We start from the raw sequence: 57,671 nt of genomic DNA, 5'->3' as shown, positions 1-57,671 counted from the left end.
AGTCAGCGACTGGATCGGTTAACGCAAACTATACTTTGCTAAGGGAATCTGACGTGCTTCACACCACTCTTTGACAGCACCAGAAAAAATCAGCTGGATCTTGGTGAGGTCTTTGGTACTTGTCTGTCCTGCCATAGTGTAGAGCAGCTGTAGCTGTTCCTTCCATGATTGCAAGGTGGCGATCGTTTCTTCTTTGCCTTTTGACAAAAGCAGCACGAGGATCGTGGCGGATAGTCCTACACTATCCGCACCAAGGCAAAGTGCTTTGAAGATATCGTAAGCATCCCGAACGCCGCCTGAAGCGATGCGGGTAAAGGGCTGTTGGATCTCATTTGCTTCCAGCAAGGAAATCACGGTGGATTGACCAAAGGTGTCTAAATACGCCAATTCACGTTTTTTTCGACGAGCATTTTCGATTTGAGTAAAACTTGTGCCGCCGCTGCCAGCAACATCAATCGTTTGTACGCCGATCGCCAGTAACTGCTGAATCGTTTCACGAGACATCCCAAAGCCGACTTCTTTGACGACAACCGGAACGGCAACGGAAGCAACCGTTTTTTCCAATAAGGACAGCCATTGGCTAAATTGACGATCGCCTTCGGGCATCACTAATTCTTGTGGTGCATTAAGATGGATCTGCAAGGCGTCGGCGCCAAACAGTTCTACTGCCCGTTGTGCATTTTCAACGGGACTGCCCGCACCAATATTGGCTAATAAGAAGCCGTCAGGATTGGCTTTACGGACGATACGGAAAGAATCGGCGACACTTGGGTCTTTTAAGGCAGCCGAAACGGAGCCGGTTGCCATCATCAAGTCACAGGCTTGCGCGATCTCTGCTAACTCTTGATTGATTTTTAAGGTTTTTTCACTGCCGCCTGTCATGGCATTGATGAAAAAAGGGCTGGAAAATGAGCGGTCAAAGACAGTCGTCGTAATTGACACATCAGCCACGTCAATTTGCGGAAAGGACTGGTGGACCAAGCGAACTGCATCAAAATCGTTGCTGTGTTCTTTATGGAACGCTTTTGCTAAGGAAACATGTTCATCTTTTCGATTCATGATAGGTCCTCCCGGTAATGGTAAACATGCAGCGGCAATGGGGTGATCTCGGCTTTTTCCCACGCACTCATCAATGGTAAAATACCGGTTTTCTGGTCAACGATCACGATGCCACAATCGCCACCGCCGGCACCAGAAGATTTGGCTGCGCCACAATAATTTTCTGCTAGATCACAAAGCTTTTTAAGTGCGGGGGTTTCAATCGGTACACCAGTTAGTGCAGACAACTCCCGCAGGAGCTTTCGATTTTCCGTGATCATTTTTTTGATCGTGCGACTGTCTTCATTTAAAAAGCCGTCGATCAATCGATTGACGCAGTCTTTGCTGGCTGCTAAAAAGGCGGCATAGGCGTTTTCTTTTTCTTCTTTGGATTGATAGACTTGATCCACTAAATCAGAAGTAGAGGCAGGAGAGCCTGTCCAACCAATCAATAGTCGAAGCGATTTCGGAACCGTCAAGGGACGGATCGATAATCCTGGCCAATCGAAAGCAATCAATTCTGTTAAGGTATGGTCCTTTTGTTTGGCTAAGACCCAGTCGTGATCGAAGGTTGAAAAAGCGATCCAGCCGCCATAACAAGAGGCCGCAATATCACCGCACGACCCATTGCCTTGAACAGCGAGATGGGCAAGAGCCGCAATTTTGAATTGGGTCAACCGATCCATTTCCATTTGATAGTACAGATTCAATGCTTTGACCGTGGCAACAGTCACGGCACCGCTGGAACCGAGGCCATATTTGCGACCATTCGAGTTATCCAGTTCACTGGTCACTTTTAAATCGTAAAAGGAAAGGGGGATGCCTTTTTCTTGGGCATATTTTTCCGTCAGACGAATGGCTGCCAAAATATAGTGGAAAGGATTATCCCGATGGTCTAAGACTAATTCGCCTTTGCGACGCGTCCAGCGAATCGGCAGGTCGCTGTATTGGGCAGACTGGATGCTGCCGTTTTTACGGGCCTCTTCCACATTGACTGTAATAAATTGGTCAACGGCAACGATGATTGCAGGATGACCAGGTTCGACAACGGCGTATTCACCAGCAATAAATAGTTTTCCGGGAACGGATAGTTCAATCATTTCGACACTCCTAATCGATGGCTTCTTAATGGCTTCTTAGTTGATGGCAGAAGATTCTTCCACCGGTAAAAAGGCTAATCCTTTACCCGCGTGAGCAGTTACTAATTGTTCTGAGGCAAAGTGAGCACTTAATTCACGTAAAATCGTTTGTTCTTCTTGTTTTTGGCATAAAACTTTGACATTGGGACCAGCATCCATCGTGAAATAGCAAGCCAATCCTTTTTTTCGCAGCATTCGGACACATTCCATGGCTCGTAAAGATTCAGAAGACCAATAAGTAAAAGGTGGTTCGGCGGCTAAGGTCGTTCCATGCATTTTCAAGGCGTTGGCCTCGGTCGTTTCACCTAAAGCAGTAAAGTCTTTCTCGGCAATCGCTTGTTTCATTTTCACGAGATCAGTTGCGGTGGCAGTAAGCCAACCCGGATAAAAACTCGAGGTTTCAACGGTTCGACGCATCCCCTCACGACTGGAAACTTCTTTGGCTTGTGCGTTGATCAAAATAAAGATCATACTCAATTCTTCTTCCCAGCCATTCGACGGCACTTGCGTGGCAAAAGAAGTCTCATCGGTGCCTTGATGCCATTCAGCAAAGCCGCCGTAGATACTCCGACACGCCGAACCAGAACCGCGACGGGCCAAACGGGATAACTCTTGCTCCGACAAGTTTAATTCCAGTGCTTCACTACAGGCACCCGCCAATGCCGCTAATCCACTGGCAGAAGAGGCAAGTCCGGCAGCGGTTGGAACAAAATTTTGACTTTCCACCGTGGCATACCACGGGCAGTCCGCTTTTTTTCGTACCAGATCCAAAAAGTCCGCAACTTTTTTTGTGGCAGCGTCTGTTTGAACCACGCCATCCAATGTAAAGCGATCTTGCGTAAAATCGGGTGAAAAAGCCACCGTTGTTTCTGTGTAAAAAGCATCGAGGGTCAGGGACAAACTATTGTTCATCGGTAAAATGAAAGTTTCATCTTGTTTTCCCCAATACTTGATCAATGCGATATTCGTGTAGGCGCGAGCCTTTCCCTTATACATGTTCATAAACTCCTAATCCTTGTATCCATGCCGCACGAGCGCCATCGGACAATAAAATACGGCTGATATTCTCAGCCTGTTCCTTCGTTTTGGTTAGTGCGATCATACAGCCGCCCCGGCCCCCGCCGGTCAGCTTTGCCCCGTAAGCACCGTGTGCCAACGCTAAGGAAACCAACTGATCCAGTTGCTGATTGCTGACCCCTAGCTGCTGCAGGGCCTGATGGGCGTTGTTCATGCTTTCACCTAATACTTCTAATTGATTGGCTATGATGGCCTCTTTAGCTTTTTTGGTTTCGATCCCTAAACGCTGGATTGCTTGACTAGCCAGCTGCTTGCTGGTTTCAAAAAGATGGGCGACACTTTTGACTGCTTCTCTCGTTTGCCCTTTGATTCCAGTATCAGCGACGAGCAAATAACCGTCGATCGTGAGGGGAAACGAAGTGATGGGATGCCCTTTGATAAAGTAAATGGCATCTGTCCCACTGGCTGCCGCAGCATCGATCCCGCTAGGATTGCCATGAGCGATTTTTTCAGAAAAGTTGACATAGGTCATCAATTCTTCTTTTGTAAAGTCTTTTTTGATCCAATCAAAAAAAGCGCGAGTCAGTGCAACAGCGACCGCCGCGCTAGAACCCATTCCCCGTTCAGAAGGGATAGTGCTGACGATGGAGGTTGCAAAAGGACCCGTGTGGAAGTCTTGTTGCAGACGATGCAGCAAGTCTTTGACATTTTTTAAGTGGCTGGGGACTTCTTCAAGCAGACCGTGATAGTAACTTGAAATCAAGGTGCTTGTTTCATTTGCTGTGATCTCGACTTGTACTTTTGCTCCCGCAAAAGGGAAAGCAATTGCTGGTTCACCGTAAACAACCGAATGTTCACCCATTAAGATGATTTTTCCTGTAGCTATGCCAGTACCAATTGACATTATTTTCCTCATTTCTCTAGGGAGCTTACCCCACATGATTCATTTATCGTTTGTCAGTCAATTGTAACTATCTCCTGACAAAAACACAATTTAATTAAAGATCCTTTCCTATTTTACTAGAAGAAGGCTCTTTCGTTAAGCATTCCGTATGAGATTTCAAAAAAAAGCAAAAATCTTTAAACTTTTATTGAAAAAATTCTTGATCTGTGCTTCAAAAGTTTCAGTTGACGGCACAAGATATAGTGTTGTATAGTTGATATCGCAAAGGCAACATACAATATTTAGTGATGAGTGAGTTGGGGGATATGAGCGTGATCGTATTAGCAGGAACGATTGGTGCCGGTAAATCAAGTTTGACCGCATTGATCGCCAATCATTTTGGCAGTCAAGCCTTTTATGAATCGATCGATGACAATGAAGTGTTACCATTATTTTATGCAGATCCAAATAAATATGCGTTTTTACTGCAAATCTATTTCTTAAATAAACGATTTGAAAGTATCAAGCAAGCCATGAAAGACGACAATAACGTCCTGGACCGTTCCATTTATGAGGATTCACTGTTGTTCCATTTAAATGCGGACCTTGGGCGAGCGACCGATACCGAGGTCAAAGTCTATGATGAATTGTTAGCCAATATGTTAGAAGAGCTGCCGTATGCAGCCCACAAAAAGCATCCAGATCTTTTGGTGCATATTCGCGTTTCTTTTGAAACGATGCTCGAGCGTATTGAAAAACGTGGGCGGGAATATGAGCAGTTGACCTTTGATCCTTCGTTATACGACTATTACAAAGAGTTGAACAAACGCTACGATCAATGGTACGAAGAGTACAATGAGAGTCCAAAGATCCAGATCGATGGCGATCAATTCAATTTTGTCGAAGACCCGCAAGCGGCACAGGCCGTTTTAACGATGGTGGAAGAGGCCTTGAAAGACGCCCGTAAATAAGTAATAGCCAATACAGCCAGGAAAGTCCTTTGATTGGGCTTCTGGCTGTTTTCTTTTATAATAGAAGAAAGCAAGAGTGGAGGATGGATTGTGGAAAACAAACATGTCTTTTATGACGGAAACTATGAATGGATTCAAGTCGACCAACAAGACGCAAAAAGCGTGATGGCACTGCAAAAACAATATCATTTGTCTGACGAGATGCTTACGTACTCTTTAGATAAAAACGAACGCGCGCGGGTCGAATATGATGCCGAAGAGGAAGCATTGCTGCTGGTTTTCAATGTACCTCAGCAAGAAAAGCGTGAAAATCATTTTGAGACCAGCCCGATGACGTTTATTTTAAAAAGGAAGCAACTCTTTACTTTTGCATCCCACAATACCCGTTATGTGATTCCAATGATGGAGCGCTTGATCCTGCAAAACCCGCTGCAAACGCCCATTCATTTTTTGTTTCAAAGCTTGTTCTTGATTTCTGGCACGTTTTTTCCGTTAGTCGAAGAAGTCAATAGTGAGCGGATTCGCTTGAATCAGCGACTACGGGAAAAAACAACCAATAAAAACTTACTGCAAATGTCTGATTTGGAAGTTGGACTGGTTTTTTTAGTGTCTGCCACGAAACAAAATGCGGTCCTCTTGGAGCAAATCAAAGCATTATCCATTTATCGTTTGATGGATGATGATGAGCGGGAACAACTGGATGATGCCTTGATCGAAGCCAAACAGGCAGTGGAAATGACCCAACTGGCATTCCAAATTTTGGAACAATTGTCTGGTACCTACAATAATCTATTAAACAATAACTTGAATGATACCATGAAGTTTTTGACCGTTTGGTCCCTCTTATTGACTGTGCCTTCCATCGTCACCAGTTTCTTTGGCATGAATGTTCCGCTGCCTTTTACCAATAGTATTTTCGGTTGGGGTATTGCCTTGTTGATCAGTTTAGTGTTATCCGTCTGGATGTTGATTGCCTTGTGGCGCAGAATTCGTTAGTCGATCACCAAACCTAGACCGGCGGCGATGACCAAGGCTTGTTCTTGATCGACTGTTAGTCCTCGCAAGTGTTCAAAGGACAACGCGATCTTTTGAAATTGATTGGTCCGAAAATCTAAAGTTGCTAATTTTGTGTGAAACCAGTTGCTATTGTTCAACTGGTTTTCTTGTAGCGTCAAGTGTTTCCAATCCATCTCATAAAACTCACTGTCGTTTAGTTGGCACTGACGAAACAGCATCGTCCGTAAATTGGTATTGCTAAAAGAAGCAAAGTTTGCCACGCAATCTTCAAAGGTACAGTCACGGAAATAGCTTTCCGCAAAATTCGTACCAGTCAATTTACACTGTTTAAAGTGAACACGATGAAAGCTGGCACCAAAACATTCCAGATTAGAAAAATCGCAGTTCTCAAAGAGGACATTTTGACATTCCCATTGACTCAAGCGTGTTTTTTGCATCGTCACTTTCTTGAAATGACATTGCTTCAAGATAAGGTTTTTGCAAGTATCATAGCTATAATCACCGCCTTCGAACACCCCCCCTTCGAAAAGCAGTTCTTCTTCTAAATAAAAATCCTGTGGCTCTAATGCCGACAATAAGGGCGGTAGTGGCAATACGATTTTTTTCTTCATCAAGATCCCATCCTGTATGTTTTTCTCTCAGTATAACACGGCGAATCGATGCCGCGATAGTTACGAAAAAGCGGCAGGGTATTGTGAAATTTATTCAATCGGTTTGCAGAATGCTTTTATAACAAGGGAAATCTTCGATTTTTAATACATATTTTTTCACAATCTTTTTACTTGCAAGACGAAAATAATTTTGATATAGAAACTTAACCCGCTGAAAGTGACGTATATCAACGAAAAACTGTCACAAATTTTTAAAATCGCGAAAAAGTTGATAGTTTTCAAATTCACAAGCGAGCTATAATGACAATGTAAACAAAAGGAGGAAATTTTCCATGACAAAAACAGTTATTATCGGTGCAAACCACGCGGGGATTGCTGCTGCCAATACACTATTAGATAACTACAAAGACCAAGAGGTCGTAATGATCGACCGTAATACAAACTTAAGCTACCTAGGTTGTGGGACTGCTTTATGGGTTGGACGTCAAATCGATTCATACGAAGGCTTGTTCTATACAAAACGTGAAGATTTTGAAGCAAAAGGTGCAAAAATCCATATGGAAACAGTGGTTGACCATATCGATTTTGAGAAAAAAGAAGTACACGCTGTGACCAGTGAAGGTGAAACGATCGTTGAATCTTATGACAAAGTTGTCATCGCAACTGGATCTGTTCCGATCTCACCCAAAGTACCTGGACGTGACTTGAAAAACATCCATTTCTTGAAAAAATTCCAAGATGGACAAACGGTTGATAAAGAGTTAGCCTCAGAAGACGTGAAAAACGTTGCCGTTATCGGTGCTGGTTACATCGGTGTTGAAATTGCTGAAGCAGCAAAACGCCGTGGTAAAAATGTGTTGCTTTTTGATGCAGCGACACGGGCATTGCCAAACTACTACGACAAATGGTTCACAGAAGATATGGACAAAAACTTAGCTGACAATGGTATTGAATTGCATTTCGGTGAATTAGCACGTGAATACAAAGGAACAGAGAAAGTAGAAGCAGTTGTAACAGACAACGGCGAATACCCAGTTGATCTAGTGATCAATGCGATCGGTTTCTTACCAAACAATGAGCTAGGCAAAGATCATTTGGAATTGTTTGCTAACGGCGCGTACTTAGTGGACCGCCATCAACGGACAAGCGATGCAGATGTTTACGCAGTCGGTGACTGTGCAACTGTGTACTCAAATGCTTTGCAACAAACCACTTATATCGCATTAGCAACGAATGCCGTACGTTCAGGGATCGTCGCTGCCCATAATATCGGCGGAACTTCTTTAGAATCAACAGGTGTTCAAGGATCAAACGGGATTTCGATCTTCGGCTACAACATGGTTTCAACTGGCTTGTCAGTAGAAGCTGCCGAACGTAATGGCATGAAAGTGAAATACTCTGATTACGAAGATACCCAAAAACCAGGCTTCATGAAAGAAAATGCGACGGTTAAAATCCGCATCGTCTATGAAGAAGAATCACGCCGCATCGTTGGTGCACAAATGGCATCACGAACATCTGAAATCGCAATGGGCATCCACATGTTCTCACTAGCGATCGAAGAAGGCGTAACGATCGACAAGATGAAGCTATTAGATATCTTCTTCTTGCCTCACTTCAATCAACCATACAACTACATCACGATGGCTGCGTTGAAAGCAGAATAAGAAACACGAAAGTCGGAGCGTATGCTCCGGCTTTTTTTTGAAACAATCATGAAAACTGTTGACAATAAGAGGAAAAAGCAGTATACTATAAAAGTTGAGAAATAAAAGCAGAAGCACCCGCTTCTCGCCTGAGTGAAGATATCGCTGGGCAGAATAGGATTCCTACCATTTATTTGTGTGGAGTACGTGCGGGTTCGTGAAGAACTCGTTTTTTTATTGTCTGATTTCGAATCGACAAGCTTTTCTTTCTCTCAAAAAACTCGGAGGTGAATGACCATAGCAAAGGATATGATGGTAAACGACGGCATTCGTGCACGTGAATTGCGTTTGATTGATCAAAACGGCGAACAACTTGGTGTAAAGAGTAAAGCTGAAGCATTGCAAATTGCAGAACGAGCAAACCTTGATGTGGTATTGGTGGCACCAAATGCTAAGCCGCCAGTAGCAAGAATTATGGATTACGGGAAATTCCGCTTTGAGCAACAGAAAAAAGACCGTGAAGCTCGTAAGAAACAAAAAGTAATCAACATTAAAGAGGTTCGTTTAAGTCCAACGATCGACGTCAATGATTTCAATACAAAATTGCGTAATGCACGTAAATTCCTTGAAAAAGGGGACAAAGTGAAAGCTTCGATCCGTTTCAAAGGCCGTGCCATTACCCATAAAGAAATTGGTCAGAAAGTGTTAGATCGTTTGGCGGAAGAAACTGCTGATTTGGCAACTGTTGAGCAAAAGCCAAAAATGGATGGCCGCAGTATGTTCTTAGTCTTAGCACCAAAAAACGATAAATAATGACTCACTGAGTTTCAGTTTAAAGTCAGATAACGAAAGATTTTGAGGAGGAAATTAGTTATGCCAAAACAAAAAACACACCGCGGATTAGCAAAACGCGTAAAACGCACTGGCGGCGGCGGATTGAAACGCTTCCGTGCCTTTACCAGTCACCGTTTCCACGGCAAAACAAAAAAACAACGTCGTCAATTGCGTAAAGCTTCAATGGTTTCAGCTGGCGATTACAAACGTATCCGTCAACAACTAGCACGCATGAAATAATTGCGTAACCCAAGCTTCACGTATACAAACAATTATCGATTTTCATATTAGGAGGAATTATACATGGCACGTGTTAAAGGTGGAACAGTAACTCGTAAACGTCGTAAAAAAGTGCTTAAATTAGCAAAAGGTTACTACGGTTCTAAACACACTCTATTTAAAACAGCAAAAGAACAAGTAATGAATTCATACAACTACGCATACCGCGATCGTCGTCAAAAGAAACGCGACTTCCGCAAATTGTGGATCGCTCGTATCAACGCAGCGGCTCGTATGAATGGCTTAAGCTACTCAAAATTGATGCACGGCTTGAAATTAGCTGAAATCGACATCAACCGCAAAATGTTAGCTGACTTGGCTGTAAACGATGCAACAGCATTTACTGCATTAGCTGACCAAGCAAAAGACGCTTTAAACAAATAATCAATCGTTGGCAACAACGTTAGCCCCGCTCTTTGAGCGGGGTTTTTTTGTTTTTCTCGATGACCGAGGAATGGTTTCTCACTATCTTTCATACGGTTCTTTCCATTAAGCGAAAAATAGATTATACTTTTGAAAGCGGTTGTTTTATTTATCTCACGACTTTTTCACGAACACTGCAGCAAAAGGAGCTTACGATGGCGATTGATTTATGGCGGCATTTTAAAAAAGGATTGACGGTATATATTGGGATTGGAATTGCGGTCTCATTTTTGAGTGCTGCGAATGTCTTTTATTTTCAAAAATTACTCGATTCATTTGGCAAGACATTTGATTGGCCAGTTGTTTTTATCTATGGGTTAACGCTTGTACTGGTACCGCTCTTGTCCTATCTCGAGCAGAAACCAAAAACAAAATTGCACAACAGCATGTATTTCTATCTCAAAGAACAAGCTTTAGTAAAAATCAGCAAGATTGCCTATTCCGAATACTTACAAATCGGCTCTGGAGCACTCTTACAGAAAACCGAAGCAGGAGCAGCGGCTGGCAGAAATATCCATTTGAATTTTTATGGACGCTTGTTTAAAGAATTGCTTCCCGAAACACTGTTTAACTTAGCTTTTATTGCTATGATCGATAAAAGGTTGATTCCAGCGATCCTTGTGGGCTATCTAGTGGTGTTTATCGTGACCAATTTGCTTTTGAAAGTTTTACGCTCTCTCAAAGAACGTGCGCTAGTTTCAGAAGAAGCCATGAACAGCACCTTTATCCGCGGATTAACGGAAATGGTCACGTTTCGGATCAATAAACGGTTTGAAAAAGAGATCGCACAATATAAAAATATGTCTGCTGACACAACAGAACGTTTGACGAAAATGACGATGATCCATGAGTTTTTCTTTGGTTTTTTTGCAGTTTTAGTCGCATTGATCAAAGTCGCAATTGTGGTATTGGCATTCACAAATCAGATTACAGTCAGCTTGGGCGGTTTAGCAGCACTGATTATTTATGTGGATCGAATCTATACGCCTGTTGCAATATTTAACGTGATTTTTGTTCAATACAGCTTAGATAAAGTTGCCTTTGCACGGTTAAATGAATTTTTTTATCTGCCAGAGGACAAAGCATTAACACAAGGAGATCCATTGTCTGAGACCATCAACTATATCACAGTTAAGGATCTATCCGTCATACTTCAAGAAAAGAAAATCTTAACCGATAGCACACTGGAGCTGAAGCGGGGAGCGATTTATGGGTTAGTAGGAGAAAGCGGCGCAGGAAAATCAACGCTGATCAAAACGATTTTAGGCTTGTATCAGCCGACGACCGGTGCAGTTCTGATCAATCACAAAAATTTGGCTGCTTACAACTTAAATGATTACTATCAGCATGTCTTTTATCTATCGCAAGATGCGCCAATATTCCAAGGAACGCTGAAAGAAAATATCATTTTTGATAAGGAAATCGCAGACGAGGAAATCATAGCGGTATTAGAAAAATGTCAATTAGGCGCATTCTATCAGGCACTCAAGGGAGGACTGTCTGCTGAAATTGGAGAAAAAGGAGCCAACCTTTCTGGTGGGGAAAAACAGCGGATCGCTTTTGCCCGATTGTTTTTCACAAACGCAGAAGTCATTGTCCTTGATGAAGCCACCTCTGCTTTAGACGAAACAACAGAAGAAAAGCTTTTTGCAGCGATCAAAGACCAATTGAAAAATAAACTAGTCATTATGATCACCCATCGCCCGAAAAATTTGATTTATGCGGATGAGATCATTGAATTGAAAAAAACACAGGTTGAAGCGGCTTCATCATAAAAGCAGCTTCAACCTGTGTTTTGATCAGCGCATCAGTAAATGCGGCAATGTACTAAGCCATGCAAGCATGCCGACAATCAAGGCAAAGACCAAGACGATGACTGTTTTTGAGAGGAAATCTTTTTTGATGTCCCGCTTTTTCCTAATGGCATCGAGGTCTTGATTTTCCATGAAGGCAACGATCTCTTTATACGTTTTGATATTTTGGGTTTTCTTGATTTTTTCGATCTTCAATGCGGCATACATGGAGACGAGCCAAAAACATAGAGGCGGGGCAATCCACCAGTGTCCTGGTAAAAAGAGAGCAGGCCCAACAGATAATGCGGCCAACAATGTAAAGACCAACATTATTTTTGTGTAGTGATCCATTGCTGTTTTCTCAATCGTTTCTTTCATTTGTTCAACATCCCCTTTGACTAATTCATCTAAAGAAACATCAAATAGAACACTGAGCAATAATAAGTTGTGAACATCAGGATAACTTTTTTCATTCTCCCAATTTGAGATCGTTTGTCGGGAGACATAGAGTTTTTCTGCCAGCCCTTCCTGAGAGAGACTTAATCGTTCCCGATGTTTTTTTATTTGTTTGCTTAAGTTCATTTTATCCGCTCCTTGTACCATTAGTGTAGGACAATGTCTGCGTTCTAACGATCAAATGTCTTTGACAATGCCTTGAAATCAAGTGTCAAAATGTTTTTACAGTTGGGTTTATGCTGTTTACACAGCAGTACAGCGTTGATTTTCTTCAACGAATAAGCGACAGTCAGCTTTCTTATTGTTTTTTTTAGAAGCACCTGCTGGTTTCTTAATAAAGAAAATGATGAAGAGTCTGTGCTGATTTTTAATGTTTGTCTTTATCTATTATTCATTAATTTCGCAAAGATGGGAATAGGAAAAAGCAACTAAGCGTGTGAAAGCATCATTTTTCCATTAGTGGATCTTTAAAGGTCCCTGTGTGTTGAAATGGAGCCATTCAGAAGTCACGTCTGTTTGTTGGTTCTGTTCTAGAAGAAAATCGACTGTTGATAAGCATATCTCCCCATAAAAACGTCTGCTTTGTGCTATACTGAGGCTTTGTAAAAATAAGTTTGTACAAGCAAGCAGCAACGGTTTTTTCATTGATTGCTTGCAAGAAGGAGCGTATACGCAGTGAAAAAACTAAAGGTTCAAGATTTAATTGCAGTAGGGATCTATACAGCGATCTATTTTCTTTTAATGAGCGTCTGTCTATTGATTTTGCGTTTTGTGATCCCAGGTTTTCATAATTTATTTATTCCAGCAGTCACCGCTTTGTTTTCTGGCATTATCTATCTGATTTTATTGAATAAAGTACCGAAATTTGGCGCAATCACCATTATGGGTACCGTGGTAGGGCTCTTTTTTTTGATTTCAGGACATTTTCCATTGGCCTTTTTACCCAATATGCTTTGTGCCTTAGTAGCTGATTTGATTCAATACAAAACAAAGCTCAAAGAGAACGTTCGCGTAATGGCGAGTTATATCGTCTTTAGTTTTGGCTTGATGGGCCCGATCTTGCCCCTGTGGTTTATGAAAAATGCCTATATCGATTCATTAGTGGCTCGCGGAAAAGATGAAACCTACATTGCCGGCGTGTTTGCTCATACCTCCAATGTGATGTTAGGGCTTTGTGCATTGGCCGTTTTGATTGGTGCGGTGGTTGGTTTAGGCATTGGCAGCCGCTTGATGGAAAAACATTTTCAACCAACGATCCAATCGCATAAAGGGTGAGGAATGTGTCGAAAACAAGGTTTGATCCCCGCAGCAAATTGGCGGTGATTCTCTTTGCTAGTTTTACTATGATGGTGTCCATTAGCTGGATCGATGAGTTTGTCTTTGTCACGTTCTTGCTGCTGCTATTTTTAGTCAGCGGCTTTTGGAAAAAAGGTCTGATGTTCTATGGCGTGTTTGTCTTGCTGACACTGGCAGATAGTTTTTTGTTTCGCCAAGGAAACCACCTATTGATCGTGTTGCTGGATTTCTTTTCCGTCGGTTATCGCCGCTTATTGCCAACGATCATGGCGGCGGCTTTTGCCATTAGTGGGACGAAGAACAGTGAGTGGATGGCGGCGTTGCAAAAAATGCACGTGCCCAATGTATTATTAGTCCCGCTGGCAGTCTTATTTCGTTTTTTTCCCACATTGGTACAAGATTTCAAAAGTATTCGCCAAGCGATGCGCTTTCGCGGCATCTCGCTGTCGGCAGGATCGATCTTGCTTCATCCACTGCAAAGTGCGGAGTATTTTTTGATCCCATTACTGATGTCGGCTGAAAAGACCGCAACCGAACTGTCGGCTACGGCGCTGGTTCGCGGGTTAGCATCAGAAACTCCCCATACCACCGTCCACGAACTGAAGCTGCGCTGGTGGGATGGCTTGGTCTTTTTAGCATTATGCGGCTTTATCGTGAAAAGGATGTGGCTTGGATGATCAGATTAGAACAAGTGTCAGTGAAGCGAGAAAATCGAACCGTATTATCTGAGCTTTCTTTGACGGTCGCAGCTGGGGAAGTCATCGTTTTGTGCGGCGCTAGCGGCAGCGGCAAATCGACCCTGCTCAATGTTGTGAATGGCTTGATCCCTGAGCTGTATCCCGCCGAAGTGCAAGGAAAGATCCGTGTCGGAGAAACAGACTTGCCAGTTGCCGATTTCTCCCATTATGCCCAGACGATTGGCGTCGTCTTTCAAAACCCCAAGACGCAATTTTTCACCACGGATGTCTATTCGGAGTTGGCTTTTTCGATGGAAAATGCGGGCGTCGCACCAGAAAACATTCGGCAGCGAATCACCGAAGTAGCACAGCAGTTTTCCCTGACCCCGTTGCTTGATGCTAGTGTCTTTGACCTATCTGGTGGAGAGAAGCAGCTGATTGCTCTCGCTGCAGCCACGATGTTGCCCCATGATGTGTTCTTATTGGATGAGCCTTCCAGTAATTTGGATCAAGAAGCGATCCAAAAGTTGACTCAAGGATTGGCTTCTTTAAAACAACAAGGGAAAACCATTGTGATCGCCGAACACCGCTTGGCGTATTTGGCGCCACTGGCAGATCGCTTCTGTCTATTAGAAGCAGGACGATTGCGGGCGTCTTATCCAGCAGCTCAGCTTTTGTCACTGCCCGAGGAGGCAATTCACGAGTTGGGATTGCGAAAAGTAGGCGAGGTGACATTGGCAGCCCAGCACTGCCGAGAATCTTTGCCAGAAAAGTCTGGATTAAGGGCAACGCATCTGCAGATCAAGCAATCGAAACGCTCAGCAAACAGCAGAAATTGGGCGCTTAACTTGCCTGAACTACAATTGCCGACGAAGCAAGCTGTGGGGATCGTTGGACCAAATGGTGCTGGCAAAAGTACGTTGGTGCAAGTCCTGTCAGGATTGAAAAAATGCCCAGAAGCAGTATTTGCCATCAATGGACAAAAGCGGACCCAAAAGCAGCTGCTGCAGGAAAGCTTTCTTGTGATGCAGGATGTCAACTTGCAGCTGTTTTTTGAAACGGTGGAAAAAGAGCTGCTGATCAAAGCCCAAAACCCAGCTCGTTTTGAAGAAATTGTCTCATTGTTGCACTTAACACCACTCCTTGCCCGACATCCGCAAAGCTTGTCAGGAGGGGAAAAACAACGAGTTGCCATCGGCAGTGCCCTGCTTTCTGGTAAACGCTTGTTGTTTTTCGATGAACCAACGAGTGGGTTAGATTTGCAGCAAATGGAAGAAGTCGCAAAACTGTTGCGAACAGTCGCTAAGGAAGTTGATTTATTAGCGGTGATCAGTCATGATCGTGAGTTTTTAGCTGAAACATGTCCTTACGTGCTTCAACTCCAACAAGGGGAACTCGTTGGCACGTATCAGCTAGCAAAAAATATGGAATAAATGAAAGACGGAGTGGACCTTGGTTCATGCCGTCTTTTTTTGTTGAACATGAAAAAATCTTCATGATTTTTTTCTTTCAATCAGTTAGGAAGTTTTGAAAAAATCCGTTATGATAGAAGCAAAACAGGAGGAGGAGTGCATATGGCCTTGAAGATCTTGCTAGTAGAAGACGAAGAAAGTTTAGCCAGTTTTATTCAGACCGAATTGACTTTTGAGGGATATGACACGGTCTGGGCCAAAGATGGGCAAGAGGCATTGACCTTGTTCAATCAGCAAGCAAATGCCTTTGATCTGATTTTATTGGATTGGATGCTGCCAATCTATGACGGCATCACAGTGGCGCGGCGGATACGCAAAGAAAGCGACATCCCGATTTTGATGATGACCGCCAGAAATCAAACCGCCGATGTGGTGACGGGGCTTGATGTCGGATTAGATGATTATTTAACGAAACCTTTTGAAATCGAAGAACTGTTTGCCAGAATTCGGGTGATCGAGCGGCGGTTGCAACGAGAAGCCAAACAACAAAAGAACCAGCAAAACCAATTAGTGGCGGGGGAGTTGATGATGGACATTGCCAAGCACTTGGTTCAGGTTGCCGGTGAAACCATTGAGTTGACGCCCAAAGAGTTTGGGATTTTATATGAATTAATGAAAGAGCCGGAAGTCGTCAAAACCAGAGATGACCTATTGAATGAGATTTGGGGTTATGAATACGACGGTCAAACGAATGTTGTAGATGTCTATATCCGTACACTGCGGAACAAGCTGGATGTTTGCGGCAAAGGCAAAATGATCGCAACCGTTCGAGGATTAGGCTATGTCTTGAGGACCGACCATGAAGAATAAGTCAGTCAACCAACGTAGAAAAACAGCCCAGTTTCAATTGACGAGCCGCTTTTCCTTGATACTCTTTGGTCTGCTGATTCTCTTCAATCTGCTGTTTATTTTATTATCCGTAGGTTATTTGTTTGAACATATCGAAAATCGTGCCAACAACATTCTTGAAGCCATCGAAAAAGGCGAGGCATCAGGGGATACCTGGGACACTCTCGTCAATGCCTATGTTTCGGCAGATGAAGAAGACGCCCTGCAAGTGATCTTAGCCGATGGCAGTGTCGTTTCATCAGAAGATGCGGAAGAGATTTTTGCCGATATCAATCAAGGACGAGTGATGCCATTTCTCGAAGACATCGTTTTTACAGAGGATGGCATCTATTACACGAAAACCCAAGAAGTCGATGGGGATCAGGTGACGATCGCTATCAATGGGGAGGATAGTGTGGAATTAGCCTATGGTCTCTTTATGATCAGCAGTTTCTTGAATCTGATCGCTGTTGTGGTGGGCAGCCTGCTGATTTATTGGAGTGTCGGGAAATGGAGTCAGAAACTTACCGGCATGGCGCAAGAAATTGCTGCCATTGAACAAAGCCGACAAGGAGAATTGTCAGTGTCTGAAGAACCCATCGAGATTCGTTCGGTGGCCTTGGCTTTCAATAAATTGTTGAAAGAACAGCGTGAGACGATCGAACGGGAAAAACGATTCGTTGCCGATGCTTCCCATGAGCTGCGCACACCTTTGGCTGCGATTCGCGGACATGTCCAATTGATCCAGCGGCGTGGAACCAAACATCCCGAAGTCATTCCTTCCTCGATGGCATTTATTGACAAAGAGTCGAAGCGTTTGGAAACATTGAGCAATCAATTGCAAGACCTAGAAAAAAATCAATCCCAAGAAGAAATGACCCTTGTTAATGTTTCCCAGATCGTCCGAGAAGAGTGTGAAAAACAAGCGACGATCGTTCCGCAATCGATTGAATATTTTGTGGAGAACCAATGTATGAAGCGAGGACATAAACGTGACTTCCAGCAAATCATCCAAAACCTGTTAGAAAATGCCGCGAAGTATTCGCCTGTTGATCAGCCGATTCATGTGACCTTGACACAAGAGCAAAGGCAGTTGTCTTTAACCGTCGCCGATTTTGGCATTGGGATTCCCGATGACAAGAAAGCCTTGATTTTTGAACGGTTCTATCGGGTAGAAGATTCTCGTTCTAGCCAGATTGCCGGTTCAGGCATTGGGCTTTCACTGGTAAAACAGCTGGCAGACAAATATCATGCCAAAATCACCGTGATAGACAATCAACCGCAAGGCAGTATCTTTAAACTTGCCTTTCCAAATGAAAGAGAAAGATGAAGATTTTTTTAGATTTTCTTCAAGCAATTTTGATTCTTTTTCTTTGGGAACTTGTTATTCTAAATATATAGAAAAAAGGAATACACAAACAATTGGAGGAATGAAACATGAAAAAAACAACTATTTTATTCGGAATTGCCGCATTAGGGTTATTGGCAGGATGTACACAAAACAACACGGGAAATTCAGAACCTGCGCAAAACAGCAGCTCAAGCACAGCAGTTGCCTCATCAAGTGAAACAACCTCATCACAAGCAGCGGACAGCTCTTCAAGCAGTGCAGCGATCGCCAATGGGGGCTTGCCTACCGTGACCGTAGAAGAAGCGATCCAAGTATTCCAAGACAAATACCCAGATGCAGCGATCACTTCGATTGATTTGGATACTTCTTTTGGCAATTACTTCTACCAAGTAGAAGGCGTGGATGACACGAATGAGTTTGAATTAAAGATCGATGCAGAAACCAAAGAAACTTCTGAAGAAAGAACGGAAAAATTGGATGCCGATGAACAAAACGGTGTCAAAAAAGATGCCGATCAATTGGACCTAACCAACTTGCTTTCATTGGAAGAAATTTCTGATATCGCCGTGAAAGAAGCTGGCGGTGGTCAAGCAACAGATTGGTCCTTAGACAAAGAAATGAATGTAACCTATTGGGAAGTCAAAGTAGAAGATGGCAACAAACAAACAGATGTGAAAATCAATGCCCAAACAGGTGAAGTACTTGAAACAGAATTGGATGACTAATCCTTTTACGCAGTAAAAAAGATAAGCCGCTATCGTCTATGCGCAAAAGACGATAACGGCTTATTTCTTTACGTATGCTGTTTGACTTCAGTTAACGGTTTGACGCGACCACCAATTTTATCTGCAAATGCTTCGGACTGCTTCCGATCTTCAAAGACCCATAACTTGTCTGGAATTTTTTCACGAGTGCGACGACCATCTTTGCCAATGTAACCATGCAAAACTTTAATCACGTACATCGCCATCATCCTTCCCTGAAATTACTTTTGATTATACGAAAGCCGTTTCAAAAAGCAAGGATTTTGACTTAAATGAGTGATCAGAATTGATTATTCTCCTGACAGGGCAGCATAATCAGCAAATCGTTGATGGATTTCAGGAAAACTACGCTTCAGCTGCACGATGCGATTGGTCTCTTTTGCTAAAAAACAATGCTTTGAAGTCCCTGTCGTAGCCAACTGACCATCGCTAGTTTTGTAGATCTCATAGCGAAAATCCAAACGCGTGCCCGTATATTTGTCGACCAAAACATCGATTCGCACCTCATCTTCGTAACGAATCATCGTTTTGTATTGCGCACTGACTTCCAGCACAGGAACGATCAAGCCAGCTTCTTCGATGGTATGATATGGTAAATCCAAAAACGCCAGTAATTCCACGCGGGCCTCTTCAAACCAGCGGATATAATTGGCGTGATGGATGATCGCCATTTGATCGGTCTCATAGTAGTGTGGTTGACGGATATAGCCTGAATATAAAGACATAAAAACAGCTCCTTTCATAGAAACAAAACCTTCGTTATTCAGCATAACGCAAAAAGAAAGAAAAGCAAACAGAAGGGTAACTTCTTTGCGTTGACTACTAGAGAAAACGCTACTTGAAAGCAGCGGAGTGAAAAAGACAGTGAAACACCTTGACTTTTTCATAGCTTTCTTGTAGTTTATAGATAATATCAAAAATCAGTGAAGGATCGAGTACTTTATTCTATTCCTTAAAAGAGAAAACTGCCCCGGCTGAAAGCAGTTTAGGACGTGTAAAGGAAAGACAATCTGGAGATGAACAGAAGAAAAGCTGTTCCGTGACCGAGCGTTAATCGAGCGAAGGAGAAGAACATTTCTCGAATTTAGGTGGTACCGCGTGTAATCAAAACTCGCCCTTGTATAAAAAACAAGGGCGAGTTTTTTGCTGTGAATCACTATGATTGGCTTGCGGAGCAAGACAGAATAGATGATGAACAGTACTAGGCGACCACAGGGAGCGTAGTAACCATACTAGGAATCACTGGGGTTGGCTTGCGGAGCAAGACAGAATAGATGATGAACAGTACTAGGCGACCACAGGGAGCGTAGTAACCATACTAGGAATCACTGGGGTTGGCTTGCGGAGCAAGACAGAATAGATGATGAACAGTACTAGGCGACCCTAGGGAGCGTAATAACCGTACTAGGAATCACTGGGATTGTCTTTTGGAGCAAGACAGAATAGATGATGACCAGCAGCAACCAACCACTAAAAGCGCAATAACCCAAAAGCCAAACACGAGAACAACCCACCCACATCAATGAGCAACAAGCAATAGGTGAATAAGCAAACAAGCAATGAAAGCAAAGAACATGGGCAACCATGAAACAAATAGGAGGATGCATACGATGAGTTACCAACGTCCAAAAGGAACCAACGATATTTTGCCAGGAGAATCCGAAAAATGGCAATTTGTGGAAGAAACAGCACGTTTAGTGTTTCGCGATTACCAATTCAACGAAATTCGGACACCGATTTTTGAGCACTTTGAAGTGATCGCCCGCAGTGTCGGGGACACAACGGATATCGTTTCAAAAGAAATGTATGATTTCTACGATAAAGGAGAGCGTCATGTGACGTTGCGTCCAGAAGGCACCGCACCGATCGCTCGTTCTTATGTCGAAAACAAACTATTCGGACCAGAACATACGAAGCCTTATAAAGTGTTTTACATGGGACCAATGTTCCGTTATGAACGTCCGCAAAAAGGCCGTTTGCGTCAATTCCACCAAATCGGTGTCGAAGTTTTCGGTTCAGCAAATCCAGCGACCGATGTTGAGACAATGGCGATGGCAATGGATTTTTATCGTCAATTAGGACTGAGTCAATTGCGCTTGGTCATCAATTCATTAGGTGACAAAGAGACACGCCAAAACTATCGTCAAGCGTTGATCGATTATCTAGCGCCCCATGAAGCGGAGCTTAGTGAGGATTCAAAACGCCGCTTGCATGAGAATCCTTTGCGGGTCCTTGACAGCAAAGACAAGCGAGACCAAAAATTTGTGGCAGATGCGCCATCGATCTTAGACTACTTAACGCCAGATGCCAAGGCACATTTTGAAACCGTAACGAGTATGCTGGATGCGTTGGAGATCCCTTATGAGGTCGATTCGAATATGGTGCGTGGTCTGGATTATTATACCCACACGATTTTTGAGATCATGAGTGATGCACCAAAAATGGGGGCGCAAGCCACCATCTGTGCCGGCGGTCGTTACAATCATTTAGTGGAAGAGCTAGGTGGACCAGAAACACCTGGTTTTGGTTTTGCTTTGGGGATCGAACGTTTATTGATCACTATGGAAGCCGAAGAAGTTGTGATTCCTGCTTTGAATGAGTTAGATGCGTATGTGGTTGGTCTGGGACAAGAAACCAATTTAGAAGCGCTGAAAGTCGTGCAAGCGATCCGTAATTTCGGCTTTTCTGCCGATCGTGATTTCATGGATCGTAAAGCCAAAGCCCAGTTCAAATCTGCTGATAAACAAGGGGCACGGTTGGTTCTGACTCTAGGCGAAACAGAATTAGCAGAACAAGTGATCAATATCAAATCCATGGCAAGCCGTGAAGAAAAACAATTTCCGTTAGCGGATCTTTATGCCCGCTTCGATGAGATCTACGATGAAATGACAACCAAAATGTTTGAGTGAGGAGAAAAAGAATGACAAAACGTACAGTATATTGCGGGTTAGTAAATGAGACCCATTTAAACCAGACAGTGACACTAAAAGGCTGGGTGCAAAAGCGCCGTGACTTAGGTGGCGTGATTTTTATTGACTTGCGCGACCGGGAAGGGATCGTGCAAATCGTCTTCAATCCTGAGGTTTCGAAAGAAGCCTGGGAAATCGCGGACAAATGCCGCAGCGAATATGTATTAGAAGTAACAGGTCAAGTAATCAATCGTGCACCAGAAGCCATCAATCCGAAAATGGTGACAGGTGCCTATGAAGTGATGATCAGCGAAATCACGATTTTAAACACTGCAAAAACACCAGCCTTTTTGATTGAAGATGATCAAACCGTTGGCGACGAGATTCGCATGAAATACCGTTATTTAGACTTGCGTCGTCCAAAAATGACGAACAACATCGTGATGCGGGCGAAAACGACGCAAGCGATCCGCAATTTCTTAGACACGAACGAGTTCTTGGATATCGAAACACCTTATCTAGGAAAATCAACACCAGAGGGCGCGCGGGATTATTTGGTTCCTTCACGGATCTATCCAGGTCATTTCTATGCGTTGCCGCAATCACCACAAATTTTTAAACAGTTATTGATGGGCGCCGGCTTCGATCGCTACTATCAAATCGTACGTTGCTTCCGTGACGAAGATTTGCGGGGCGACCGTCAACCAGAATTTACCCAAGTCGATATCGAAACCTCTTTCTTGACGGCAGAAGAAATCCAAACCTATACGGAAGAGCTATTGGCAAAAGTGATGCGAGAAGTCAAAGGCATCGAAGTTACCTTGCCATTCCCACGGATGACCTATGATGAGGCAATGGGACGCTACGGCAGTGACAAACCAGATACACGGTTTGACATGGAGCTTATCGACTTATCTGAAGTTGTGAAAGACGTTGATTTTAAAGTCTTCCAAATGGCTCTTGAAAAAGGCGGCGTTGTGAAAGTCTTGAACGCCAAAGGGGCTGCAGACAAATACTCCAGAAAAGATATGGACAATCTAGGCCATTACGCTGGTCAATTTGGTGCCAAAGGATTGGCATGGGTCAAAGTTGAAGAAGATGGATTGAAAGGACCGATCGCTAAATTCTTGACAGAAGCGACCGACGCGATCATTGCAGCAGCCAATGCGGAAGTTGGCGATATTCTGATGTTTGGTGCCGATTCCTTTGAGATCGTTTCAGCAACATTGGGGGCGATCCGTAATAAATTAGGAAAAGAATTAGGCTTGATCGACGAGAGCAAATTCAACTTCCTATGGGTCACTGATTGGCCGCAATTTGAATACGATGAAGAAGCAGGCCGCTACGTTTCTGCTCACCATCCATTCACATTGCCAAAAGAAAGCGATCTGCCATTGTTAACGACAGACCCTTCAAAGGTCTATGCGCAAGCCTACGATATCGTGCTAAACGGTTACGAGTTAGGTGGCGGATCATTGCGTATCCATACACGGGAAGTGCAAGAGCAAATGTTTGAAGCGCTGGGCTTCTCACGTCGCGAGATGCAAAATCAATTTGGCTTCTTATTGGATGCTTTGGATTATGGTTTCCCACCACATGGTGGCATCGCCCTTGGGTTAGACCGGTTAGTGATGCTCTTGGCTGGTGAAGAAAACATTCGCGAAGTCATTGCCTTCCCTAAAAATGGGAAAGCGGCTGATCCAATGTCACAAGCGCCAAGTACCGTTTCGCCAATGCAACTGTTTGACTTGAGCATTGATGTAACAACGGTTGAAGAAAACGAATAAGCGTTAAACCCATGATGAAATGAGTGATGAAATAGAAATTGGTGAATGAATGAAAAAAGTTCATGAGAATTCACCCATTTCTTTCATTGCTCGTTTCTTTTTTTATGAGCTGAAGTATAATAAAGGCAAATCAAAAAAGTGAGGCTATGAAATGCAATGACTCCTCTGTTTAAATGGCTCCCTCATCCGGAATATGCCAACAAACTTTCATTCTCGATCGTGTACGCACTGCTGGCATCGATTGCGGTCAATTTTTTCTATCAGCCGGGCAATATTTATTCCAGCGGCATTACCGGTGTCGCTCAGATCATTACTACGATCTCAAGAGAATGGATCGGGTTTTATATCCCCTTATCTCTTGCGCTATTATTGTTGAATGTGCCATTATTTTTTCTTGGCTGGTTTAAGATCGGCCACAAATTTACGATCTTTACTGGAATCACTGTTTTATTGACATCCTTATTCGTGCAAATTTTGCCAGAAGAAACCGTCACGACGGACCCGATGATCTGTGCGATTTTCGGTGGTGCCATCAATGGAGTGGGGATCGGCTATGCCTTGAAGAATGGTCTTTCTTCCGGAGGGCTGGATTTTGTCAGCATTGCCATCCGCAAACGGACAGGGAAGACGATCGGCTCGATATCGATTTTCTTTAACATTGTTATTTTGTTCGCCGCCGGAATCTTGTTTGGCTGGCAATATGCGTTGTATAGTGCAATCGCGATTTTTGTCAGTGGAAAAGTGACGGATGCGGTCTTTACGAAGCAAAAGAAAATGCAGGTGACGATCATCACTCGCAACCCAGAAGAAGTCATTCAAACGATCCAAAAACATATGCGGCGAGGCATTACCATCATCAATGAAGCCGAAGGAGCCTACAAGCATGACAAACAAACGGTTTTGCTGACGGTAGTCACACGCTTTGAACTGCCGATGCTGCGCAGTGCTATGAAAGAAGCCGATCCAAAAGCCTTTGTTAGTATTGCGGAAAATGTCCAGATTTTGGGTCGATTTTATGAAGAAGAACTGTAAAAAAGGAGTTGGAAAAGTATTTCTTTATAGAAGTACTTTTTTTTCGCCAAAAATTAATTTTTTTGAAATATAGCAGATGTTGCTAGCTTTATATGGGGGATTTCTGGTAAATTATGAGAGTATGGAATCAATAGCGTTCATGCTGAAATTGTTTTTTTATGAAACAATTGGATCAATTAGAGAAAAGTGGTTGAAAAATGAATAAACGTTTAAGCACAAGCCGCTATATTACCGGGTTTGACGGCATTCGAACCTTGGCAGTCATCGGCGTTATTTTATATCATTTACTACCTACTCATATGCGAGGCGGGTATTTAGGAGTTCCAGTATTCTTTGTCGTATCAGGTTATTTAATCACTGACTTGCTGAGGCAAGAGTGGGATCAAAACGGCAAAATCAAAGTCAAAGATTTTTATATTCGGCGGATGAAACGGCTCTATCCAGGAATGGTGGTGATGCTGCTTATCTCAGCAGCGTATATCACTTTGTTCCAGCGAAACCTGCTGAATAATTTGCGCGGGGTTTTTGTTAGCTCGCTGCTGTATTACAACAACTGGTGGCAGATCAATCATGGGTTATCCTATTTTGATCGGTTCGGCAATGAATCCCCCTTTACCCATCTGTGGTCACTGGCTGTGGAGGGACAGAACTATCTGATTTGGCCTTTAGTGTTTATTTTGTTGATGAAAATCGGCAAGCAGAGGCATCGCGCCTTTAAATTTACTGCCGCAGTCACGATTTTATCGGCAATTCTGTTAGCGGTCCTTTACACACCAGGCGCTGATCCGACACGGGTCTATTATGGAACAGATACGCGGCTCTTTTCGATCTGGATGGGGAGTGCCTTAGCATTCATTTGGCCAAGTACCCACTTGAAGAAAGAGATACCGCAAAAAGCCAAACGGGTCTTAAATATCTCTGGTTTTGCTTCCTTGGCTGGTCTGATCGCAGCGTTCTTTTTCTTAGATGATCATTTGACCTTTGTCTATTATGGCGGCATGTTCTTGATCAGTATCCTATGTACGATTCTTGTGGCAGTCACCGCTCATCCCGGAGCCAGTTTGAATCGTGTATTGAGTAATCCGATTTTCAGTTATATCGGCAAGCGCAGTTATGGGATCTATTTGTATCAATTTCCAGTGATGATTTTTTACGAAGCAAAAGTGGGAAATATCGGTGAGAACGTGCTGATGCACACGTTAGTGGAACTATTCTTGATCTTGTTTATCAGTGAATTGTCCTATCGGTTTATCGAAAACCCAATGCGTAAATTCCAGTACAAAGATACATTCAGAACGGTCCGCGGTTGGTTCAGTAAACCAATTTTTAGTTGGAAAAAACCGTGGTTAGTGCCCAGCTTACTCATTACCCTCGTTGCTTTGTTTGGCGTCGTGACTGCACCGACGAATTATGTCGATGCCCAGCAGCAGCAGTTGAAAGACAACATTGCTGCCAATAAAAAAGCGGCAGAGCAATCGCAAAAGAATGCGAATGCTGAAGGAAATGAAGCGGATGATGAGGCGAACACGAGTGAAGATGAAAAAAATATCATGGAAAAGTATGATTTAACAGCAGCCCAAGTGAAAAAAGCGGAATCTCTTGAAATCACGGCTTTTGGTGATTCTGTGATGCTGGATGCAACGGCTGACTTGAAAGAAGTCTTTACCCAAGCGGTAGTTGATGGGGATGTTGGGCGCCAGCTGTATGCGAGCCCTGAATTGATCAAAGACTTGAAAGAAAAAAATCTTTTGCGGGATACCGTCCTTGTGGGGCTAGGGACGAATGGTTCCTTTACAGAAGCCCAATTTGACAGCTTTATGAACGAGATCGGTGATCGCAAAGTCTACTGGATCAATGTACGGGTACCGACACAGCGTTGGCAAAATGAAGTCAATCGGATGTTGGAGCGCATGGCGGAAAAATACGACAATATGACCTTGATCGATTGGTATGATTTGAGTAATGATCAAGAGTCCTGGTTCTATGAAGATCGGGTCCATCCAAATCCAGATGGCATGGATCAATACGTGAAGCTAGTTGCCCAAACGATTTTACAAGATGAATAAACAAGAAAAAGACAAACCTTATGCAATCATAAGGTTTGTCTTTTGTCTTAAACGGTATTTTGTAAGAGCATCGTTTTTTTAATCCTTTTCTATCACCGTTAACAAAGACTCAAATAAAATCGCACTAGAAGCCGATCCGGGATCGATATGACCGATGGCACGTTCACCAACATAAGAGGCACGGCCTTTTTTAGCCACTAGTTCTTTGGTATGCTCTTTCGCTGCTTCGATCGTGTCTTTGGTCAATTCACCTTTTTTCAAGGCTTCTGCGACAGGTTGCCACACATCGACCATCGTTTTGTCTTCAAACTCAGCTTTTCCCCGCATTTTGATGCCGGTCAAGCCTTCTTCAACGATCGTACCTAATTGTTCAAAGGAGTCGATTGTTTCTAGTTCCTTCGTTGCTTTGGTCATATTCATAAACGCCGAACCATAAAGGGGACCCGAAGCTCCGCCGACTTTTGAGATCATTGCCATCGAGAAGACTTTAAAGGTATCACTGATCGTCGTTGGCTGTTGTTTGGCATAAGCTTCTTGATAAGCGGCTACGCCGCGTGCCATATTGTTGCCATGGTCACCGTCGCCGATCGGTGTATCTAAATCGCTTAAATAGGCCTTGTTTGCTTCGATTTCTTTCGTGAAGGTATCTAACCATGCTTGCACCGTTTCTGTTGTCAATTGCATCTCTATTCGCTCCTTTACCAGGCTATTGTTGTGACGGCTTCATTTAACGCATCGGTGTGATCCGTTTCGCTGAAGTCGATCAAGGTCAGTGAAAGTCCCTGCATATCGATGGAAGTCATGAAATTGCCGACTTTATGGAAGGAGACAGGGATGTCTTTTTCTGCGAGTAATTTCGCGACATCATTGGCAAAAACGAATAACTCCATTTGCGGCGTACCACCCATACCGTTGATCAAGACACCGACTTTTTCTGGGGTCTTTTCATAATCCGCCAAGATTTTTTCCACCAACTCTTTTGCTAGTTCACGTGAGGGTTTCAGTTTTTCTCGACGGTAACCAGGTTCGCCGTGGATACCCACGCCATACTCGATCTCATCATCGGCTAAGTCAAAACCTGGTTTCCCAACTTCAGGAACTGTTGCCGCTTTTAATGCGACCCCAATGGTTTTGATCGATGCAACCAAGGCATCGCCCAGTGTTTTTAATTCACTTAAGCTGGCACCATTACGAGCAGCTGCGCCTAAAATCTTGTGGACTAAGACCGTACCGGCAACTCCTCGTTTCCCAGCAGTATAGGTGCTATTTTCAACAGCGATATCATCATCAACGACCACGATCTCCGTTGTGATCTCTTCCATTTCTGCCATATCTTTGGCCATCTCAAAGTTCAAGATATCGCCAGTATAGTTTTTGACGATCAACAAGACGCCTTGTCCTTGATCAGAATCTTGGATAGCCGTCAAAATCTGGTCGGGGGTAGGGGAGGTGAAGACATCGCCTAAAACGGCGGCGCTAAGCATCCCATCACCGACAAAGCCAGCATGGGCCGGCTCATGTCCGCTCCCACCGCCAGAAACAAGACCGACTTGTTCTTTTTGATTATTCTTAGCGATCACCCGTGAGTCGGCGACTTGATGGACCAGTTCAGGATAACTGCCTACGATACCAGCCAACATTTCTTCTACGATCATTGAGGGATCATTAATGATTTTTTTCATGCTTCATGCCATCCTTTCTCGGCTGCTTTTTTTGCTTCTGCAACGATTTGCGCCAAATCATCACTAAAACCAGCGGTGATTGCTGCAGCAAAGGCACCTTCCACCAGCGGCGCGTCGATCAGGTGATAGCGTTCTTGTTGCTGAGGTTCCAGCATGTCGTAAGCAAGTTCGGCATTCAAAACGGCACTGCCTAGATCGGCAAAGACTAAGATCAGTTCAGCATCTGCGGATTCGTTGACGGCATCCACGATTTTCGTGGCGTCAGAACCCAGCTCTCCTTCTGCTGTCCCGCCTAAAGAATAGATCGTGACTGACTCGCCATCAGCCATTTCTTCGATCATCTGTTTTAATCCTTCGGTGAGTTGCTGACTGTGAGAAACGAGTAAAATACTTTTTTTCATCCAATTTCACCAACACTTTCTGATTAAATTTGGCTGTTCAACAAGATGGCTTTTGGTAAAATGATAGCTTTCCTGTTGAAACCGCCTACAGGTTCAGTATACCAAATTTCTTTCTTCTTGTATGGTTGCACCTATGGAGAGGACAAAAAAACAGCATCGTCTTTCTGGACAAAGCAAGAAAGAGCGATGCTGCAAAATCAATTAGGATTGTTTAACGAGCACTTTGGCTGAAAAGCGCTTCGTTAGGAAAGAAAGCCCCACGTACAGGCAGATGTTCAATGCCATCATGCCAAGGAAGTAAGGCAATGTTACGGCGGTCAAGAAACCGACTTCCAGCAATCCGTGGAAAAGCATTGCTGCGACATAGATCCCCACGGTAGTGGTAATCGCTAAGAACAATCGCAATGGATTTAATGGCAAGCAAGCGCGAATCACAGCGATACAGCTGATCCCGATCAACAAATAGTACAACAAGGTCGTCGTATCAAATTGCGACCAACCGTAGTCGGTTTGTAAAAAGCGGATCGCAAAGTAATTGACTAACACCAACAAGGCATTTGGCAACGCATTGAGCAAGACTGTCGGCAAGTAACGACCTTTGATCGGTGCTTTGTTTTCTTCAAAGGAAAGGAAGAAAGATGGATAACCTTCAATTGCTAAGTCGATCAATGTGATTTGGATCGGCAAGAACGGAAAGGCGCTGGATGTCAGGATACAAACCAAAGAGAGCAAGAAGCTGTAAATCGTCTTGATAAAGAAGATTCCCGACGCTTTGGTCACGTTATTGACGACGCGGCGTCCTTCAAATAAAACATCTGGCAACGTAGTAAAGTCAGAATCCAATAAGACAAAGTTAGCGATTTGACGAGCCGCACTGTCGCCAGCAGCCATTGCAATGCTGACGTCGGCTTCCCGTAGTGCCAACACATCGTTGACGCCATCACCCGTCATGGCAACGGTCCGTTGATTGGCTTTTAATTCTTGAACGAGTAGTTTCTTTTGTTCAGGAGTCACACGACCAAAGACCGTATAGCGTGTCGCAGCTTCTCGGACTTCTGCTTCGGTCGTTAAGGTAGAAAGATCGATGGCTTGATCGGCATTCGCTAGGCCTGCACGATGGGCGATCGCTGCGACTGCTATTGGATTATCGCCAGAGATCACTTTTAGATCGATGCCTTGATCCGCTAAGTAAGCCAAGGTTTCTTCTGCGTTTTGGCGGATGATATCGGATAAAATCAAGACAGCCACCGCTTGTGCGTTGGTTGGGTCAAAGGATGTCGGCGTTTTTGGATCAGTTTCTACGGCTAAAATCAACACCCGTAGACCAGCTTCTTGCGCTTCTATGACTTGCGGCAAGGCAGCAGAGCCGGCGACTTTTTCAGGTGCACCAAGATAGACATTTCCTAGATGTTCAAAAGCCACAGCACCCCATTTGCGCTGTGAAGAAAAGGCAGCGACGTCGATCGGCTGATGATCCGTTAGCTCAGGACAGCCTTGACGCAATGCTTGCATCGTCAAATTGTTATCCGTACTGGCTGCCAAATAATTCCCTAAGAGCATGTTAGGGTCGCTGTCGGCTTGGAGAGGAACGATCGATTCGAGAACCATATGGCCTTCCGTCAACGTCCCCGTCTTATCCAGACAAAGGGTATCGACATGCGCTAAGGTTTCAACGGCATACATGTCTTGGACCAAAATCCGTTTTTTTGCCAATTTAATGACACCTGTCGTCAAGGCGATACTGATCAGCAGGACAAGTCCTTTTGGTAACATTCCTAATAAGGCAGCGGCAGAAACGACGACGGATTCCTTGATCCCAGCATCTCGCATCATAAAGGCTTGGAAGAACAAAATCACCCCTAAAGGAACGATTACATAGCTGGTGAATTTGGATACACTACGGATCGAAGCAAGCAGCTCAGAGCGGATCGGTTTGTGGACCTTCGCCTCATTGCTTAGTTTTGCTGCATAGTTTTCTGCACCGACATGAAGGACTGTTCCTGTCACTTCACCGCTGACGATGAAACTTCCTGAGAGTAAGGAAGCACCTGCTTCTTTGACAACCAGATCGGCTTCACCAGTCAGCATCGCTTCATTGACTTCGACTAGTCCAGAAAGCACCGTCATATCAGCGGGGATTTGGTCCCCAGCACCAAGAATAACTACGTCCTCTAAGACCAATTCTTTGGCTGAAATCTCATGGATTTGGGCATCTCGAATCACTCGTACCGTTTGCGGTGAAACAAGTGAGAGTTTTTTTACTAAATTACGCGCGTGCAATTCTTGGCTGATCCCAATGGTGATATTCACAAAAATAATCGCTAAGTAGAACATGTTGGAATAGGCGCCTACGGCAAATAAAAAAACGCCAATCAATAGATTGAGAAAATTGAATAATGTCAGTAAATTGTCTTTGATGATCGCAGCAGTTGATTTACTGGTTTTTGTTTCATAATCATTGTGCAACCCCTCTTGGGTTTTCTTGGCGACTTCTGCTGCAGTCAAGCCGGTGGGTAATTGAGTCATAAGCATCTCCATTTCATTTGTTCATTTCTTTCTAATTCCTTTATCTAGTCTAGCATTCGAAAAAGGCAATGCAATCGTTGCGAGGAAAATAACGATAAAATTAATTAAAATCTTAAACAATCAACACGTGTTCTTTTAAAGAAAGAAAAAAACGGGGGGAACAAACCGCACCATCGACTTTTTTCAGGTGCTTACGTATAATAGGGGAAGAGAAAAAGCCGAGAAGCAGATGCTTAGCGGACAAAAGAGGGTAGCGTGCATGTCTTTAAAAGAAAAAATTATTGCAGAAAGCAAGCGGCTTGGCATCGACAAGATCGGGTTTGCTTCAGCGGAGCCGTTTTTGGCATTGGAGCCTTCCTTGCGGGAACAAAAAGCCAAAGGTCATACGTCTGGTTTTGAGCATCCCGTGATCGAAGAGCGTATCTATCCTGAACGGACATTTGAAAATCCGCAAACGATCATTGCGATCGCTTTAGCTTATCCGACAAAAATCAAAGAGAAAGTCCCGCGGGATGAAAAACGCGGCATGTTTGCCCGTGCCTCGTGGGGCATCGATTACCATGATATTTTGCGAGAACGATTGGATCGCTTGATCGCCTTTATCAAAGAACAAGCGCAAACGATGGAAGAACAAGTCGAATGGCGTTTCGCACCGCAAGTCGATACAGGGGAATTGGTGGATGTGGCGGCAGCGCAGCGGGCGGGTCTTGGCTTTATCGGTCGTAATGGCTTGCTGATTACGGAAGAATTTGGTTCGTTTGTTTATCTAGGGGAGATCGTCACTAATATCTCTCTTGAACCAGATGAAGAAGTCCCGTTTGGTTGTGGGGATTGCATGCGTTGTGTGACGGCTTGCCCCACCAAAGCGTTATTGGGCGATGGTCGAATGAATGCCCAGCGCTGTTTGTCCTATCAAACCCAGACGAAGGGTATGATGCCAGAAGAGTACCGCAAAAAGATGCATAACGTGATTTACGGCTGCGATATTTGTCAGCTGGTCTGCCCTTATAATCGGGGGAAAGACTTCCATTTTCATCAAGAGATGGAGCCTGAAGTCGATACCGTTTATCCAAAACTGCAACCGATGCTGTCTTTATCAAACAAAGCCTTCAAGGCACAATTTGGCCATCTATCTGGCTCTTGGCGGGGGAAAAAACCGTTGCAGCGTAATGCCATCATCGCCTTAGCCAATGTAGGGGATCGCAGTGCCTTGCCAGCGATTTGGCGCTGTGCGACAGAAGACGTGCGCCCAGTGATTCGAGGAACGGCTTATTGGGCCATTGGCCAGTTGGGCGTCAAAGAACCAGAAATGTGGTTAGAGCGACTGCAACGGTGTGCAGAGTTAGAACCCGAAGAAGAGGCGCTACAAGAATTGCAGCCTGCCATCGAACGATTGCAAGCAGTCATTACCAAAAAGCAGGAAAAAGAGCTATAAAAAAAGCAAAACGAGCCCGGGGCCGTTTTGCTTTTTTATTTAATCTAGTACGTCATCACTTTCAACGATTTCTTCTGAATCCAGTTCAAAATCAGGTGCTGGATGCACACGTTCAGGCAGTTCCATTTCTAACTCGCCGTCTTCTGTATACTGATTGTCGGTATCGGCAACGTCAATTAAAATTTCTTCAGGAAGCTCTTGTTCTAGACGATAGCCTTCTGCATGACGCGCATCGAGTAATTCCAAAAGATGTTGCCACTCGTCTTTCGAGATCACTACAACGTCAATGCCGTCTTTGTTTTGTACCTCCACAACAGAGGAAAGATCGGTGCCGACCGTTTTAATGATCGATTCCAACGACCATTTACTCGTTTCTAAGTCAATTTTTTGTGCCATAAGAATTACTCCTTTTTGTGAAAAATTTTGTCCTACCTTAATTGTAACGGGAAAGTTGCAGAAAACAAAATAGCTTGATTGGGAATCGTCGCTGATATGCGCAAGAACATTTGCACAGCGGCTTTAACCAAGGTAAGATAAGAGCAAGAAGGGAAGGAATAAAAATGACAGAAAAACAGACATTTCATGTGAATGGGTATTTAGCACTGGTTGTGCTAATCGGGTTATTAGTTGGCGGCGGTTATTTGTTTTATCATGGGTTCGTAAATGAGAGCGTTCTCGAAATCGTTCTCAGTATTCTTTTATGGATCGTTTCGTTTCTTTTCCTTAGTTCGTTAACGATCGTACAACCCAACCAAGCCAAAGCGATCCTCTTTTTTGGACAATATTTAGGAACCATTAAAGACAACGGCTTGTTTGTGACAACCCCATTAACCCAAAAAATCAATGTTTCATTGAAAGTCCGCAACTTTAACAGTTCGCTGTTGAAGGTCAATGATTCAGACGGAAACCCGATCGAGATCTCGGCAGTGGTGGTATTTAAAGTTGTAGATACCGCTAAAGCATTGTTTGATGTCGATTATTACCAAGACTTCATTGAGATCCAAAGTGAAACAGCGATTCGTCATATTGCGACGCAATACCCTTATGACACGTTCAATGACGATGATCTGACGTTGCGAGGCAATACAAGTGAAGTCTCGGAGGAGCTGGCAAAAGAATTGCAGGAACGATTAGCTGTTGCTGGGGTCGAAGTCATAGAGACCCGCTTAAATCACCTCGCGTATGCGACTGAGATCGCTAGTGCGATGCTGCAGCGCCAACAAGCTAAAGCAATTTTATCAGCACGGCAAATCATTGTTGAAGGGGCCGTCTCCATGACACAAATGGCGTTAGAACAAATCGAAGACGGACAGGACATCAATTTCACAGATGACCGCAAAGTCCAACTGATCAATAATTTATTGGTGTCGATCATTACCGATAAAGGCACTCAGCCGGTGATCAATACGGGCGATGTCAAAGAGAAAGGAGTGTAGCATTTGAAGAAACTTTACATCAAACAGAAGGTTTTCAGCATTGGCGAAAAATTTACCGTGACCGATGACTTACAAAACCCTCGCTATTATGTCGAAGGCAGTTTTTTTAAGATCCCGAAAAGTTTTACGATCTTCAATGAGCAGCAGCGACCGATCGCGGAGATCACCAAAAAAGTGTTCAGTTTATTACCAAAATTTTTTGTGGAAGTCCACGGCCAAGAAGCGATCGTTTTAGAAAAACATTTCACATTTTTTAAAGCCCGCTATTCCATCAGTGCAGAAGGCATCGATGTGGATGGCAATTGGTGGGATATGGATTTTGTGGTCAACCGCAACGGCAAGCGGATCGCAGAGATCCACAAAAAATGGATCTCTTGGGGCGATACCTATGAAGTTGTGATCTATGAAGAAGATCTAGATGACCTGATCATTGCATTAGTGGTAGCCATCGATCGCGTCAAAGCAGATGATGCCGCAGCATCAAGTTCAGCAAGTAGTTAGAAAAAAAGGAGCGATGTGCATGTTATACGGTTCGATTGAAGCAGGCGGCACAAAATTTGTGTGTGCCATTGGCGATGAAGAAATGACGATCAAGGAAAGAGTGAGCTTTCCGACAACGACACCTGAGGAAACAATGCCTTTAGTCATTGATTTCTTCAAACAATACCAAGCAGATTTAGCAGGGATTGGGATTGGCTCATTTGGGCCCATCGATATCCATCGCGATTCTGCCACTTATGGGTACATTACCTCAACCCCGAAATTGGCATGGCAAAATTTTGATTTCATCGGTACCATGAAAAAAGAATTTCCGATCCCTATTTCTTGGACAACAGATGTCAATGCGGCTGCCTATGGTGAGTATGTCTTCGGCAGTGGCAAAGGATTGAGTAGTGTCGTTTACTACACGATCGGTACAGGTGTTGGCGGCGGTGCCTTACAAGAAGGGCGCTTTATCGAAGGATTTAGTCATCCAGAAATGGGGCATATGCTCGTCGTCCCTCATCCAAAAGATGACTTTGCTGGCAGCTGTCCATTTCATGGCAACTGTTTAGAAGGGATGGCCGCTGGACCCGCCATCGAAAAACGCTTAGGGAAAAAAGGACAAGAGGTTGCAGAAGATGATCCTTATTGGGAAATCGAAGCCTCCTATATTGCTCAATGTGCCTACAATACAACTTTGATGTTTTCTCCAGATGTGATCATTTTTGGCGGTGGTGTGATGAAACAACGCCATATGCTGCAAAACGTCCATGACGCATTTGCAAAATTGGTCAATGGGTATGTCGAAACACCTGAGTTAAGCAAATATATCGTGACCCCAGCATTGGAAGACAACGCTGGAACGCTCGGTTGTTTGGCATTGGCTCGAGAAGCGGTCTTACATTCATAAACGAAAAAACGGATCATACTCTTCGGGTATGATCTTTTTTTACAGCGTATCAGTGGCGCTTTTGGCGACTTTTTGTATACTTAAGCTGAGGTGGAAAAGAATGAAATTAGCTGTTCGAAAAAGAAAAATCGGGAATATTCCGGTCTTAGAAGTCGTACCAGAAGAAATGATTTATGAACCGCTGCCATTGATTATTTACTATCATGGTTGGCAGACGAGCAAAGAATTAGTGTTGACACAAGGCAGAAAGTTGGCTAGAGAAGGTTTTCGGGTGGTCTTGCCAGATGCAGCCAATCATGGGGAGCGCAAGACCCAGCTATCGGAGATTCCTTCTTTAACTTTTTGGCAAAGTATCCAAACCAATCTATTTGAGTTTTCTTACTTAGTCGATTTTTTTGAAAATCTTGGTTTGGTCAACGGTCAGATCGCAGTTGGCGGTGTCTCCATGGGAGGGATGACCACGTGTGGTTTGTTATGCCAGCATCCAGAAATCACAGCGGCAGCTTGTATCATGGGTTCTCCTTCCATGTTGAAATACCGTGACCGCATCCAAATGCACGCCGGCGCTGCTGGGTTCTTTGTACCCGAGGATTATGGTCAGCTTTTAAGCTGGATGGATGCTTACGATCTGTCTTCTCAACCAGAGAAATTAGGACAGCGTCCTCTTTTGTTTTGGCATGGTACCCAAGACGAGAAAATTCCTTATGCTGATGTGGAAGCCTTTGTGGCAGAAAATCCAGAAGCAAATCTGCAGTTTATCTCGCGAGAAGAACGCCATCTGGTGCGTGGAGAAACGATGGATCAAGTCACAGCTTTTTTCGTGGCAGAGCTCAATAAAACCAATCCATGACACTGTTTGCTCAAAGAAAAAGATTGTGTGAAAAGGTACAAGCATAAAACTCGTTTTTTGTCACGCGATAACCTATACTGTAGGGTGCAAAAAAAGGAGGAATTGGTTTGACATACCGCGTTTTATTATTTTATAAATATACAACAATTGAAGATCCGGAAAGCTTCGCCAAGGAGCATTTAGCATTTGGAAAAGAAATTGGCATCAAGGGCCGTATTTTAGTAGCCAATGAAGGGATCAATGGCACGCTTTCTGGAACGGTTGAAGCAACAAATCGCTATATGGAAAAAATGGAAGCTGATCCCCGTTTTAAAGGGATTTTTTATAAAATCGATGAAGTAGAAGAACATGCGTTTAAAAAGCTATTCGTTCGTCCGCGCAAAGAATTGGTTTCATTGAACCTGGAAGATGACATCGATCCATTAGAAATGACTGGAAAATATTTAGATCCTAAAGCGTTCAAAGAAGCTTTGTTAGATGAAGATACCGTGGTGATCGATGCCCGTAACGATTATGAATATGACTTAGGCCATTTCCGAGGAGCCGTTCGTCCCGATATCCGCAGCTTCCGTGAGTTGCCGCAATGGATCATCGATAATAAAGAAAAATTTATGGATAAAAAAGTCGTTACTTATTGTACTGGTGGTATCCGTTGTGAAAAATTCTCAGGCTGGTTGCTGCGAGAAGGCTTTGATGATGTGGCCCAACTTCATGGTGGTATCTTTGCTTATGGGAATGACCCAGAAGTTCAAGGCGAGCTTTGGGATGGCAAAATGTACGTCTTTGATGAACGCATTAGTGTGGAAATCAATCATGTGGATAAAAAAGTTATCGGTCGCGACTGGTTTGATGGCACACCTTGCGAGCGCTATGTAAACTGTGCCAACCCAGAATGCAATCGCCAATTTTTGACTTCTGAAGAAAATCAAGCTGCCCATTTAGGTGCCTGTAGCTATGATTGTGCCATCCACGAACACAACCGTTACGTGGAACAACATGGGATCACAGAAGCGGAAAAAGCTGAACGGCTAAAAAACTTTACAACAAACAATGAAACAGTCACTGCCTAAAACGACAACTGTTTCACAGGAAATAATTGAATAGAAGGGTCGCACGTGAGTCCGAAAACTGGTTTAGCTCAGTCAAGTTTTCAATCTTCCGTGCGACTTTTTGAATGGACAAAATTGGAAACGACCGTTTTTTAATTATCTGAAAAATCTAACTATTCCAATTGTTCTTTTTTCTTTCCTATCGAGAAAAAACGCAAGGCTCTCGCATATTTCACGATTTTAGAGTAAACTATACCTAATTGTGGAAGAGGAAAGAGGAATTCAGATGAAAATTGTTATTGCTGGTGCAGGTGCTATGGGCAGCCGTTTTGCTATTATGCTAAAAAGAGGCGGAAATAACGTCACGTTGATCGACGGCTGGCCGGCGCATATCGAAGCGATCCGTGAACACGGATTACGAGCGAACTTAAACGGTGAAGAGATCGCAGTCCCTTTTTCGATCTATTCGCAAAATGAGATCCCAACGACTGTACAAGCAGACTTGATCCTGGTCTTTACTAAAGCGATGCAACTGGATCAAATGATGCAAACGATCAAACCGATGATCGGAGAGCAAACGAAAGTCTTATGCTTATTAAACGGGATCGGTCATGAGGACACGATTGAAAAATATGTCAGCACGGATAAAATCTTTTTAGGAAATACCATTTGGACGGCGGACTTGATTGGTCCTGGTAATGTTCGCTTGTTTGGGGATGGTTCTGTAGAACTGCAAAATATCGAACCGGGCAAAGAAGAAGATGCCCGTCAATTAGCGGCAGCCTTGGCTGATGCTGGGTTAAATGCGTCTTATTCTGAGAACATTCGCTACTCCATCTATCGCAAAGCCTGTGTCAACGGCACACTAAATGGTTTGTGTTCGATTTTAAATGTGAATATTGCCCAATTCGGACAAACCTCAACGGCGCGTGCGATGGTCCAAACGATTGTGGAAGAATTTGCGGCAGTTGCTACCCATGAATCTGTTGAACTGGATGTATCCGAAGTAGTCCACCATATTGAGGAAACCTATGATCCAGAAGGCATCGGAATGCACTATCCATCCATGTATCAAGATTTGATCAATAATCATCGCAAAACCGAGATCGATTATATCAATGGCGCAATCTCACGAAAAGGCCGTAAGTACCAAGTCCCAACGCCTTATTGTGACTTTTTGACTCAAATGATCCATGCCAAGGAAGATATTTTAGCAGCAGAATAACCTAAGTAAATATGGTCTTAAAATGAAAAAACGGCGTATCCTTTTAAGGTTCGCCGTTTTTTTGTCCATTTATTGAAAATGTGTTGTTGTAGAGTGCATTCAAAGGTGACGCTATTGAGCAGGCAGATCCGCCATAAACCGTTCACTACCTTGAAATACCGCTAATTGATTGACACCAAAGGAACGCAGCAGATCGCTCATCGCTGCAAAATCTAACCGATAATCACTGGCTTTATGGGCATCAGAGCCGAGGGTGAACAATTTACCCCCGACACTTTGATACAGCGGGATAGCATATTGGTAAAGGTGGGCATTTTGATAGGGGCCAAAGCTCTTAGCGTTGATTTCCATCGCTAAGTCACGGGCAACGATTTTTTTGAAGATCGTCGTTAACTCTGTTTCAAAATGGGCGGCCAATTCCTCAGCTGTAAATTGGAAACGACGCAAGCCATAATCAAAGTGGGTCACGATATGCCCGTCTGGAAACGAGTCCAACACGTGGGCCATTTGGTCAAAGTATTGTTTGGCGACTGCAAATTTGTCCTTCGTCAACACGGCATCGTCCATATAATCAAAGGTACCGTTTTGATGGATACTGATCAATTTCAAGTCATAAGGATGGCTTTCAAGATAGCGCAAGATTTCTTGTTCTTGACCAGGCACGACACCAATCTCGATGCCTTTTAAGAGTTTCGTCGCTGTGGTCTCTTGCAGCTTCTGGTGGGTTTTTACTAGTAATTCATAGTCAGGAATATCATCACGGAATCCCGAATAGGGGTTCTTCAAATCGAAATGATCTGTCGCAACGAAGTAGGCAGGCTGGTAAGCTAGATAATTCTCAAACTGTTCATCTGAATCAAAAGACAAAAATGTATGCAGATGTTGATCATAATAATTCATAAACAAGACTCCTTTTCTTGAATACGATACCACAAAAAAGCAGAAGAAACTATGATTGGCTGAGAAAAGGTTTTCTCTTAGGCAATTTTTCGCTTATAATAAATAAGAATAGAGCGAAGGAGTCGGTCAGCCATGAGTATGTATCTTGAAATTCCTGAATTTGAAAGTGAATTTCGTTTTCGAACGTTTCTAAATGATGGGTTGACCATCGTTTACCCCCATGTCCATAAAGAAATCGAGATCATTTACGCTAAGCGCGGCACGGTCAATATTGGTGTTGACGATACGATCATTGAGTTGGAGGAAGGGGATCTGTATCTTTTTTCCAGCGGGCAACCCCACTATTTTCTAGCATCGCCTGAGAGTGAACGCTATGTCTATCAATTTGATATGAAGCTTTTTGAAGAGCCGTTGCTTCGAGAAAATGAAGTATCCTTGATGACACTCTTTGAAGAAGGGGAGCCCCACAGCAAAAATTGGCCAACGAGTTTTACGGAAAAAATAACAGGTCTCTTGATCGAGTTGTATCAGTTGGAAGAGGAGAATGTTGTTGGGAAGCGTTATTTGACTCTCGGGCTGCTTTACCAGTTGATCGGGGAGTGCTATCAAAGCTTGCCAAAGCGAAAACGAGCCGTCAATCCACTAAAACGAACGGCCGCACAATACAAAGAAACCTTGCAGCGTCTGAATGATGTCTTTGAGTACATCGAATCCCATTACCAAGAAGTCTTGACGATGGAGGACACCGCAAGACATGTAGGGTTTAGTCCTCATTATTTCACGCGTTTCTTTAAAACCAATACTGGCAAGACCTTCATGCAGTTTTTGACGGAATACCGTATCAATCAAGCCAAATTTATCTTGGCAAATGAAAAGATCCCGATGGCAGAAGTCGCTGAAAAAGCTGGCTTTGCCAGTGTCAAAACATTTCATCATGTCTTTAAGGAAGCCGTTGGTCAATCACCGTTGCAGTACCAGAAACAATTGAATCAAAATTGATAGAAACAGCCGATGAGCCTGTGCTTGTCGACTGTTTTTTTTGTTGATCTGGCACTATTTTTTTCTCGATAGTGTTTTTTTAAGCGCTTTGCATAAATTGTGGAGTGGTTCTTTTTGTTAAAGTTTCATAAGATAATTTTCGGGAATTTTTTCAATGGAAACTGGGAAGAACTGCTTTCGATGTTTCGCTATAATGAGGGGGTAGAAAATAATAAGCGTTTTCAGGAGGAAAGATATGACAGTTAAAGTTGGAATCATTGGGTGCGGTGGGATCGCAAACGGCAAGCACATGCCTGCCTTGTCTCAAGTAGAAGAAGTAGAAATGGTTGCCTTTTGTGATCTGCTGGTTGAACGTGCAGTTGAAGCGAAATCAGCATTTGGGACCGAAGATGCTCAAGTATTCAGCGATTATCAAGAAATGTTGGCACAAGCTGATCTAGATGTGATCCATGTGTGTACACCAAACGCCTCACATGCTGAGTTGACGATTGCTGCACTAGAAGCAGATTGTCATGTCATGTGTGAAAAACCAATGGCAAAAACAGCGGCAGAAGCCAAAGCAATGATCGAAGCAGCCAACCGAACAGGGAAAAAACTCACGATCGGCTACCAAAACCGTTTTAGAAAAGATTCTCGTTATCTTCATGAAGTGTGCGCCGAAGGACAATTAGGAAACATTTATTTTGGGAAAGCTCATGCGATCCGTCGTCGGGCCGTGCCAACTTGGGGTGTTTTCCTTGATGAAGAAGCGCAAGGCGGCGGTCCGTTGATCGATATCGGTACCCACGCATTGGATCTGACCTTATGGATGATGAACAATTACAAACCAAAATTTGTTGTCGGAAAAGCGTATCATGAGTTGTCGCAAACCAAAAATGCCGCAAATGCTTGGGGCCCTTGGGATCCAGAGAAATTCTCAGTAGAAGATTCGGCCTTTGGTTTTGTGGTCATGGAAGATGGCGCAACGATTTTCTTAGAAGCTAGCTGGGCGCTCAACAGCTTGGATGTGAAAGAAGCCAAAACGACACTGATGGGCAGCAAAGCGGGTGCGGATATGAACAACGGTTTGACCATCAACGGAGAAGACCACAGTTTGCTGTATGAAAAAAATATCGAACTTGAAACAGGCGGCGTTGATTTTTATGAAGGAAACGGGGAGACGCCAGAAATTTTAGAAGCACAATCGTGGATCCATGCGATCATCAACGATACCGAACCAGTGGTCAAACCTGAAGAAGCAATGGTCGTGACGGAGATTTTAGAAGCGATCTACAAATCATCGCAAACCGGTGAGCCAGTCTACCTATAAGAACTGCTGGAAGAAAAGGAGCGAGCATAAATGACAAAACCGAAAATCGCTTTACAGCTTTGGAGTATTCAAGAGGACTGCAAGACAGAGCTTTTTGAAGCGTTGAAAACAGTTAAACAAAACGGCTATGACGGTGTTGAATTTGCCGGTTATCATGGACACAGTGCTGCTCAGATCAAAGAAATGCTTGAGCAGTTGGATTTGGCGGTCGCGGCTTCCCATATCCCGTTTGAAGCATTGCGAGATCGTTTTGAAGAAACCGTCGCTTTTGAAAAAACGATTGGCAATCAACGGATCGTCATTCCGTATGCCAGTTTTGATTCTTTGGAAAAATGGCAAGCCTTTGCTGCGGAGTTGACCCAGATCACCCAAAAGTTGCAAGCAGAAGGGCTGACTTGCTACTACCACAACCATGCCCATGAATTTACTGAAGTTGCTGGAGAATCTATGATCGATGAACTGATCAAAGACAATCCGCAACTGCGTTTGGAAGCCGACCTTTACTGGTTAGCCTTTGCAAACGTGGCTGTTTTACCTTGGCTAAAGGAACGCGAAACGAAGGTCGGCTTGGTTCATATCAAAGATATGCAAGAGCAGCCGCAGGAAAGCACCGAGATCGGCAATGGGATTTTACCAATCAAGTCGTATGTAGAAGCAGCTAAAGCATTAGAACTACCATGGTTGATCGTCGAGCAGGAAGCGTTTCAAAAATTCGCTCCTTTAGAAGCCAGCGGGATTGATTATCTGCAATTAAAAAACATCGTAGAGGAGGTCTACCAATGATCCACGTTACGGTATGGAACGAGTTTCGTCATGAAAAAACGAATGAGACCGTCCAAAAAATGTATCCAGAAGGAATCCATGGTCAAATTGCCAAGTTTTTAGAAGAGGATGATTTCCAAGTGCGAACGGCGACCCTTGATGAACCAGAACATGGGTTGACGGAGCAAGTATTGGCTGACACGGATGTGTTGGTTTGGTGGGGCCATATGGCGCATGAAGAAGTCGATGATGCTATCGTTGCTCGTGTGCAGCAGCGTGTATGGGAAGGAATGGGACTGATCGTCTTGCATTCTGGCCACTTTTCGAAAATCTTTAAAACCTTGATGGGAACGTCGTGCGATTTGAAATGGCGGGTAGACGATCAGCATGCGCGGATCTGGAATGTTAATCCAAGCCACCCAATCGCTGAAGGAGTCGGCGAATGGATCGAACTAGAGCAAGAGGAAATGTATGGCGAGCACTTTGATATTCCAGCGCCGGATGAATTGATCTTTGTCAGCTGGTTCCCTGGTGGTGAAGTTTTCCGCAGCGGCTGTACATTCCGCCGTGGGAATGGCAAAATCTTCTATTTCCAGCCTGGTCATGAGACATTCCCAAGCTATTACAATCCCAAAGTGCAAAAAGTGATCCAAAATGCGGCTCGCTGGTGTGCACCAACAGAAAATCGTTACCCAACATATGGGCATTTTCAAGCAATTGAGGAGGAAAGAAAATGAAATTAGGTGTTTTTACCCCGTTATTCAATCAACTTAGCTTTGAAGAAATGATCGATGAAGTAGCGAAAAAAGGGCTCCAAACCGTCGAGATCGGTACCGGTGGTTCTCCCGGCAATGCCCACTTAGACATTGACCGTTTACTAGCAAGTGAAGCAGAGCGAAAAGAATACTTAGCGAAATTAGCTGATAAAGGATTGGAAATCTCAGCTTTGAGCTGTCACAACAACCCAATCTCTCCATTAAAAGCAGAAGCGCAAGAAGCCGATGAACTTTTGCGCAAAACCATCAAATTAGCCAGCTTAATGAATGTACCTGTTGTGAACGGATTTTCAGGCGTTTCAGGCGGAAATGCAACAGATACACAAGTCAACTGGCCAGTATTGCCATGGCCGACGGAATACGATGACAATTATAATTATCAATGGGAACAAAAATTGATTCCTTATTGGAAAGGCATCAACACGGAAGCGGAAGCGGCTGGTGTTAAAATTGGAATCGAACTTCATGGCGGCTTTTTGGCACATACACCTTATACGATGTTGAAACTGCGGGATGCTGCGGGTAAAGCCATCGGCTGTAACTTGGATCCAAGTCATTTATGGTGGCAAGGTATCGACCCAGTGGCAGCGGTCAAAATCTTAGGGGAAGCCGATGCGATCCATCACTTCCATGCCAAAGATACGTATTTGGACCAAGACAATATCAACATGCATGGCTTGACGGACATGCAGCCATATAGCAATGTCAAAACCCGAGCTTGGACCTTCCGTTCAGTCGGTTGCGGCCACAGCTTACAAGTCTGGTCAGATATTATTTCTGCACTTAGAATTTATGGGTATGATTATGTCTTGAGTATTGAGCATGAAGATCCAATCATGTCCATAGATGAAGGACTGAATCGTGCCATCAGCAACTTGAAGACGATTATGATCCGTGAAGAAGCTTCATCCATGTGGTGGGCATAAGAAGAAAACCGAGGAGTGTCAGACATGAGTGCAATCAATTTTGCAGTAATCGGATATGGCGGCATGGGTGCGTACCATGTCCACAATATCTTACCAAATGAAAACGAACGAATCCACATCGTAGGAACTTACGATATCAATGAAGAACGTCAAGCGATCTCACAAGAAAAAGGCCATAAGATCTTTAAAAGCTATGATGAAGTCTTAGTCGATGAGACGATCGAAGCAGTATTGATCGCCACACCTAATGACTTGCATAAAGAGTTATCGATCGCTGCATTGAGAGCAGGCAAACATGTTGTTTGCGAGAAGCCTGTTGCGCTGAATACTGCGGAACTAGATGAGATCGTGGCGGTTGCCCAAGAAACCGGCAATACCTTTATGGTTCACCAAAACCGCCGTTGGGATCCTGATTTTTTACTTGTACGCGAACTGTACCGTAATGGACAGATCGGCGATTTGTTCCAATTAGAATCACGGGTCCAAGGGGCAAACGGCATCCCAGGAGACTGGCGTCATGTGAAAAAACAAGGCGGGGGAATGCTCTTAGACTGGGGCGTTCACTTGCTGGATCAAATGCTATGGCTGATCGACAGCCCAGTGAAAGACGTCAAAGCGGATCTTAGCTTTGTGTTGGGGGAAGAAGTCGATGATGGGTTCTTCGCTTTGATTACCTTTGAAAATGGGGTCAAAGCAATCGTGGAAGTTGGAACCTCCAATTACACGCAATTGCCTCGCTGGTACATCAAAGGAACGGAAGGAACAGCCACCATCACCGATTGGGATCTAAATGGTGAAATGGTTCAGGCAACAGGTCGCGAAGACGTGGCCGCACCAAAACCAGTTCAAGCAGGCGTTGGCTTGACGAAAACGATGGCACCGCCATCGGAATTGGCAGCCAAAGAGATTCCTTTCCCGAAAGCCGAAGCGGATTTTGAACCTTTCTACAAGAATTTTTACAACGTTGTACGCAACGGTGCCGAACCTATCGTTAAAAACGAAGAAGTCCGAGCAGTGATGCAGTTGATTGAACGCATTTTTGCCACAGCTTAAGAGAATAGAAAAAAAGCACTAGCTGAGGGAGTGATCTCTCTTCGCTACGTGCTTTTTTTGTGTAATGAAACGACAACAGTCATTCCGATACGTAAAAATTGAACAATAAATCTTGAGGATAATTTCCCCATCGATCGCCGAAAATGGTCAAACCACCAGCGTTTTCGGCAGTTGCAGGTGCAGCAATTTTAAAGGTGAAAAAGTCACTGTGGTCTAAGTCGATTTCATTCAGGTTGTGATCTGTTAATTTTTCTCCATCGAGGGAAGTATCATAGCGATTGATGCGTAAATGCTTAAGCAATCCATATTGACTGAACTCATCGATCCACCATTGCGGAGTCAGAGAACCTCTGACATCCGAAAAGTTTCCTGGTACGGTGTAACTACCGATGCAGTGATTGTTTAAGTAAAAGGAAAGATCACTGGGCCAATAGTTATTCGAAATTGGGAACTCTGAAGCGATCTCCATACTGATTTCGAGTAATTCGATTTTTTCACCATTTTTCAAAGGATTTGGGATTTTGTATTCTAAAAAACCGTTATTTAGCCAGATGATACTTGCATCAACACGTTCTTGATCCAGAAAAGATTTTGGATCATCTAAGGCGCCAATCAAGCGGTCTTTGGTCGCCATTCCACAAGAAGGCTCAGCTTTAAAATCGGTGAAGTGGCCGATTTTCACAGATTGGGAGGTTAGATTCATTTCTGGAAACACTTTTGCTGGGAAATTGATATTGATGAAATCAGTTTTTAGAGACAAATATTTTTTCTTCCAGTCTTGCCCCGATCCTTTTTCGGTTTTGATCAACTGAGCTTCTTCGAGTTTACGGATATGTTTGGTCATTAAAGCATTGCTGATTGCTAATTTTTGTCCAATTTCACTGATGCTTTTCTTCTTATCGCCTAATTCTCTTAAAATCGCTAAGCGAGTTTCATTTGCCAGTGCTTCGTAGATCGGTAAAGATGCGTTTGTTAAATCCAATTCCATAGCGATCACCTCGTTATACTAAAATGTTTAATGAAAAGATGGTTTAATTATAACACAACCTTGTGGATTTACAAAATAGTAAAATGATATAATTTTTGGTTATACCTTGTTAAAATAATGTTGACAGCGCTTTATGTTTATAGTAACTTTACGGTGTAAACATTATTTGACGATAGTCTAACGATTATGTTTATTGATAATTGGATGTCATTTTACTTTTTAGTTAAATTAAAAGGAGTGTAAAAAATGAAAGTAAGTAAATCTATTGTTTTAGTAGGGACAAGCTTATTATGTACAGTGTTGTTAGTTGCTTGTGGCGGGAGTGGTAGCTCAAGTAATAATTCAGAAATTTTGCTTTGGTCTTCGACGACAGGACCAGACGGTGAAAAAATCAAAAAAACGATTGATCAATACAATGAAACAGACCCAGACTTTAAAGTGAAGTTAGTAAGCATGCAAGGTGATACCTTTACTTCAAAGTTGACGACTGCGGGGAAATCGGGGAAAGGTGTTCCTGATTTGGCTTTGATTGCCTCAGAAGCTTTGCCTACGTACAAACACCAAGACATGCTTGAAACCTGGGATGACATGATCGATGGGACAGAATTGGCACGGGAAAACTACGTTGAAGCTGCTTGGGACACTGGTGTAGTGGATGATAGTCAATATGGGATTCCGGCAACCATGGGTTCGTGGGTGATGTATTACAACCAAGATTTGGTGGATAAATATGTTCCAGGAGCGTTGGATGATGGCGTAGTGACGTATGAAGAAATCAGACAAGCTGGGGAAAAAGCAAAAGCAGATGGTATCTATAGTTTTGGCTATACATGGGGCATGCAGAATTATTCGAATCTCTACCAACAAATGGGTGGGGAATGGCAAGATGCACAAGGAAACATCAATATCGATAATGAGTATTCTTACAATGCCGTTCAAGAGTTTAAGGATCTGTACGATGCCGGCTACATGGTCCCAGATGGTGAAGATGCAAATAAACTTTTTGCAAACCAGAAACTGATTTTTCTTCCAGAAGGAACATGGATGCTAAGTAATATGGAAGAAATCAGTGACTTCACTTGGGGCCAAACATTTACTCCTCAATGGGATGCGGAACATATCATTCAAGGTTCAGGCGTCGATCAGTTTGCAATGTTCAAAACGAACGAGGAACGTTCCGATGAAAAGAAAAGTGGCATGGTCGACTTTCTGACTTGGTTACAAGCAAACCAATTAGAGTGGGTCAAATCAGGTGCAAATCCTACTTCCTTAGCTATGCTAGACAATGAAGAATATGTTGAGATGCCACAATCCTTCTTATTGAAGACAGAAAAAGGACAAGCGGCAATTTCTGTTAACGCAGTTGATGGCTTATCGTATATCTTTGGTGAATATGATAATCGCTCATGGGACATGATCACAGGAAAAGCAGATATTCAAACGACTTTTGGTGAGATCCAAAAAGTTGTAGAAGAAAAGATGAAATAATCTTCTCACATAGAGGCTGTGGCAGAAGGAAGAGCGACCATAAAAAGAATTCAGTCCATTTTTTGATAGGGGAGGAATTCTGATAGGCTTAAAGGGCTGTCACAGTTGTTTCTTGTTGAGAGCTGCACTAGAAATACAAGGAAGGATGGGTATTGATGAAAAAAAGGTTAAATGGCTGGCCAATCGTTTTTATTGGTCCGCATATGCTCCTTTTTCTTTTATTCTTTTTAGTTCCTGCAGTGATTGGGATCTATGTTTCTTTTACTGAATGGGATCTGTTCAGTACACCGATTTTTGTCGGGTTTGATAATTTTCAAACGATTTTGTTTGATCAAGACTCGTTGTATCATACGCAATTTTTTAATGGAATGAAAAATACGCTGTTTTTTGCGGCAATCTCCGTTCCGTTATGTATTGTAATTCCCTTGTTGCTAGCGGTTGCATTGTCTGCTAAACCAAAAATGATGCGTTTTTTTCAATCGATTCTCTATCTGCCAACACTGTTTGCAATCTCTGCCGTCATGATTATTTGGGGGTTCCTTTTGAGCAAATCTTTTGGGCCAATCAAAGAAGTATTCGGTATCGACATCAATTTTGTAGGCACGCAACCATGGGCATGGATCGCTATTTTGATCGTGACGATTTGGTGGACATTAGGTGGGAATCTAATTATTTATGTTGCTGCATTAAATGGCGTCTCTAAAGAGCAGTTAGAAGCAGCAGAATTAGATGGTGCAAATAGTATAACGAAATTTTTCCGTATTTCTTTGCCGAGTATTCGCAACCAGCTTGTTTTTACCACGGTCATGACGACCATCGCTCAGTTTAATATTTATGGTCAGCCACTAATGTTGACGGGTGGCGGACCCAACAATTCTACTCGCGTGTTGATGATGTACATCCAAGAAAATGCTTTTGGTAGTAGTACCTCGGTTGCAGGAATTTCTTCAGCGATGGCTATTTTACTAGGTTTTGTAATCATGGCAGTTTCGATTGTGCAATTTATGGTCATCAAAAAAATGGAAAGATAGGAGGGAAGAAGATGCGAGAAAACAAACTAGGGAAAAGAATTGCCTTTATTTTGCTAGCGATCGTCTGTGTGATTTGGCTCTTTCCTTTGATATGGGCAATTTTTACCTCGTTTAAATCGGAGGCAGAGATTCAAAAGGTTGGGTTCAGTTTGATTCCACAAGATTGGACGCTGGCTAATTTTTTTGGCTTGTTACAAGGCAATGATTCTTCTCCTGTGTTCCGCTGGTTTGTGAATTCAATGATTATTTCAACTTCACATACGCTGTTGGTTATGGTGATCGTCTCGTTTGCAGCCTATGGCTATACACGACTCACCTTTAAGGGGAGAGATTTGATTTTTGCCCTATTGTTAGGAACGATGATGTTTCCCGGGGTGGTCAATTTGATCCCGAATTTTAAAATCGTTGATACGTTAGGTTGGACCAATACATTTCTGGCAGTCATCGTTCCTGGGGCTGCAGGTGTTTATAACATTTTCCTCGTTCGGCAGTTCATTTTAGGGATTCCTAAAGAATTGGATGAATCGGCTGTGATCGATGGGGCCAACGAGTTTCAAATCTTTTATCATATTATCTTACCACTGATCAAACCTGTATTGACGGTGGTTGCGTTATTTAGTTTTACTGGCTCATGGAATGACTTCTTGTGGCCATCGATCGTGATAAACGATATTGATAAATTACCGATTACACCGGGGCTGCAGTTGCTACAAGGGCAATACATGACCTATCCGGGAATTGGAACTGCCGGAGCAATCTTGGCTTTGATCCCTACCTTTTTATTGTATTTGGTGGCGCAAAAAAGCTTTATGGCGTCAATGTCGTTGCAAAGTGGCATAAAATAATTTGTTTTTGGAGGAAATATGAGTAGAGAAGAATACCCGAGACCGCAATTTGAGAGAGAGAATTGGTTAAGCTTAAATGGTGAATGGCAATTTACCTTTGATGACCAAAATCTTGGTTTAAAAGAAAAGTGGTACACAAATGAAGCAAACTATCCGTACAAGATCAATGTTCCCTTTGTCTATCAAAGTGCATTGAGCGGCATTGATCATCGAGAAGTGCACGACGTTGTATGGTATTATCGGACCTTCAATGTGCAAGTCCCTGAAAAAAGTCGTGTCCTTTTGCATTTTGGGGCGGTGGACTATGAAGCAGATGTGTTTGTCAATGGCAATCATGTGAAAAATCATTGCGGAGGGCATACCTCTTTTGATATAGACATCACGGATGCTTTAGTATCTGGACAAGAGCAAATACTAAGTGTGCGAGCATTTGATCCACATTTTGATGAAAGCATTCCACGGGGGAAACAATTTTGGGAAGAAGAATCAGCAGGAATCTGGTACACAAACTCAACAGGGATCTGGCAGCCAGTTTGGCTTGAAGTAGTTGCCGAATCCCATCTGCAACAGGTGAAATTTACGAGTGATTTTGATGCTGGCGCCGTTAAGATCGATGTAGAACTGAACCAGTTACAGCCACAAGTAGTCTTAGAATATCAAATCTATTTTAAAGGTGCTTTAGTTACCAGCGGAAAGGCAGACTTTATCACTTCTAAGTTGAGTTTTGCGGTTGATATTTTCCAGCAAGAAATTTTTCGGACGAATTTTCACCATGAAGGCTGGTCTTGGACACCTGAAAAACCGCAATTATTTGATGTTGAATTGACTCTTAGAGAAGCAGGGAAGGCCATCGATCAGCTAAAAAGTTATTTTGGTATGCGTAAAATACATACAGAAAACGGTATGATTTACTTAAATAACAAGCCTTACTACCAGAAGCTGGTGCTCGATCAAGGCTATTGGCCGAGCGGCTTGTTAACTGCACCAACAGATGAGGACTTTAAACAAGACATCTTATTGGCCAAAGAAATGGGATTTAATGGTTGCCGAAAACACCAAAAAACAGAAGACCCACGCTTTTTATACTGGGCAGATAAATTAGGATTTCTTGTTTGGGGAGAGTGTGCGGCGCCGGCAATCTATACAGATCTTTCGGTAACGCGCTTGATGCAAGAGTGGGCAGAAATCATTACTCGGGATTATAGTCATCCTTCGATCGTTACTTGGGTCCCAATCAACGAGAGCTGGGGTGTGCCAAAAATCTCATTTGATCGTCAGCAACAGCATTTTTCTCAAGCGATGTATCACTTTATCCATTCGTTAGACCAGCAACGGTTGGTTATTTCAAATGATGGTTGGGCGATGACGGAGACCGATATTTGTGCGATTCATAATTATGCGCATGGGCAAGAATCCGAACGGCAAAAATATCTATACTTCAAAGACAGTCTCAGCACGAGAGAAAAATTGGTGAGTCGAGTATCGACCCCGTGGCCGATTTTCGCTGGAGGATTTTCTTATCAGGATCAGCCTATTTTATTGACCGAGTTTGGTGGTATTGGCTTCGATGTTTCGGGGCAACCCGGTTGGGGCTATACCTCAGTGGAAAATCAACAAGATTTCTTGAAGGATTATCAGCGAATCATGGTGGCTGTTTATGACTCTGTCGGACTCTGGGGCTATTGCTACACTCAGTTGACAGATGTCGAACAAGAAATCAATGGGTTACTGACCTATGATCGCCAACCAAAAGTTGATTTGGCAGCAATTAAAGAGATCAATGAGCAGTTTCATCCACCGCAGGTAGAATAAAATGATTGGTAAGGAAAGGGGCGATGTCCGATGGGGAAATCAGCAGCTTGGCTCAGTGGAGTAAGTATCTTGATTGCTGCGCTTATGATAACCGGTTGTAGCGCTGGAACTGATCCAGGGGAAGAAGTGACCGATTTTACTTCAATTATCGATAATGATGGGGCAGATCCTTGGATCTTGCAAACGGAAGCGTTCTTTTATTATACCAAAACGACTGGGAATAATTTAACGCTTTGGCGTGCTGAAAACCTCTCTCACGTTGCTGCTGGTGAAAAAAAGATCATCTGGGAAATGCCAGCAGAATTTGAAAGTATCTGGGCACCTGAACTTCATTACTTAGATGATCGCTGGGTGATGTATTTCGCGGCTAATCGTCCTTCAGAAACGCATCGTATGTACGCATTAGTCAATCATCAAAAAGATCCATACATGGGTGAGTGGCAATTGGAAGAGATCAAAGGGATGGATGATAAATTTGCGATTGATGGAACAGTCTTAGAGATCAATGACAAACGCTATTTCCTTTGGTCGGGCTGGAAAGGGTATGAAAATGTTGCGCAAAATCTTTATTTAGCGGAAATGGCCTCCCCTACGGAAGTGATTGGGGAGAAACGACTTATCTCAGAACCAGAATATGAATGGGAAATGCGGCAAACACCATTGATCAATGAAGCCCCTCAAGTGATGATCAAAGACGTAACAGTCAATTTGGTATACTCTGCCAGTGGAAGCTGGGACAATGATTACGCTCTTGGTCTTATGACCCTAGATGTGGCTGATGATCCGCTAGAAAGAGCGAACTGGCAAAAGGAACCAGCGCCGATTTTCCAACAGACAAACACTGTCTATGGACCTGGTCATAATGGATTTGCTAAATCAAAAGATGGTTCTGAAGACTGGCTGATTTATCATGCTGCTCGGTGGGATCATTCGGGCTGGAACCGTTCGATCCGCTTACAAAAGTTTGGTTGGGATCAAGAGGATAAAATTCTAATGGAAGCTCCTTTGGATGAATGGCATGTTCAAGCGTTGCCAAAAGCTGAGCCCAATCGACTGCGATTAACTGCTAGCCGTGCTTTGCTGGAGGGCGATTTAGTGCTTGTCGAAGATGAGGCAGCACTCTCTAAGAAAGTCGTCCAAGGCTTTGAATCAACGACTGACAAAATTATCTTTGCCCCGCAGATTGAAGAAGCAGACGAATTTCTGGTGATTGCCTATGTCAAAACCACTGATTATCTCTCCTTGAATGACCCAATTCAGGTCAGGATTGAAACGAAACAAGCAAACCACGTGGTGGATGTCTATCCTTCCGAATATTATCAACCGCTACAAGTCCGCATGAAGTTACCGAAAGGGGCGCAGGAAATCACCCTTTCGTCTGAGATTGGGGTGGATACGCTAAGTATTGATCGTTTAGAAATCGTCAAATTCAAATAAAAAATAGTGAGGAAGTTTTCCAATCCAAGCGATGGGTAATGATCGTTTGACTCCTGCTACTTTGTCTCTAGACAATGTGGCAGGAGTTTTTTATCCTCGCAAATTCCCAACTCCTACCGCCATAGCCTAAAATTCCATGTATAATAAAGAAAACGACCGTTTTATTTGGCGGAGGGAAAAGAAAAAGCAAAAGAGGTGCAAACTATGAGGATGAATCAAGAAAAGCTGACTTCATCAAATGGGAAGGATCAGCTTTTTGTCAAAACGTGGCTGCCAGAAGAACAGCCAAAAGCAGTCGTGCAAATCGTCCACGGAATGATTGAGCACATTGAACGTTACCATGAGTTTGCGGAATGTTTAACTGCACAAGGCTATGCGGTGGTCGGTCATGATCACTTAGGGCATGGGCAATCCGTGAAGGACACACAGGCTTATGGGCATTTTGGTGAAAAAGAGGGCGCCAAACATTTAGTGGCAGATGTGGCAATAGTCCATCAGTACGCCGCTGCTTGCTATCCAGACAGGCCATACTTTATCTTAGGTCACAGTATGGGATCGCTGGTTTTGCGGAATTATTTGTTTAGTCAGCCACATCCATTGACAGGAGCGATCATCATGGGCACCACGATGGAAAAAGCCGTGCTGATGCAAGGAGGCAAACTCGTCACGAACTTGTTGCGGCCGTTTGCCGCTCAGCAATGGCCTTATCACGTAATGGAACAGCTAGTTTTTGGCCAGCACAACCGGCGTTTTCGTCCCAATCGGACCGCCAAAGATTGGTTGACCAGTGATCCGCAGCAAGTGGATCGCTATTTGAAGGACCCTTACACCCAATTTCATTTTTCTTTAGCAGCTTACAAGGATCTCTTTACATTGACACAAGCTGCCAGTGATCCGGATCAACTGCGCAAGATTGATTCAGAATTGCCGCTGCTGCTGATTTCAGGTGGAGACGATCCTGTTGGGCACTATGGCAAAAGCGTCCGCCAATTGGCTCAGCAACTGAAGCAAAATGCTGACGTGACGATGTATTTGCTCGAACATGGCCGTCATGAGATTTTGAATGAGCGCAACCGCGAGATCGTTTACAATGAAATTTCTCGCTGGCTATTTGAAAAAATGCCGAAATGACGAACGTTAAGAAATTGGTAGTCTTTTCTGAAAATTCAAAATTATTTTCTCTTTTAAGGCTTTTTTCATTTTCGGCTATCTGTTATAATGATTTTCACATCTAACATAAAGGAGAGATTTTTTGTATGACAGTTTATAACTTTTCAGCTGGTCCTGCCGTATTGCCCCGTCCCGTATTGGAGAAAGCACAATCCGAACTTTTGAATTACCGCGGAAGTGGGATGTCCGTTATGGAGCTGAGTCATCGGTCCTCCTTGTTTGAAGCAATCATTAAAGATGCAGAAGCACTTTTACGAAAATTAATGGGGATTCCTGAAAACTATCAGGTACTGTTTTTACAAGGCGGCGCGAGTCTCCAATTCAGTATGATCCCTTTGAATCTTGCACAAAACAAAAAAGCCTTATACGTAAATACCGGTTCTTGGTCGAAGAAAGCTATTGAAGCAGCAAAAGCGCTTGGAAACGTGACGGTGGAAGTCATTGCCTCTAGTGAGGATCAAAACTTTACTTATATTCCAGAAATTTCAGAAGATGCGATCGATCAAGAAGCGGCTTATTTGCATATCACCACGAACAATACCATTGAAGGGACGGCCTTTCAAACGATTCCGCAGGCTGGCAATGTGCCGATCGTAGCAGACATGTCCTCAAATATTTTAGCCAATGACTATCGCGTAGAAGACTTCGGTGTGATTTATGCTGGGGCCCAAAAGAATATTGGTCCTGCAGGGTTGACGGTAGTGATCATCCGAGAAGATTTACTCAATGATGACGCTGTTTTCGCTCCAATGCTGGATTATCGTCTACAGGCTAAAAATGACTCATTGTACAATACACCACCAACGTATGCTATCTATATTGCTAAATTGGTGTTTGAATGGTTGGAAGAATTAGGCGGCATTCCTGCAATTTTAGAACAAGACCGCCAAAAAGCGGCGCTTTTATACGAAACGATCGAAGCCTCTGCTCTTTACAGTAGTCCTGTGGCTGTTGATAGCCGTTCACTAACGAATATTCCTTTTGTAACAGGGGATAAAGCATTAGATCAGCGCTTCAATGAAGAAGCTGTCAAAGCTGGTTTTGAGAACTTGAAAGGGCATCGTTCCGTTGGAGGAATGCGAGCAAGCTTGTACAATGCCTTTCCATTAGCTGGCGTTCAAGCGTTAGTCGACTTTATGAAATCATTTGAAGCGGAGGTCAAATAAATGTTCCAAATCAAAACATTCAATGCGATCGCACCAGAAGGATTACAGCGTTTAGAAAAAGAAAAGTATGCCATCAACGAGAGCGACCAACCGCAAGGGATTTTGCTGCGCAGCCAGAAATTGCACGATTACGCTTTTCCTGAAAGTGTCTTAGGTATTGCTCGTGCAGGGGCTGGGACCAACAACATTCCCGTCAAAGCATGTACTGAAAAAGGGATCGTCGTCTTTAATACACCCGGTGCCAATGCCAATGCGGTCAAAGAATTAGTGATTGCTAGTCTGCTCTTAAGTGTCCGCCCGATTTTACGAGGTGCCCAATGGGTCCAAACCTTGAACGGTGATAATGTGGAAGAACAAGCAGAAGCACAAAAAAGTCAATTTGCTGGAACAGAGTTAGAAGGTAAAAAGTTAGGAATCATCGGCCTTGGTTCTATTGGAGCGATGGTTGCCAACGATGCTTATCGTCTAGGGATGGAAGTAGTCGGTTATGATCCTTACGTGTCAGTGGATACTGCTTGGACGATCTCTCGTCGGGTCAAGCGTGCCAATGATATTGCGGAAGTCTTTTCAACCTGTGATTTTATTACGGTTCATGTGCCGCTAATGGAAAACACGCATCATCTCGTCGGGGAAGCCGAACTTGCGAAAATGAAACCAACAACGAAGCTATTCAACTTTTCTCGTAAAGAAATCGTCGATACAGATGCCGTTTTACGTGCGTTAAAAGCCGACCGTTTAGCGGGCTATACGACTGATTTTGCGGATGAACAATTGCTGCACAATGAAAAAGTACTCGTCTTGCCGCATTTAGGTGCCTCAACAGAAGAAGCTGAAGTCAACTGTGCCAAGATGGCAGCCCGAACATTGAAAAAATTCTTGGAATTCGGGACCATCAAGCGCTCGGTGAATTTTCCAACCGTTGAGATGGCTTTTCATTCGCCTTATCGTCTGACGATCATCAATCGCAATGTACCGAATATGTTAGGTCAGATTTCGTCGATCATTGCGGAATCTGGGATTAATATCGACAATATGCTGAATCGTGGACGGGAAGACTTTGCTTACACCCTAGCAGATGTCGCTTCTGAAGATGAGGCATTGTTGAATCAATTAGCCGATAAACTGCGGGAGAACGAAAATATCGTTCGTGTACGGGTCATCAAAAATCAGGAGGTTGGGTATTAATGGTTCAAGTATTTCCGTTTAAAGCCATTCGTCCAGAAGCCTCATTGGCAGAAAAAGTGGCCGAGCTGCCTTATGACGTGGTCAATTCACAAGAAGCCGCAGCGTTTGCGCAAGGCAATCCTTACAGCTATTTCCACATCGACCGTTCGGAGATCGACTTGCCAGGAATCGATCCTTATGATACACAGGTGTATCAAAAAGCGGCTGAAAATCTTGCATCTTTTCAAGAAGAAGGCTGGTTGATTCAAGAAACGGCGCCCGCATATTATTTGTATGAATTGACGATGGCTGGCAGAAGTCAAACTGGGCTTGTCGCCTGTACCTCGATCGATGATTATGTCGCTGGGAAAATCAAGAAACACGAGTTTACCCGTCCAGAAAAAGAAATCGATCGGATCAATCATATTCTGGCATGTGATGCCAATACAAGTCCGATTTTCTTGAGCTATCGCCAACCAGCAGCAGTCAAAGAAGCGATCGATGCGTGGCAAGCAGAGCATGCGCCGATCTATGATTTTGTCAGCTATCATGAGGTGCAGCATCGTGTTTGGCTGATCGATGATCCAGCGCTAGTCGCCTCTTTTGCCCAGCAGTTTCAGGCTGTAAATGCCCTCTATATTGCGGATGGACATCACCGTACAGAGTCAGCAGTTAAAGTTGGCTTGCAAAAGCGAGCCGATGGCCAAAGTAGCCAAGAAAGCGACCGCTTTTTAGCAATCTTATTCCCAGAAAATGAATTAGCGATTTGGGAATACAATCGGGTCTTGCGGGTACCGGTGCCAGAAACCTTTTTTGAGCAGGCAGCCCAGCATTTTACGATTCAAGAAACTACAACGAAGAAACCAGCGCAACGTGGTTCGATTCATCTGTACCTAAACCATGCGTGGTGGGAGTTGACCATCAAACCGGCATCTGTGCCGCAAGATGCGGTAGGACAGCTGGATGTGTCGCTTTTACAACAATACGTGCTGGCTGATATTTTCGCGATCCAAGATGTGCGGACAGACAAACGCATTGATTTTGTCGGCGGGATTCGTGGTCCAGAAGAATTGGAACGTTTGGTGGATAGCGGAGAATGGACATTGGCTTTTTCCATGTATCCAACGCAAATGGCCGATCTTTTGGCAGTCGCCGATGCGGGAGAAATCATGCCGCCAAAATCAACTTGGTTTGAACCAAAACTGTTAAGCGGTCTGTTTTTACATGATTTAGAAACGAATTAACCAAAAAAGCTTACGAGGCTACCTCGTAAGCTTTTTTCGCTATTAGAAGTTGCCGAGTGTTTCGATGATCAAGCGGACATTTAAGACCGTCAGTGCAATGGCACAAATCCAGCCTAAGGTAGAGACCCATAGCGGATTCTTGAAGCGTTCCCCCATGATTTTTTTTGAGCTGGTAAAAAGAACCAGCGGAATCATCGAAACGGGTAAGGCGATGCTTAAAAAGACTTGCGAATAGATCAGCAGATCGTCCAGAGCTTGTTCGTTGCCGCCAAAGTAAATTGTACAAAGCAAGACGGGGATCACCGATAAGCCACG

General features: G+C 43.6%; 55 protein-coding genes and 2 other annotated features (1 of these 57 running past the window's edge). Of the genes, 39 read left to right on the top strand and 16 right to left on the bottom strand.

Annotated features, from left to right (window positions below):
- Window positions 1–18 precede the first annotated feature (18 nt).
- The 4 genes from fni to mvk are packed head-to-tail and all read right to left on the bottom strand — an operon-like array spanning window position 19 to window position 4,098.
- Window positions 19–1,059, bottom strand: coding sequence for a type 2 isopentenyl-diphosphate Delta-isomerase (gene fni / locus IGK63_RS13490; RefSeq protein ID WP_016612893.1), 1,041 nt, complete (start codon window positions 1,057–1,059; stop codon window positions 19–21).
- Window positions 1,056–2,138 carry a phosphomevalonate kinase gene (locus tag IGK63_RS13485; RefSeq protein ID WP_005233792.1) on the bottom strand — a complete coding sequence of 361 codons (1,083 nt, stop codon included), beginning with the start codon at window positions 2,136–2,138 and terminating at the stop codon, window positions 1,056–1,058. Before IGK63_RS13485 ends, fni begins: the two co-directional genes overlap by 4 nt.
- A gap of 36 nt (window positions 2,139–2,174) precedes the next feature.
- On the bottom strand, window positions 2,175–3,173 hold the full coding sequence (gene mvaD / locus IGK63_RS13480; protein ID WP_034872145.1) for a diphosphomevalonate decarboxylase: 999 nt from the start codon (window positions 3,171–3,173) through the stop codon (window positions 2,175–2,177).
- On the bottom strand, window positions 3,166–4,098 hold the full coding sequence (gene mvk / locus IGK63_RS13475) for a mevalonate kinase (RefSeq protein WP_172634709.1): 933 nt from the start codon (window positions 4,096–4,098) through the stop codon (window positions 3,166–3,168). The genes mvaD and mvk overlap by 8 nt, the downstream gene beginning before the upstream one ends.
- Window positions 4,099–4,403: 305 nt before the next feature.
- Here mvk and IGK63_RS13470 point away from each other — a divergent pair, with 305 nt between their 5' ends.
- Both IGK63_RS13470 and IGK63_RS13465 read left to right on the top strand, forming a co-directional pair.
- The gene (locus tag IGK63_RS13470) at window positions 4,404–5,048 is read left to right on the top strand and encodes a deoxynucleoside kinase (RefSeq protein WP_008379503.1); all 645 of its coding nucleotides are present in this window, start codon (window positions 4,404–4,406) and stop codon (window positions 5,046–5,048) included.
- A 90-nt stretch (window positions 5,049–5,138) separates the two neighbouring features.
- On the top strand, window positions 5,139–6,044 hold the full coding sequence (locus IGK63_RS13465) for a magnesium transporter CorA family protein (protein WP_008379505.1): 906 nt from the start codon (window positions 5,139–5,141) through the stop codon (window positions 6,042–6,044).
- Here IGK63_RS13465 and IGK63_RS13460 read toward each other — a convergent pair.
- A complete protein-coding gene (locus tag IGK63_RS13460) occupies window positions 6,041–6,676 on the bottom strand; it encodes a pentapeptide repeat-containing protein (RefSeq protein WP_005233801.1) in 636 nt (211 codons plus the stop codon). The two genes, IGK63_RS13465 and IGK63_RS13460, sit on opposite strands and share 4 nt — an antisense overlap.
- Before the next feature lie 332 nt (window positions 6,677–7,008).
- Here IGK63_RS13460 and nox point away from each other — a divergent pair, with 332 nt between their 5' ends.
- From nox to IGK63_RS13435, 5 genes are all read left to right on the top strand, one after another.
- Entirely contained in the window at window positions 7,009–8,343 is a 1,335-nt protein-coding gene (nox, locus tag IGK63_RS13455) for a H2O-forming NADH oxidase (RefSeq protein ID WP_008379508.1), read from the top strand.
- Between the two features lie 99 nt (window positions 8,344–8,442).
- Window positions 8,443–8,566 (top strand) — a sequence feature (ribosomal protein L20 leader region).
- Between the two features lie 47 nt (window positions 8,567–8,613).
- On the top strand, window positions 8,614–9,135 hold the full coding sequence (gene infC, locus IGK63_RS13450) for a translation initiation factor IF-3 (RefSeq protein WP_005228103.1): 522 nt from the start codon (window positions 8,614–8,616) through the stop codon (window positions 9,133–9,135).
- Window positions 9,136–9,195: 60 nt separating this feature from the next.
- Window positions 9,196–9,396, top strand: a complete 201-nt coding sequence (gene rpmI / locus IGK63_RS13445) for a 50S ribosomal protein L35 (protein ID WP_003128650.1) — start codon at window positions 9,196–9,198, stop codon at window positions 9,394–9,396.
- 63 nt (window positions 9,397–9,459) lie between these two features.
- Window positions 9,460–9,819 carry a 50S ribosomal protein L20 gene (rplT, locus tag IGK63_RS13440; protein WP_003128653.1) on the top strand — a complete coding sequence of 120 codons (360 nt, stop codon included), beginning with the start codon at window positions 9,460–9,462 and terminating at the stop codon, window positions 9,817–9,819.
- Window positions 9,820–10,013: 194 nt separating this feature from the next.
- Window positions 10,014–11,633: an ABC transporter ATP-binding protein gene (locus IGK63_RS13435; RefSeq protein WP_034872144.1), complete on the top strand. Its 1,620-nt coding sequence runs from the start codon at window positions 10,014–10,016 to the stop codon at window positions 11,631–11,633.
- A gap of 24 nt (window positions 11,634–11,657) precedes the next feature.
- On the opposite strand, the gene IGK63_RS13430 is transcribed toward IGK63_RS13435, so the two are convergent.
- Window positions 11,658–12,233 carry a helix-turn-helix transcriptional regulator gene (locus IGK63_RS13430; RefSeq protein ID WP_034872143.1) on the bottom strand — a complete coding sequence of 192 codons (576 nt, stop codon included), beginning with the start codon at window positions 12,231–12,233 and terminating at the stop codon, window positions 11,658–11,660.
- 549 nt (window positions 12,234–12,782) lie between these two features.
- Here IGK63_RS13430 and IGK63_RS13425 point away from each other — a divergent pair.
- The 6 genes from IGK63_RS13425 to IGK63_RS13400 all read left to right on the top strand — a co-directional run bounded on the left by IGK63_RS13425 (window position 12,783) and on the right by IGK63_RS13400 (window position 18,456).
- Window positions 12,783–13,382, top strand: coding sequence for an MptD family putative ECF transporter S component (locus IGK63_RS13425; protein WP_016612887.1), 600 nt, complete (start codon window positions 12,783–12,785; stop codon window positions 13,380–13,382).
- On the top strand, window positions 13,379–14,080 hold the full coding sequence (locus tag IGK63_RS13420; RefSeq protein WP_016612886.1) for an energy-coupling factor transporter transmembrane component T: 702 nt from the start codon (window positions 13,379–13,381) through the stop codon (window positions 14,078–14,080). The genes IGK63_RS13425 and IGK63_RS13420 overlap by 4 nt, the downstream gene beginning before the upstream one ends.
- Window positions 14,077–15,513, top strand: a complete 1,437-nt coding sequence (locus IGK63_RS13415) for an ABC transporter ATP-binding protein (protein ID WP_016612885.1) — start codon at window positions 14,077–14,079, stop codon at window positions 15,511–15,513. Before IGK63_RS13420 ends, IGK63_RS13415 begins: the two co-directional genes overlap by 4 nt.
- 141 nt (window positions 15,514–15,654) lie before the next feature.
- On the top strand, window positions 15,655–16,362 hold the full coding sequence (locus IGK63_RS13410; protein ID WP_008379528.1) for a response regulator transcription factor: 708 nt from the start codon (window positions 15,655–15,657) through the stop codon (window positions 16,360–16,362).
- Entirely contained in the window at window positions 16,352–17,710 is a 1,359-nt protein-coding gene (locus IGK63_RS13405; RefSeq protein ID WP_429972522.1) for a sensor histidine kinase, read from the top strand. Before IGK63_RS13410 ends, IGK63_RS13405 begins: the two co-directional genes overlap by 11 nt.
- 107 nt (window positions 17,711–17,817) lie before the next feature.
- On the top strand, window positions 17,818–18,456 hold the full coding sequence (locus IGK63_RS13400; RefSeq protein WP_005233880.1) for a PepSY domain-containing protein: 639 nt from the start codon (window positions 17,818–17,820) through the stop codon (window positions 18,454–18,456).
- A gap of 68 nt (window positions 18,457–18,524) precedes the next feature.
- On the opposite strand, the gene IGK63_RS13395 is transcribed toward IGK63_RS13400, so the two are convergent.
- Window positions 18,525–18,695 (bottom strand): hypothetical protein, encoded by a 171-nt coding sequence (locus tag IGK63_RS13395; protein WP_008379536.1) that lies wholly within the window; start codon window positions 18,693–18,695, stop codon window positions 18,525–18,527.
- A 90-nt stretch (window positions 18,696–18,785) separates the two neighbouring features.
- Entirely contained in the window at window positions 18,786–19,220 is a 435-nt protein-coding gene (locus IGK63_RS13390) for an acyl-CoA thioesterase (protein ID WP_008379539.1), read from the bottom strand.
- A 189-nt stretch (window positions 19,221–19,409) separates the two neighbouring features.
- Window positions 19,410–19,617 (top strand) — a binding site (T-box leader).
- 488 nt (window positions 19,618–20,105) lie between these two features.
- Between IGK63_RS13390 and hisS the strand changes: the two genes are divergently transcribed.
- The 4 genes from hisS (at window position 20,106) to IGK63_RS13370 (ending at window position 26,289) form a co-directional block, all read left to right on the top strand.
- Window positions 20,106–21,404, top strand: coding sequence for a histidine--tRNA ligase (hisS, locus tag IGK63_RS13385; protein ID WP_034872142.1), 1,299 nt, complete (start codon window positions 20,106–20,108; stop codon window positions 21,402–21,404).
- Between the two features lie 11 nt (window positions 21,405–21,415).
- The gene (gene aspS, locus IGK63_RS13380) at window positions 21,416–23,191 is read left to right on the top strand and encodes an aspartate--tRNA ligase (RefSeq protein WP_016612881.1); all 1,776 of its coding nucleotides are present in this window, start codon (window positions 21,416–21,418) and stop codon (window positions 23,189–23,191) included.
- A gap of 156 nt (window positions 23,192–23,347) precedes the next feature.
- Entirely contained in the window at window positions 23,348–24,223 is an 876-nt protein-coding gene (locus IGK63_RS13375; RefSeq protein ID WP_005233887.1) for a YitT family protein, read from the top strand.
- A 197-nt stretch (window positions 24,224–24,420) separates the two neighbouring features.
- Window positions 24,421–26,289, top strand: a complete 1,869-nt coding sequence (locus tag IGK63_RS13370) for an acyltransferase family protein (protein ID WP_016612880.1) — start codon at window positions 24,421–24,423, stop codon at window positions 26,287–26,289.
- A gap of 78 nt (window positions 26,290–26,367) precedes the next feature.
- Here the strand turns inward: IGK63_RS13370 and dhaL are convergent, their stop codons facing one another.
- From dhaL to IGK63_RS13350, 4 genes are all read right to left on the bottom strand, one after another.
- Window positions 26,368–26,973, bottom strand: a complete 606-nt coding sequence (gene dhaL / locus IGK63_RS13365; protein WP_005233893.1) for a dihydroxyacetone kinase subunit DhaL — start codon at window positions 26,971–26,973, stop codon at window positions 26,368–26,370.
- 14 nt (window positions 26,974–26,987) lie between these two features.
- Window positions 26,988–27,971 (bottom strand): dihydroxyacetone kinase subunit DhaK, encoded by a 984-nt coding sequence (dhaK, locus tag IGK63_RS13360; RefSeq protein ID WP_008379550.1) that lies wholly within the window; start codon window positions 27,969–27,971, stop codon window positions 26,988–26,990.
- Window positions 27,968–28,372 carry a dihydroxyacetone kinase phosphoryl donor subunit DhaM gene (gene dhaM / locus IGK63_RS13355; RefSeq protein ID WP_005228160.1) on the bottom strand — a complete coding sequence of 135 codons (405 nt, stop codon included), beginning with the start codon at window positions 28,370–28,372 and terminating at the stop codon, window positions 27,968–27,970. Before dhaM ends, dhaK begins: the two co-directional genes overlap by 4 nt.
- Window positions 28,373–28,573: 201 nt before the next feature.
- Window positions 28,574–30,898, bottom strand: a complete 2,325-nt coding sequence (locus IGK63_RS13350) for an HAD-IC family P-type ATPase (RefSeq protein ID WP_034872141.1) — start codon at window positions 30,896–30,898, stop codon at window positions 28,574–28,576.
- A gap of 259 nt (window positions 30,899–31,157) precedes the next feature.
- Here IGK63_RS13350 and queG point away from each other — a divergent pair, with 259 nt between their 5' ends.
- Complete coding sequence (queG, locus tag IGK63_RS13345; RefSeq protein ID WP_034872140.1) at window positions 31,158–32,333, top strand: tRNA epoxyqueuosine(34) reductase QueG; 1,176 nt, start codon at window positions 31,158–31,160, stop codon at window positions 32,331–32,333.
- A 39-nt stretch (window positions 32,334–32,372) separates the two neighbouring features.
- Here the strand turns inward: queG and IGK63_RS13340 are convergent, their stop codons facing one another.
- A complete protein-coding gene (locus tag IGK63_RS13340; RefSeq protein ID WP_008379558.1) occupies window positions 32,373–32,729 on the bottom strand; it encodes a hypothetical protein in 357 nt (118 codons plus the stop codon).
- A 164-nt stretch (window positions 32,730–32,893) separates the two neighbouring features.
- Here IGK63_RS13340 and IGK63_RS13335 point away from each other — a divergent pair, with 164 nt between their 5' ends.
- The 6 genes from IGK63_RS13335 to IGK63_RS13310 all read left to right on the top strand — a co-directional run bounded on the left by IGK63_RS13335 (window position 32,894) and on the right by IGK63_RS13310 (window position 38,286).
- Window positions 32,894–33,769, top strand: a complete 876-nt coding sequence (locus IGK63_RS13335) for an SPFH domain-containing protein (protein WP_008379560.1) — start codon at window positions 32,894–32,896, stop codon at window positions 33,767–33,769.
- A 3-nt stretch (window positions 33,770–33,772) separates the two neighbouring features.
- Entirely contained in the window at window positions 33,773–34,270 is a 498-nt protein-coding gene (locus IGK63_RS13330) for an LURP-one-related/scramblase family protein (protein ID WP_005233908.1), read from the top strand.
- Window positions 34,271–34,289: 19 nt separating this feature from the next.
- The gene (scrK, locus tag IGK63_RS13325; RefSeq protein WP_002347415.1) at window positions 34,290–35,162 is read left to right on the top strand and encodes a fructokinase ScrK; all 873 of its coding nucleotides are present in this window, start codon (window positions 34,290–34,292) and stop codon (window positions 35,160–35,162) included.
- Between the two features lie 100 nt (window positions 35,163–35,262).
- The gene (locus IGK63_RS13320) at window positions 35,263–36,012 is read left to right on the top strand and encodes an alpha/beta fold hydrolase (protein ID WP_008379569.1); all 750 of its coding nucleotides are present in this window, start codon (window positions 35,263–35,265) and stop codon (window positions 36,010–36,012) included.
- A 107-nt stretch (window positions 36,013–36,119) separates the two neighbouring features.
- Window positions 36,120–37,082 (top strand): rhodanese-related sulfurtransferase, encoded by a 963-nt coding sequence (locus tag IGK63_RS13315; RefSeq protein ID WP_016612875.1) that lies wholly within the window; start codon window positions 36,120–36,122, stop codon window positions 37,080–37,082.
- Window positions 37,083–37,347: 265 nt separating this feature from the next.
- Entirely contained in the window at window positions 37,348–38,286 is a 939-nt protein-coding gene (locus IGK63_RS13310; RefSeq protein WP_034872139.1) for a 2-dehydropantoate 2-reductase, read from the top strand.
- 111 nt (window positions 38,287–38,397) lie between these two features.
- Here IGK63_RS13310 and IGK63_RS13305 read toward each other — a convergent pair whose 3' ends face one another.
- Window positions 38,398–39,186 (bottom strand): PHP domain-containing protein, encoded by a 789-nt coding sequence (locus IGK63_RS13305; RefSeq protein ID WP_016612872.1) that lies wholly within the window; start codon window positions 39,184–39,186, stop codon window positions 38,398–38,400.
- Window positions 39,187–39,318: 132 nt separating this feature from the next.
- Here IGK63_RS13305 and IGK63_RS13300 point away from each other — a divergent pair, with 132 nt between their 5' ends.
- From IGK63_RS13300 to IGK63_RS13275, 6 genes are all read left to right on the top strand, one after another.
- Entirely contained in the window at window positions 39,319–40,185 is an 867-nt protein-coding gene (locus IGK63_RS13300; RefSeq protein ID WP_016612871.1) for an AraC family transcriptional regulator, read from the top strand.
- 235 nt (window positions 40,186–40,420) lie between these two features.
- The gene (locus tag IGK63_RS13295; protein WP_005228203.1) at window positions 40,421–41,494 is read left to right on the top strand and encodes a Gfo/Idh/MocA family protein; all 1,074 of its coding nucleotides are present in this window, start codon (window positions 40,421–40,423) and stop codon (window positions 41,492–41,494) included.
- 30 nt (window positions 41,495–41,524) lie between these two features.
- Window positions 41,525–42,277 (top strand): sugar phosphate isomerase/epimerase family protein, encoded by a 753-nt coding sequence (locus IGK63_RS13290; RefSeq protein ID WP_016612870.1) that lies wholly within the window; start codon window positions 41,525–41,527, stop codon window positions 42,275–42,277.
- Window positions 42,274–42,993 carry a ThuA domain-containing protein gene (locus IGK63_RS13285; RefSeq protein WP_016612869.1) on the top strand — a complete coding sequence of 240 codons (720 nt, stop codon included), beginning with the start codon at window positions 42,274–42,276 and terminating at the stop codon, window positions 42,991–42,993. Before IGK63_RS13290 ends, IGK63_RS13285 begins: the two co-directional genes overlap by 4 nt.
- Complete coding sequence (locus IGK63_RS13280; protein WP_005233928.1) at window positions 42,990–43,958, top strand: sugar phosphate isomerase/epimerase family protein; 969 nt, start codon at window positions 42,990–42,992, stop codon at window positions 43,956–43,958. Before IGK63_RS13285 ends, IGK63_RS13280 begins: the two co-directional genes overlap by 4 nt.
- Window positions 43,959–43,982: 24 nt before the next feature.
- A complete protein-coding gene (locus tag IGK63_RS13275) occupies window positions 43,983–45,011 on the top strand; it encodes a Gfo/Idh/MocA family protein (protein ID WP_016612868.1) in 1,029 nt (342 codons plus the stop codon).
- A gap of 79 nt (window positions 45,012–45,090) precedes the next feature.
- Here the strand turns inward: IGK63_RS13275 and IGK63_RS13270 are convergent, their stop codons facing one another.
- The gene (locus IGK63_RS13270; protein WP_008380365.1) at window positions 45,091–45,999 is read right to left on the bottom strand and encodes an ArsR/SmtB family transcription factor; all 909 of its coding nucleotides are present in this window, start codon (window positions 45,997–45,999) and stop codon (window positions 45,091–45,093) included.
- Between the two features lie 246 nt (window positions 46,000–46,245).
- Between IGK63_RS13270 and IGK63_RS13265 the strand changes: the two genes are divergently transcribed.
- From IGK63_RS13265 to IGK63_RS13225, 9 genes are all read left to right on the top strand, one after another.
- Window positions 46,246–47,487: an extracellular solute-binding protein gene (locus IGK63_RS13265; RefSeq protein WP_429972521.1), complete on the top strand. Its 1,242-nt coding sequence runs from the start codon at window positions 46,246–46,248 to the stop codon at window positions 47,485–47,487.
- 155 nt (window positions 47,488–47,642) lie between these two features.
- Window positions 47,643–48,518 carry a carbohydrate ABC transporter permease gene (locus IGK63_RS13260; protein ID WP_016612866.1) on the top strand — a complete coding sequence of 292 codons (876 nt, stop codon included), beginning with the start codon at window positions 47,643–47,645 and terminating at the stop codon, window positions 48,516–48,518.
- 11 nt (window positions 48,519–48,529) lie between these two features.
- Complete coding sequence (locus IGK63_RS13255; protein ID WP_008380370.1) at window positions 48,530–49,363, top strand: carbohydrate ABC transporter permease; 834 nt, start codon at window positions 48,530–48,532, stop codon at window positions 49,361–49,363.
- Window positions 49,364–49,381: 18 nt separating this feature from the next.
- Complete coding sequence (locus IGK63_RS13250; protein WP_016612865.1) at window positions 49,382–51,175, top strand: glycoside hydrolase family 2 protein; 1,794 nt, start codon at window positions 49,382–49,384, stop codon at window positions 51,173–51,175.
- 30 nt (window positions 51,176–51,205) lie between these two features.
- Window positions 51,206–52,612 carry a glycoside hydrolase family 43 protein gene (locus IGK63_RS13245; protein WP_016612864.1) on the top strand — a complete coding sequence of 469 codons (1,407 nt, stop codon included), beginning with the start codon at window positions 51,206–51,208 and terminating at the stop codon, window positions 52,610–52,612.
- A 204-nt stretch (window positions 52,613–52,816) separates the two neighbouring features.
- Window positions 52,817–53,743 (top strand): alpha/beta fold hydrolase, encoded by a 927-nt coding sequence (locus IGK63_RS13240; RefSeq protein ID WP_034872138.1) that lies wholly within the window; start codon window positions 52,817–52,819, stop codon window positions 53,741–53,743.
- A gap of 125 nt (window positions 53,744–53,868) precedes the next feature.
- Window positions 53,869–54,948, top strand: coding sequence for a 3-phosphoserine/phosphohydroxythreonine transaminase (gene serC, locus IGK63_RS13235; RefSeq protein WP_005233933.1), 1,080 nt, complete (start codon window positions 53,869–53,871; stop codon window positions 54,946–54,948).
- A complete protein-coding gene (locus IGK63_RS13230; protein ID WP_005233935.1) occupies window positions 54,949–56,133 on the top strand; it encodes a phosphoglycerate dehydrogenase in 1,185 nt (394 codons plus the stop codon).
- Complete coding sequence (locus tag IGK63_RS13225; RefSeq protein ID WP_016612862.1) at window positions 56,133–57,356, top strand: DUF1015 domain-containing protein; 1,224 nt, start codon at window positions 56,133–56,135, stop codon at window positions 57,354–57,356. Before IGK63_RS13230 ends, IGK63_RS13225 begins: the two co-directional genes overlap by 1 nt.
- Before the next feature lie 42 nt (window positions 57,357–57,398).
- On the opposite strand, the gene IGK63_RS13220 is transcribed toward IGK63_RS13225, so the two are convergent.
- Window positions 57,399–57,671, bottom strand: the 3' portion of a protein-coding gene (locus tag IGK63_RS13220) for an Nramp family divalent metal transporter (RefSeq protein ID WP_008380385.1). 1,077 nt of this gene lie beyond the right edge of the window; 273 of the gene's 1,350 nt are visible here — the last part of the coding sequence; its start codon lies off the right edge, out of view; it ends in the stop codon at window positions 57,399–57,401.

This window comes from Enterococcus sp. AZ040, from assembly GCF_050499185.1.
GTDB classification, from domain to species: domain Bacteria; phylum Bacillota; class Bacilli; order Lactobacillales; family Enterococcaceae; genus Enterococcus_D; species Enterococcus_D entomosocium.
This window is presented reverse-complemented; position numbering and strand designations above follow the sequence as displayed.

Coding starts and splice junctions, on each gene's coding strand:
- fni (WP_016612893.1), bottom strand. CDS start 1,059: ATGAATCGAAAAGATGAACATGTTTCCTTAGCAAAAGCGTTCCATAAA.
- IGK63_RS13485 (WP_005233792.1), bottom strand. CDS start 2,138: ATGATTGAACTATCCGTTCCCGGAAAACTATTTATTGCTGGTGAATAC.
- mvaD (WP_034872145.1), bottom strand. CDS start 3,173: ATGTATAAGGGAAAGGCTCGCGCCTACACGAATATCGCATTGATCAAG.
- mvk (WP_172634709.1), bottom strand. CDS start 4,098: ATGTCAATTGGTACTGGCATAGCTACAGGAAAAATCATCTTAATGGGT.
- IGK63_RS13470 (WP_008379503.1), top strand. CDS start 4,404: ATGAGCGTGATCGTATTAGCAGGAACGATTGGTGCCGGTAAATCAAGT.
- IGK63_RS13460 (WP_005233801.1), bottom strand. CDS start 6,676: ATGAAGAAAAAAATCGTATTGCCACTACCGCCCTTATTGTCGGCATTA.
- nox (WP_008379508.1), top strand. CDS start 7,009: ATGACAAAAACAGTTATTATCGGTGCAAACCACGCGGGGATTGCTGCT.
- infC (WP_005228103.1), top strand. CDS start 8,614: ATGACCATAGCAAAGGATATGATGGTAAACGACGGCATTCGTGCACGT.
- rpmI (WP_003128650.1), top strand. CDS start 9,196: ATGCCAAAACAAAAAACACACCGCGGATTAGCAAAACGCGTAAAACGC.
- rplT (WP_003128653.1), top strand. CDS start 9,460: ATGGCACGTGTTAAAGGTGGAACAGTAACTCGTAAACGTCGTAAAAAA.
- IGK63_RS13435 (WP_034872144.1), top strand. CDS start 10,014: ATGGCGATTGATTTATGGCGGCATTTTAAAAAAGGATTGACGGTATAT.
- IGK63_RS13430 (WP_034872143.1), bottom strand. CDS start 12,233: ATGAACTTAAGCAAACAAATAAAAAAACATCGGGAACGATTAAGTCTC.
- IGK63_RS13415 (WP_016612885.1), top strand. CDS start 14,077: ATGATCAGATTAGAACAAGTGTCAGTGAAGCGAGAAAATCGAACCGTA.
- IGK63_RS13410 (WP_008379528.1), top strand. CDS start 15,655: ATGGCCTTGAAGATCTTGCTAGTAGAAGACGAAGAAAGTTTAGCCAGT.
- IGK63_RS13405 (WP_429972522.1), top strand. CDS start 16,352: ATGAAGAATAAGTCAGTCAACCAACGTAGAAAAACAGCCCAGTTTCAA.
- IGK63_RS13400 (WP_005233880.1), top strand. CDS start 17,818: ATGAAAAAAACAACTATTTTATTCGGAATTGCCGCATTAGGGTTATTG.
- IGK63_RS13395 (WP_008379536.1), bottom strand. CDS start 18,695: ATGTACGTGATTAAAGTTTTGCATGGTTACATTGGCAAAGATGGTCGT.
- IGK63_RS13390 (WP_008379539.1), bottom strand. CDS start 19,220: ATGTCTTTATATTCAGGCTATATCCGTCAACCACACTACTATGAGACC.
- hisS (WP_034872142.1), top strand. CDS start 20,106: ATGAGTTACCAACGTCCAAAAGGAACCAACGATATTTTGCCAGGAGAA.
- aspS (WP_016612881.1), top strand. CDS start 21,416: ATGACAAAACGTACAGTATATTGCGGGTTAGTAAATGAGACCCATTTA.
- IGK63_RS13375 (WP_005233887.1), top strand. CDS start 23,348: ATGACTCCTCTGTTTAAATGGCTCCCTCATCCGGAATATGCCAACAAA.
- IGK63_RS13370 (WP_016612880.1), top strand. CDS start 24,421: ATGAATAAACGTTTAAGCACAAGCCGCTATATTACCGGGTTTGACGGC.
- dhaL (WP_005233893.1), bottom strand. CDS start 26,973: ATGCAATTGACAACAGAAACGGTGCAAGCATGGTTAGATACCTTCACG.
- dhaK (WP_008379550.1), bottom strand. CDS start 27,971: ATGAAAAAAATCATTAATGATCCCTCAATGATCGTAGAAGAAATGTTG.
- dhaM (WP_005228160.1), bottom strand. CDS start 28,372: ATGAAAAAAAGTATTTTACTCGTTTCTCACAGTCAGCAACTCACCGAA.
- IGK63_RS13350 (WP_034872141.1), bottom strand. CDS start 30,898: ATGACTCAATTACCCACCGGCTTGACTGCAGCAGAAGTCGCCAAGAAA.
- queG (WP_034872140.1), top strand. CDS start 31,158: ATGTCTTTAAAAGAAAAAATTATTGCAGAAAGCAAGCGGCTTGGCATC.
- IGK63_RS13340 (WP_008379558.1), bottom strand. CDS start 32,729: ATGGCACAAAAAATTGACTTAGAAACGAGTAAATGGTCGTTGGAATCG.
- IGK63_RS13335 (WP_008379560.1), top strand. CDS start 32,894: ATGACAGAAAAACAGACATTTCATGTGAATGGGTATTTAGCACTGGTT.
- scrK (WP_002347415.1), top strand. CDS start 34,290: ATGTTATACGGTTCGATTGAAGCAGGCGGCACAAAATTTGTGTGTGCC.
- IGK63_RS13320 (WP_008379569.1), top strand. CDS start 35,263: ATGAAATTAGCTGTTCGAAAAAGAAAAATCGGGAATATTCCGGTCTTA.
- IGK63_RS13310 (WP_034872139.1), top strand. CDS start 37,348: ATGAAAATTGTTATTGCTGGTGCAGGTGCTATGGGCAGCCGTTTTGCT.
- IGK63_RS13305 (WP_016612872.1), bottom strand. CDS start 39,186: ATGAATTATTATGATCAACATCTGCATACATTTTTGTCTTTTGATTCA.
- IGK63_RS13300 (WP_016612871.1), top strand. CDS start 39,319: ATGAGTATGTATCTTGAAATTCCTGAATTTGAAAGTGAATTTCGTTTT.
- IGK63_RS13295 (WP_005228203.1), top strand. CDS start 40,421: ATGACAGTTAAAGTTGGAATCATTGGGTGCGGTGGGATCGCAAACGGC.
- IGK63_RS13290 (WP_016612870.1), top strand. CDS start 41,525: ATGACAAAACCGAAAATCGCTTTACAGCTTTGGAGTATTCAAGAGGAC.
- IGK63_RS13285 (WP_016612869.1), top strand. CDS start 42,274: ATGATCCACGTTACGGTATGGAACGAGTTTCGTCATGAAAAAACGAAT.
- IGK63_RS13280 (WP_005233928.1), top strand. CDS start 42,990: ATGAAATTAGGTGTTTTTACCCCGTTATTCAATCAACTTAGCTTTGAA.
- IGK63_RS13275 (WP_016612868.1), top strand. CDS start 43,983: ATGAGTGCAATCAATTTTGCAGTAATCGGATATGGCGGCATGGGTGCG.
- IGK63_RS13270 (WP_008380365.1), bottom strand. CDS start 45,999: ATGGAATTGGATTTAACAAACGCATCTTTACCGATCTACGAAGCACTG.
- IGK63_RS13265 (WP_429972521.1), top strand. CDS start 46,246: ATGAAAGTAAGTAAATCTATTGTTTTAGTAGGGACAAGCTTATTATGT.
- IGK63_RS13260 (WP_016612866.1), top strand. CDS start 47,643: ATGAAAAAAAGGTTAAATGGCTGGCCAATCGTTTTTATTGGTCCGCAT.
- IGK63_RS13255 (WP_008380370.1), top strand. CDS start 48,530: ATGCGAGAAAACAAACTAGGGAAAAGAATTGCCTTTATTTTGCTAGCG.
- IGK63_RS13250 (WP_016612865.1), top strand. CDS start 49,382: ATGAGTAGAGAAGAATACCCGAGACCGCAATTTGAGAGAGAGAATTGG.
- IGK63_RS13245 (WP_016612864.1), top strand. CDS start 51,206: ATGGGGAAATCAGCAGCTTGGCTCAGTGGAGTAAGTATCTTGATTGCT.
- IGK63_RS13240 (WP_034872138.1), top strand. CDS start 52,817: ATGAGGATGAATCAAGAAAAGCTGACTTCATCAAATGGGAAGGATCAG.
- serC (WP_005233933.1), top strand. CDS start 53,869: ATGACAGTTTATAACTTTTCAGCTGGTCCTGCCGTATTGCCCCGTCCC.
- IGK63_RS13230 (WP_005233935.1), top strand. CDS start 54,949: ATGTTCCAAATCAAAACATTCAATGCGATCGCACCAGAAGGATTACAG.
- IGK63_RS13225 (WP_016612862.1), top strand. CDS start 56,133: ATGGTTCAAGTATTTCCGTTTAAAGCCATTCGTCCAGAAGCCTCATTG.